The organism is Halomonas sp. XH26 (assembly GCF_024138895.1).
Taxonomy (GTDB): Bacteria; Pseudomonadota; Gammaproteobacteria; order Pseudomonadales; family Halomonadaceae; genus Vreelandella; species Vreelandella alkaliphila.
Genome location: NZ_CP071889.1, coordinates 1,440,329 through 1,497,999 on the forward strand (window position 1 = coordinate 1,440,329; position 57,671 = coordinate 1,497,999).

General features: G+C 54.1%; 43 protein-coding genes and 1 pseudogene (1 of these 44 cut by a window edge). 23 read left to right on the forward strand and 21 right to left on the reverse strand.

Annotated elements, in window-relative coordinates; genetic code table 11:
• The 3 genes from aceF to uraD form a co-directional block, all read right to left on the reverse strand.
• Window positions 1-1,476 carry the 5' portion of a dihydrolipoyllysine-residue acetyltransferase gene (gene aceF, locus J4377_RS06635; protein WP_253487497.1) on the reverse strand. Its footprint begins 252 nt before the window's first position, so only the first 1,476 of its 1,728 coding nucleotides appear in the window; its start codon is at window positions 1,474-1,476; its stop codon lies beyond the left edge, outside the window.
• Between the two features lie 58 nt (window positions 1,477-1,534).
• A complete protein-coding gene (aceE, locus tag J4377_RS06640; protein WP_125751270.1) occupies window positions 1,535-4,207 on the reverse strand; it encodes a pyruvate dehydrogenase (acetyl-transferring), homodimeric type in 2,673 nt (890 codons plus the stop codon).
• A gap of 103 nt (window positions 4,208-4,310) precedes the next feature.
• Window positions 4,311-4,844: a 2-oxo-4-hydroxy-4-carboxy-5-ureidoimidazoline decarboxylase gene (gene uraD / locus J4377_RS06645; protein ID WP_095604307.1), complete on the reverse strand. Its 534-nt coding sequence runs from the start codon at window positions 4,842-4,844 to the stop codon at window positions 4,311-4,313.
• A gap of 231 nt (window positions 4,845-5,075) precedes the next feature.
• Here uraD and J4377_RS06650 point away from each other — a divergent pair, with 231 nt between their 5' ends.
• Window positions 5,076-5,942 carry a hypothetical protein gene (locus J4377_RS06650; protein WP_095604306.1) on the forward strand — a complete coding sequence of 289 codons (867 nt, stop codon included), beginning with the start codon at window positions 5,076-5,078 and terminating at the stop codon, window positions 5,940-5,942.
• 157 nt (window positions 5,943-6,099) lie between these two features.
• Here J4377_RS06650 and J4377_RS06655 read toward each other — a convergent pair whose 3' ends face one another.
• A complete protein-coding gene (locus J4377_RS06655) occupies window positions 6,100-6,582 on the reverse strand; it encodes an HPP family protein (RefSeq protein ID WP_038483211.1) in 483 nt (160 codons plus the stop codon).
• Between the two features lie 122 nt (window positions 6,583-6,704).
• Between J4377_RS06655 and J4377_RS06660 the strand changes: the two genes are divergently transcribed.
• The 3 genes from J4377_RS06660 to J4377_RS06670 all read left to right on the forward strand — a co-directional run bounded on the left by J4377_RS06660 (window position 6,705) and on the right by J4377_RS06670 (window position 8,340).
• A complete protein-coding gene (locus tag J4377_RS06660) occupies window positions 6,705-7,283 on the forward strand; it encodes a TetR/AcrR family transcriptional regulator (RefSeq protein ID WP_253487499.1) in 579 nt (192 codons plus the stop codon).
• An 88-nt stretch (window positions 7,284-7,371) separates the two neighbouring features.
• Window positions 7,372-7,815, forward strand: a complete 444-nt coding sequence (locus tag J4377_RS06665; RefSeq protein ID WP_301271695.1) for an HAD family phosphatase — start codon at window positions 7,372-7,374, stop codon at window positions 7,813-7,815.
• 129 nt (window positions 7,816-7,944) lie between these two features.
• A complete protein-coding gene (locus J4377_RS06670) occupies window positions 7,945-8,340 on the forward strand; it encodes a GFA family protein (RefSeq protein ID WP_198349898.1) in 396 nt (131 codons plus the stop codon).
• 126 nt (window positions 8,341-8,466) lie between these two features.
• On the opposite strand, the gene pgi is transcribed toward J4377_RS06670, so the two are convergent.
• The 4 genes from pgi to ptsP form a co-directional block, all read right to left on the reverse strand.
• Window positions 8,467-10,131: a glucose-6-phosphate isomerase gene (gene pgi, locus J4377_RS06675; RefSeq protein ID WP_038483223.1), complete on the reverse strand. Its 1,665-nt coding sequence runs from the start codon at window positions 10,129-10,131 to the stop codon at window positions 8,467-8,469.
• A gap of 249 nt (window positions 10,132-10,380) precedes the next feature.
• The gene (locus J4377_RS06680; protein WP_253487503.1) at window positions 10,381-12,117 is read right to left on the reverse strand and encodes a PTS fructose-like transporter subunit IIB; all 1,737 of its coding nucleotides are present in this window, start codon (window positions 12,115-12,117) and stop codon (window positions 10,381-10,383) included.
• Complete coding sequence (gene pfkB, locus J4377_RS06685) at window positions 12,114-13,085, reverse strand: 1-phosphofructokinase (RefSeq protein WP_253487505.1); 972 nt, start codon at window positions 13,083-13,085, stop codon at window positions 12,114-12,116. The genes J4377_RS06680 and pfkB overlap by 4 nt, the downstream gene beginning before the upstream one ends.
• Complete coding sequence (ptsP, locus tag J4377_RS06690; RefSeq protein ID WP_253487507.1) at window positions 13,085-15,952, reverse strand: phosphoenolpyruvate--protein phosphotransferase; 2,868 nt, start codon at window positions 15,950-15,952, stop codon at window positions 13,085-13,087. Before ptsP ends, pfkB begins: the two co-directional genes overlap by 1 nt.
• A gap of 226 nt (window positions 15,953-16,178) precedes the next feature.
• Between ptsP and cra the strand changes: the two genes are divergently transcribed.
• On the forward strand, window positions 16,179-17,156 hold the full coding sequence (cra, locus tag J4377_RS06695) for a catabolite repressor/activator (RefSeq protein WP_253487509.1): 978 nt from the start codon (window positions 16,179-16,181) through the stop codon (window positions 17,154-17,156).
• Between the two features lie 85 nt (window positions 17,157-17,241).
• Here the strand turns inward: cra and J4377_RS06700 are convergent, their stop codons facing one another.
• Together J4377_RS06700 and pyk are read right to left on the reverse strand one after the other, a co-directional pair.
• On the reverse strand, window positions 17,242-17,718 hold the full coding sequence (locus J4377_RS06700; protein ID WP_038483239.1) for a methylglyoxal synthase: 477 nt from the start codon (window positions 17,716-17,718) through the stop codon (window positions 17,242-17,244).
• 49 nt (window positions 17,719-17,767) lie between these two features.
• Window positions 17,768-19,234 carry a pyruvate kinase gene (gene pyk / locus J4377_RS06705; RefSeq protein ID WP_038483243.1) on the reverse strand — a complete coding sequence of 489 codons (1,467 nt, stop codon included), beginning with the start codon at window positions 19,232-19,234 and terminating at the stop codon, window positions 17,768-17,770.
• Window positions 19,235-19,445: 211 nt separating this feature from the next.
• On the opposite strand from pyk, the gene gap reads away from it, so the two are divergent.
• On the forward strand, window positions 19,446-20,450 hold the full coding sequence (gene gap / locus J4377_RS06710; RefSeq protein ID WP_095604295.1) for a type I glyceraldehyde-3-phosphate dehydrogenase: 1,005 nt from the start codon (window positions 19,446-19,448) through the stop codon (window positions 20,448-20,450).
• 14 nt (window positions 20,451-20,464) lie between these two features.
• Here the strand turns inward: gap and J4377_RS06715 are convergent, their stop codons facing one another.
• From J4377_RS06715 to J4377_RS06740, 6 genes are all read right to left on the reverse strand, one after another.
• A complete protein-coding gene (locus J4377_RS06715) occupies window positions 20,465-21,496 on the reverse strand; it encodes a LacI family DNA-binding transcriptional regulator (protein ID WP_095604294.1) in 1,032 nt (343 codons plus the stop codon).
• A 188-nt stretch (window positions 21,497-21,684) separates the two neighbouring features.
• Window positions 21,685-22,791 (reverse strand): ABC transporter ATP-binding protein, encoded by a 1,107-nt coding sequence (locus J4377_RS06720; RefSeq protein WP_038483253.1) that lies wholly within the window; start codon window positions 22,789-22,791, stop codon window positions 21,685-21,687.
• Window positions 22,792-22,883: 92 nt separating this feature from the next.
• Window positions 22,884-24,500 carry an alpha-glucosidase gene (locus tag J4377_RS06725; protein WP_253487510.1) on the reverse strand — a complete coding sequence of 539 codons (1,617 nt, stop codon included), beginning with the start codon at window positions 24,498-24,500 and terminating at the stop codon, window positions 22,884-22,886.
• A 37-nt stretch (window positions 24,501-24,537) separates the two neighbouring features.
• Window positions 24,538-25,380 carry a carbohydrate ABC transporter permease gene (locus tag J4377_RS06730; protein WP_009723678.1) on the reverse strand — a complete coding sequence of 281 codons (843 nt, stop codon included), beginning with the start codon at window positions 25,378-25,380 and terminating at the stop codon, window positions 24,538-24,540.
• On the reverse strand, window positions 25,380-26,366 hold the full coding sequence (locus J4377_RS06735) for a carbohydrate ABC transporter permease (protein WP_038483262.1): 987 nt from the start codon (window positions 26,364-26,366) through the stop codon (window positions 25,380-25,382). The genes J4377_RS06730 and J4377_RS06735 overlap by 1 nt, the downstream gene beginning before the upstream one ends.
• A gap of 14 nt (window positions 26,367-26,380) precedes the next feature.
• Window positions 26,381-27,652 (reverse strand): ABC transporter substrate-binding protein, encoded by a 1,272-nt coding sequence (locus J4377_RS06740; RefSeq protein WP_120387152.1) that lies wholly within the window; start codon window positions 27,650-27,652, stop codon window positions 26,381-26,383.
• 616 nt (window positions 27,653-28,268) lie between these two features.
• Here J4377_RS06740 and J4377_RS06745 point away from each other — a divergent pair.
• The 7 genes from J4377_RS06745 to J4377_RS06775 all read left to right on the forward strand — a co-directional run bounded on the left by J4377_RS06745 (window position 28,269) and on the right by J4377_RS06775 (window position 37,724).
• Window positions 28,269-29,792 carry a carbohydrate porin gene (locus J4377_RS06745; protein ID WP_253487512.1) on the forward strand — a complete coding sequence of 508 codons (1,524 nt, stop codon included), beginning with the start codon at window positions 28,269-28,271 and terminating at the stop codon, window positions 29,790-29,792.
• Between the two features lie 131 nt (window positions 29,793-29,923).
• Entirely contained in the window at window positions 29,924-32,629 is a 2,706-nt protein-coding gene (gene malT / locus J4377_RS06750; protein ID WP_253487514.1) for an HTH-type transcriptional regulator MalT, read from the forward strand.
• A 139-nt stretch (window positions 32,630-32,768) separates the two neighbouring features.
• On the forward strand, window positions 32,769-34,463 hold the full coding sequence (locus J4377_RS06755) for an alpha-amylase family glycosyl hydrolase (protein ID WP_253487546.1): 1,695 nt from the start codon (window positions 32,769-32,771) through the stop codon (window positions 34,461-34,463).
• Window positions 34,451-35,566 carry a sn-glycerol-3-phosphate ABC transporter ATP-binding protein UgpC gene (ugpC, locus tag J4377_RS06760; protein WP_038483276.1) on the forward strand — a complete coding sequence of 372 codons (1,116 nt, stop codon included), beginning with the start codon at window positions 34,451-34,453 and terminating at the stop codon, window positions 35,564-35,566. Before J4377_RS06755 ends, ugpC begins: the two co-directional genes overlap by 13 nt.
• Window positions 35,567-35,725: 159 nt before the next feature.
• Window positions 35,726-36,250, forward strand: coding sequence for a DUF3455 domain-containing protein (locus J4377_RS06765; protein WP_038483279.1), 525 nt, complete (start codon window positions 35,726-35,728; stop codon window positions 36,248-36,250).
• Window positions 36,251-36,423: 173 nt separating this feature from the next.
• The gene (locus J4377_RS06770; protein WP_253487548.1) at window positions 36,424-37,005 is read left to right on the forward strand and encodes a sigma-70 family RNA polymerase sigma factor; all 582 of its coding nucleotides are present in this window, start codon (window positions 36,424-36,426) and stop codon (window positions 37,003-37,005) included.
• Window positions 37,002-37,724, forward strand: coding sequence for an anti-sigma factor domain-containing protein (locus tag J4377_RS06775; protein ID WP_038483282.1), 723 nt, complete (start codon window positions 37,002-37,004; stop codon window positions 37,722-37,724). Before J4377_RS06770 ends, J4377_RS06775 begins: the two co-directional genes overlap by 4 nt.
• A gap of 62 nt (window positions 37,725-37,786) precedes the next feature.
• Here J4377_RS06775 and trkA read toward each other — a convergent pair whose 3' ends face one another.
• Window positions 37,787-39,160, reverse strand: coding sequence for a Trk system potassium transporter TrkA (trkA, locus tag J4377_RS06780; RefSeq protein ID WP_030069038.1), 1,374 nt, complete (start codon window positions 39,158-39,160; stop codon window positions 37,787-37,789).
• 207 nt (window positions 39,161-39,367) lie between these two features.
• Between trkA and kdpF the strand changes: the two genes are divergently transcribed.
• The 6 genes from kdpF to J4377_RS06805 are packed head-to-tail and all read left to right on the forward strand — an operon-like array spanning window position 39,368 to window position 47,291.
• On the forward strand, window positions 39,368-39,448 hold the full coding sequence (kdpF, locus tag J4377_RS18890) for a K(+)-transporting ATPase subunit F (protein ID WP_083003017.1): 81 nt from the start codon (window positions 39,368-39,370) through the stop codon (window positions 39,446-39,448).
• Window positions 39,449-39,457: 9 nt separating this feature from the next.
• Window positions 39,458-41,149 (forward strand): potassium-transporting ATPase subunit KdpA, encoded by a 1,692-nt coding sequence (gene kdpA / locus J4377_RS06785; protein ID WP_253487550.1) that lies wholly within the window; start codon window positions 39,458-39,460, stop codon window positions 41,147-41,149.
• A gap of 10 nt (window positions 41,150-41,159) precedes the next feature.
• Window positions 41,160-43,196: a potassium-transporting ATPase subunit KdpB gene (kdpB, locus tag J4377_RS06790; RefSeq protein WP_253487553.1), complete on the forward strand. Its 2,037-nt coding sequence runs from the start codon at window positions 41,160-41,162 to the stop codon at window positions 43,194-43,196.
• A 10-nt stretch (window positions 43,197-43,206) separates the two neighbouring features.
• The gene (kdpC, locus tag J4377_RS06795; RefSeq protein ID WP_253487555.1) at window positions 43,207-43,890 is read left to right on the forward strand and encodes a potassium-transporting ATPase subunit KdpC; all 684 of its coding nucleotides are present in this window, start codon (window positions 43,207-43,209) and stop codon (window positions 43,888-43,890) included.
• Window positions 43,891-43,894: 4 nt separating this feature from the next.
• Window positions 43,895-46,579, forward strand: a complete 2,685-nt coding sequence (locus J4377_RS06800; protein ID WP_253487556.1) for a sensor histidine kinase KdpD — start codon at window positions 43,895-43,897, stop codon at window positions 46,577-46,579.
• Window positions 46,569-47,291: a response regulator gene (locus tag J4377_RS06805; protein WP_253487558.1), complete on the forward strand. Its 723-nt coding sequence runs from the start codon at window positions 46,569-46,571 to the stop codon at window positions 47,289-47,291. The genes J4377_RS06800 and J4377_RS06805 overlap by 11 nt, the downstream gene beginning before the upstream one ends.
• A gap of 16 nt (window positions 47,292-47,307) precedes the next feature.
• On the opposite strand, the gene J4377_RS06810 is transcribed toward J4377_RS06805, so the two are convergent.
• The 4 genes and pseudogenes from J4377_RS06810 to malE all read right to left on the reverse strand — a co-directional run bounded on the left by J4377_RS06810 (window position 47,308) and on the right by malE (window position 52,713).
• Window positions 47,308-48,795 carry a TrkH family potassium uptake protein gene (locus tag J4377_RS06810; RefSeq protein ID WP_253487560.1) on the reverse strand — a complete coding sequence of 496 codons (1,488 nt, stop codon included), beginning with the start codon at window positions 48,793-48,795 and terminating at the stop codon, window positions 47,308-47,310.
• Window positions 48,796-48,996: 201 nt separating this feature from the next.
• Window positions 48,997-49,887, reverse strand: a complete 891-nt coding sequence (gene malG, locus J4377_RS06815) for a maltose ABC transporter permease MalG (RefSeq protein WP_030069051.1) — start codon at window positions 49,885-49,887, stop codon at window positions 48,997-48,999.
• Between the two features lie 10 nt (window positions 49,888-49,897).
• Window positions 49,898-51,466, reverse strand: a pseudogene (gene malF, locus J4377_RS06825) (maltose ABC transporter permease MalF).
• A gap of 59 nt (window positions 51,467-51,525) precedes the next feature.
• Window positions 51,526-52,713 (reverse strand): maltose/maltodextrin ABC transporter substrate-binding protein MalE, encoded by a 1,188-nt coding sequence (malE, locus tag J4377_RS06830; RefSeq protein WP_253487572.1) that lies wholly within the window; start codon window positions 52,711-52,713, stop codon window positions 51,526-51,528.
• Between the two features lie 376 nt (window positions 52,714-53,089).
• Here malE and zwf point away from each other — a divergent pair, with 376 nt between their 5' ends.
• The 4 genes from zwf to J4377_RS06850 all read left to right on the forward strand — a co-directional run bounded on the left by zwf (window position 53,090) and on the right by J4377_RS06850 (window position 57,656).
• Window positions 53,090-54,583 carry a glucose-6-phosphate dehydrogenase gene (gene zwf / locus J4377_RS06835; RefSeq protein WP_089037965.1) on the forward strand — a complete coding sequence of 498 codons (1,494 nt, stop codon included), beginning with the start codon at window positions 53,090-53,092 and terminating at the stop codon, window positions 54,581-54,583.
• A 1-nt stretch (window position 54,584) separates the two neighbouring features.
• Window positions 54,585-55,250, forward strand: coding sequence for a 6-phosphogluconolactonase (gene pgl / locus J4377_RS06840; protein ID WP_253487574.1), 666 nt, complete (start codon window positions 54,585-54,587; stop codon window positions 55,248-55,250).
• A gap of 56 nt (window positions 55,251-55,306) precedes the next feature.
• Window positions 55,307-55,969 carry a bifunctional 4-hydroxy-2-oxoglutarate aldolase/2-dehydro-3-deoxy-phosphogluconate aldolase gene (locus J4377_RS06845; RefSeq protein ID WP_038483316.1) on the forward strand — a complete coding sequence of 221 codons (663 nt, stop codon included), beginning with the start codon at window positions 55,307-55,309 and terminating at the stop codon, window positions 55,967-55,969.
• A 190-nt stretch (window positions 55,970-56,159) separates the two neighbouring features.
• A complete protein-coding gene (locus tag J4377_RS06850; RefSeq protein ID WP_253487576.1) occupies window positions 56,160-57,656 on the forward strand; it encodes a glycoside hydrolase family 32 protein in 1,497 nt (498 codons plus the stop codon).
• Window positions 57,657-57,671: the final 15 nt, after the last annotated feature.

Below are 57,671 nucleotides of genomic sequence, written 5' to 3' on the forward strand. Positions count from 1 at the left end.
GCAGCCACCGGTCATCTCATCACGCTTAAGCTTCTTGGTTTGCGCTTTCTTGCCTAGCTCCGCCATCTCCTTCGCTATCTCGATCAAGGATTTCTTATCGGCGTTGCGCACTACCGGCACCATCAGACCGTCCGGCGTATCCACGGCAATCCCAATATGCACGTAGTTTTTCCATACCAGCGTTTCGCCATCGCCTTTCAGGCTAACGTTGAACTGGGGGAATTTACGCAGGGCAAAGGCACAGGCTTTGACCATAAACGGCAACGGTGTCAGCTTAGCGCCCTGGGCTTCAGCCTCGGCTTTCATGGCTTTACGGAAGCTTTCAAGCTCGGTAATGTCGGCTTCGTCGAACTGCGTCACGTGAGGCACATTGAGCCAGCTGCGGTGCAGATTGGTCGCGCCCATTTTCAGCAGGCGGCCCATCGGCTTCTCTTCTACGTCACCAAACTGACTGAAGTCGACTTCAGGTATCGCGGGAATGCCAGCACCACCACTCGCCGCAGGGGCAGCCGCTGTTTGTGCTTCACCTTGGTTGGCAATGGCCTGTTTCACGTAGGCCTGCACATCCTCTTTCAGCACCCGGTCTTTCGGGCCACTAGGCTTAACAAGACCGAGGTCTACGCCAAGTTCACGTGCCATCATGCGTGCTGCTGGACCTGCGTGCACCAGCTTACTATCCCTCGGTTGGTAAGCAGCGATTTGTGCTTCCGGACTCGGGGTGCCTTCAAGAGAAGGCGCTTGTTTTACTGGTGCTTCAGCGACAGGTTTTTCAACGGCAGACTCTTCAACAGCCGCTGCTTCCGGCGCGCTGCTGGTTTGGCTAGCGGCTTGCGCTTGCGGCGCGTCTTCGCTGTCGTCACTACCCTCGCCAGCGATTTCCATCTGGCCGATCACGTCGCCTTCCGAGACGGTGTCGCCTTCCTTAACCGTTAGCGCAACGATCTTGCCGCCGTGCGGGCTGGGCACGTCCATGGAGGCTTTATCCGACTCCAGGGTGATCAGGGTATCTTCGGCGTTGACCTCATCACCGGCGCTAACCGCGACTTCGATGATTTCAACGCTGTCTGAACCGCCCAGGTCAGGCACCTTGATGTCAACGGTCTGCTTGCCGCCACCGGCTTTCTTCGCTGCCGGTGCGGGGGCTGCTTCCTGCGTCGGTTTGTCTTGTTTCGCTGGCGCGTCTTTGGGCTGGCTGTCAGACGCGGGGGCTGACGTCTCTTCGCCACCGTCTGTGCCGCCTTCAACCTCCAGCTCAACGATGTCGTCGCCTTCGGAGACAGTATCGCCTTCTTTGACCAGCACTTTGAGCACCTTGCCGCCTTTCGGGGCCGGGACGTCCATGCTGGCTTTGTCAGATTCCAGGGTGATTAGGGTGTCTTCCGCTTCAATGACGTCGCCTTCTGACACCGCAATCTCGATGATTTCGACATCGGTATCGCCACCGATATCGGGAACTTTGATGATTTCGCTACTCAAGGTCGCGCTCCTTCCAAATCGGATCGAGCCGGCGGGCATCTGCCCGCCGGGCAGCGGTTTAGCTGGTCAGCGGGTTCGGCTTGTTGGCGTCAATGCCATACTTCTTCAGCGCCTCGCCGACGTGCTTACGATCAAGCTCACCGCGGTCTGCCAGCGCACGTAGCGCCGCCACGGTGACGAAGTAGCGGTCTACTTCAAAGAAGTAGCGCAGCTTCTCGCGGGTGTCGGAACGGCCAAAGCCGTCCGTGCCCAGCACGGTGTACTCGCTGGGTACCCAGGCACGCACCTGGTCGGCGTAGAGCTTCATGTAGTCGGTGGAGGCAATCACCGGGCCGTCACGGCCTTCCAGGCACTTCGTCACGTGGGGCTTGTTGGCCTCAGCGTCCGGGTTCAGGAAGCCTTCACGCTCCAGCAGCAGCGCTTCGCGGCGCAGCTCGTTAAAGCTGGTCACACTCCAGATATCCGCACCAATGCCCCAGTCGTTGGCCAACAGCTCGGCAGCCGCTTCGACTTCGCGCAGGATGGTGCCGGAGCCCAGCAGTTGCACGCGGCCTTTATCGCCCTGGGTTTCGTTGAGCAGGTACATGCCTTTGACGATATCGTCGGTAGGCACGTTCTCAAGCGCGGGGTGCTCGTAGTTTTCGTTCATCACCGTCAGGTAGTAGAAGCAGTTCTCTTTGTCGGAGAACATGCGCTTCAGACCATCCTGGAGGATGACCGCCACTTCGTGGGCGTAGGTCGGGTCGTAGCTGCGGCAGTTGGGGATGGTGGAGGCTTGAATCAAGCTGTGGCCATCCTGGTGCTGCAGACCTTCACCATTGAGCGTGGTACGCCCGGCGGTGCCGCCGACCATAAAGCCGCGGGCTTGCAGGTCACCCGCGGCCCAGGCCAAGTCACCAATGCGCTGGAAGCCGAACATCGAGTAGTAGACGTAGAACGGCAGCAGGGTAACGTTGTTGTTGCTGTAGGACGTCGCGGCGGCAATCCACGCAGACATCGCGCCAGCCTCACTAATCCCTTCTTCGAGAATCTGGCCTTTCTGATCCTCGCGGTAGAACATGATCTGGCCTTTATCGACCGGCTCATACTTCTGACCTTCCGAGGTGTAGATGCCGAGCTGACGGAACATGCCTTCCATGCCGAAGGTACGCGCTTCGTCAGGAATAATCGGGACAACATGTTTGCCGAGCTTCTTATCCTTCACCAGACCGTTCAGCACGCGCACGAAGGCCATGGTGGTGGAGACTTCGCGCCCTTTGGAACCGACCATTTGCGAGGCAAAGGTTTTGTCTTCCAGGCTGGGGATCTCCAGCGCCTCAAAATCACTGCGACGGCTCGGCAGGTAGCCGTTTAAGCGTTCCCGCTGCAGGTGCATGTATTTCAGCTCGGGAGAGTCTTCTTCCGGCTTGTAATAGGGCACATCTTTAAGCTGCTCGTCGGTGAGCGGAATACCGAAGCGGTCGCGGAATTTACGCAACGCTTCGTACTCCATGCTCTTGACCTGGTGGGACTCGTTGGCGGCTTCGCCATCGCCGCTGCCCATGCCGTAGCCTTTGACGGTGTGCGCCAGAATGACCGTGGGCTTACCGTTGGTCTGGTTGACCGCTTCGTGGTAGGCCGCGTAGACCTTGAACGGATCGTGACCACCGCGGTTGAGCTTCCAGATGTCTTCATCAGACAAGTCGTTGACCATCGCTTCGGTTTCGGGGTACTTACCGAAGAAGTGCTCTCGGGTGTACGAACCGCCGTTGGCCTTGTAGTTCTGGTACTCACCGTCGACCGCTTCATCCATGCGTTTTTGCAGGATGCCTTTCTTGTCCTTCTCGAACAGCGGATCCCAGTGACGCCCCCAGACCACCTTGATGACGTTCCAGCCGGCACCACGGAACACGCCTTCGAACTCATCCATGACGCGGGAGTTGCCGCGCACCGGACCATCCAAGCGCTGCAGGTTGCAGTTGATAACGAAGATCAGGTTATCGAGGTTTTCACGCCCCGCCAGAGAGATCGCGCCCAGTGACTCCGGCTCATCACACTCGCCGTCGCCCATAAAGCACCAGATCTTACGGTCGTACATGTCTTTCAGCTCACGGTGATGCAGGTACTTCATCACGTGGGCTTGATAGATGGCCTGAATCGGGCCAAGGCCCATGGACACCGTGGGGAACTGCCAGTAGTCCGGCATCAGCCACGGGTGCGGGTAGGAAGAGAGGCCATCGCCGTCGACTTCGCGACGGAATTTGTCCATCTGCTCTTCTGATAAACGGCCTTCCAAGTAGGAACGCGCGTAAATACCCGGGGCAACGTGGCCCTGGATGTAAATCAGGTCGCCTTCAAAATCGCCTTTGGGGGCGCGGAAGAAGTGGTTAAAGCCGACATCGTACAGCGTGGCCGACGACATAAAGCTGGCAATGTGGCCGCCCAGCCCGGGGTTGGCGCGGTTATTACGGATGACCTGGGCAATGGCGTTGTAACGAATCAACGACCGAATGCGGCGCTCCATAAACAGATCGCCGGGCATCGGTGCTTCGCGATGCACAGGGATCGTATTCCGGTGCGGGGTTGTCACCGAGAAGGGTACCTTCATCCCGTCCCGGCGCAGGCGATCCGCCAAGCGGGTCATCAGGTAGCGGGCACGATCTTCGCCCTCACGATCCAGTACTGATTCCAGGGATTCCAGCCACTCCGTGGTTTCGAGCGGATCGAGATCTTCTCTTGTCTCCAGACTCATAGAGGTCTCTCCGAATGACGATAAAAGGTAAGCCTCACAGCCTGAAGGGCCGAGCACCACAGGTCAGGCTGAAAGGAAAATACAAGCGCTAAGCGCGTGAGAATTACGCTGACTCGGCCGCACGCATGTGAAGGCGGAAGCGCGCTATCTGGATGATTTGCTCAATAGCGGTTTGACGCTCGGTAGCGGCGTCGTTTTCAAGACGCTTTTCGAACGCATAAAGGATGGCGTGTCGATCAAGCCCTTTAACAGCAATCACAAAGGGGAAGCCGAACGTATCTTGATAGGCCTGATTCAGGCGTTGAAAGCGCTCAAACTCTTCGGTTGAACACTGATCTAGCCCCGCACCTGCCTGCTCACGAGTGGAATCCTGGGTTAGCTCACCCGCCAGCGCTGCTTTCCCGGCAAGGTCTGGGTGGGCGCGAATGACAGCAATTTGCTGATCAATATCAGCACGCTTAAGCACATTGCCCATGCAGTCAGCTAGCACATCCGGGTCATCGTGTTGGTCGGTAAATCCCTGTTTCCAGGCGCTTTCGGCTACCCAGGGTGAATGTTCAAAAACGTCCCCGTAATGCTCAAGAAAGGCGTCTAAGCCAAGGCGGCTGGGGCGAGCTGCTTCTAAAATACGCGACATTGTATTCTCCATTTGTATTTGTTTATCTGTTTTATTGTATACAATAAATATTGCTAAATGTACTCTAAGAAGTGCCGTTTCCGCAAAAAAATCGCTATCGCATCCGCGAAAAGCGGACATGACGGCGTTAGGAAGGTCCTTATAGAAAGGTCTTTATAGGATAGGAGGGCCTTTACAGAGGGGCTCTTAGAAAGATGTCTAAAAACAAAATCAAACAACAAAGGGTTTTGCATGTTGAAGAGCAAACGAGCAGTGGCAACGTATCTGGCGATAGGCGCTTCTCTTGGCGCTATCTCGGTAAGTGCCCAGGCAGCGACATGGAGCGATACGTTCGTGGGTTATCGCTATGGAACGCAGTTTACCGAGCCGAATAACCCAGAGAACATAGAGAAGCATATTCTCCAGTTCACCCATGTTAGTGGTTACTCACTGGGCCAAAACTTTTTAAATCTGGACGTGCTTCAGTCCAGCAGCCAAGACCCCGCCAATAACAGTGATTCAGGGGCGACTGAAGCCTATTTAGCATATCGGCATCAACTCCATGGGGGCGGAGTGTTCAATGAGCCCATCGCTTTCGGGCCCGTCAAAGACATGGCGCTGACATTTGGGTTTGACCTAAACACCAAAAATACTGGCTTTGCACCACGTAAACGTCAGCTAGTAGTGGGGCCAACGTTTAAATTTGATGTGCCGAGAGGCTTTGTGGATCTAAGTCTCTTCTATAGCCGTGAATGGAACCACTGCGGCTTGCCACCTTGTGGGCTGCCAGAAAATCAGAACAGCATTTCGTTTGATCCCTATTACCAAATTAACTTGGCCTGGGGGCTGCCGTTTGAAGCGGCGGCGTTACCGCTAAAATTCCAAGGGTTCTATAACTACAACAGCGAAAAAGGAGATGATTACTTTGGGGAAGCGACCGAGCCTGAGCAGTTAATGCGCACCTCGCTGATGCTAGACGTCGGGCAAGTTGCATGGGGGGCGGAAAACTCCTTATGGATGGGCGTCGGTTATGAGTATTGGCGCAACAAATTCGGAAACCACAGCCAACCGGGTGTCGATACCGATGCCATGACCTTTAATCTGGAGTGGCACTTCTAAAGCCTGCCATCGCTGCTGACATAACCGATCCCCCTTGGCTCGCAAGTGCCAAGGGGGATTTTTTATGTCTAGGTGCTTTTATGTCTCAGATGCTGTTATGTCGAATCCGAGCTTGCATGGCCTGGACATTGGTTTTGTGCTGTTAACATCTGCTCAACTAAAACCATTGCTTGGGGTACGGTTGCCCTGAAACAAACCGGTGATACACGTATCCGAATCCCACAATTAAAAGGGCTCCAGACGCTACGGGAGTGATCAAAAAATGCCAGTGTTCTCCCGCTAGCATAATCAGTAGGGGGTTAGCACCTGCAGGCGGGTGGATGGTGTGGGTAAGCATCATAGCGACTATCGATAAACCGACTGCCAAGCCCAGCGTCCATTCATGCACGCCAAAGAAATGAGCCACCATCAGTCCTAACGCCGCCGTTATTAAGTGACCCGCAATCACGTTGCGTGGTTGGGCTAATGGGCTGGCGGGTAATCCAAACAGTATCACCATGGTGGCGCCAAAGGGGGCCATTAGCCATAACGCGTCACTGTGTGAACTTAGAAAGCTGAGTGCTGTGATGCATCCAGTCGCTCCAATGCCAGCGAGCAGGGCTGCTTTCTGTTGAGCAGGTAAATACAGGGAAATTCTCATGGATGCATCCTTGGGCGAAAGAGTTGAGACAAGGGAGACCGATCTGTCTCCTCTGGCTATGGTAGACAGATCGGTCTCTGCGGGTCAATATGTTATTCGTAAAGTGAAAGTGAGGTTGTGCTGTGGAAAGAAGAGAGCAGTTAGTTTCGGTCGCCTTTGGGCTGTTTTACCGCTACGGGGTGCATGCCATTGGTATCAACCGGATCATCGCTGAATCAGGCGTGGCAAAAAAAACGCTATACCATCATTTTGCCAGCAAAGAAGCTCTGGTCGCTGCAACGGTTGACTATCGTGACCGGCAATTCTCTTCCTGGATCGAAGGGCGCACCCAGGGCGCACCTGATGGGCAAAGCGCAATTTTTGCTTTGTTCGATGCGTTAGATGATTGGTTTAATGAGAGAGAAACGCTAATTTATCCTTTCCATGGGTGTTATTTCATCAATGTCAGTGCTGAATTCAGTGACTCAAATCATCCCGTGCATCAACAGTGCGCTAGCCATAAAAGAGCCATGCTTGGCTTAATAAATCGGTATATGTCACAAATATTCGTTGATGAAAAAACGGTGAATACGTTGTCGGAAGCGGTAGCTACTTTAAAAGAAGGGGCGACTGTTCAGGCCCACGTGATGGGGGATTTAGCAGCTGCCGTAAAAGCCAAAGCAATCGCTGAGGAGTTGCTGAGGACAAGATTGGAGTCTTAGTGTTTTCGTTTTTTTCAGGGCAGTGAGTGAATAGCTTACTCGTAAGCACCCTTGTGGTTTCCGACTAACGCGTGCCAATGCCGTGGATATGGTGCAGAGGTTTGGGATTGATGTGTCCCTTGATCAACTTATAGAAGCAAAGAACGCCGCGACGCAGGACTACCTTGCTAGCCAGGCATTCCCGCTAATGCCTGGCGTACGAGAGGCTATTGCTTACTTCCACAGTAAAGGTTTGAAGCTGGCAGTGGTGACAGGCGCTAGTGCAAATGGTGTTCAAAAAACGCTGCAGGCCAATGGGTTTGAAGAGAAGTTCTCTACGATTGTTTCTAACGATGATGTCCGAAACAGCAAGCCCGTACCTGAATGCTATCTTCTGGCTCTTCAACGGCTTGGCGTTGCTGCGGATGAATGTCTCGCCATTGAAGATACACAACATGGTCTTGAAGCCGCCTTTCGAGCTGGCATAAGCTGCTTGGCACTACCCACAGAAATGTCTAAACAGCAAAACTTTCATTCAGCGACAGCGGCTTAATGGCATGGCTGAAGCCGTTGAGTATATTCGCCATGTCTATGGCCTAGGGAGCAGCTCTGCTCCTCTCTATTGCCGATAATGGTTGAGGGTGCTAATTGTTATTGGTATCCGTTGTTAAAGGAGTTTGCGATGAAAGGCACATGTCTTTGCGGTTCCATCGAAGTGACTGCGCCTAACCACGAGCAGGTCAGTGTTTGTCATTGCTCACTATGTCGGCGTTGGTCGGGTGGGCCTATGTTCGCCGTGCATTGCGGTGGCCCGGTAGAGTTCTCTGGTGCTGAGCCTGCCGCTTACCGCTCATCTGATTGGGCAGAGCGGGGCTTCTGTGCAACCTGCGGGACGCATCTGTTCTATCACCTGCTACCCAGCAATGAGTATATTCTCCCAGCAGGCCTGTTCCAGGATCAGTCATTCCAACTCACCAGCGAGATATTTATTGATGAGAAGCCCGATTATTACGAGTTTAACAACCAAACAGAGAAAATGACTGGACAGCAGGTCTTCGAGCAATTTGCGCCGGATTAATTTAGGCGGCTTGGGATTTGTGATTGCCTTCAACCAGTGTCGATACTGGCATCAAAGATCAAACCAAAAACGCCTTGGCTGAAAAGCCAAGGCGTTTCTTTATCTAACGTTTATCCAACTCTCCGCTTAACGCTTCTTCCTTGCCTGTTTCTTATCAGCGCTGGCTGGCGCGCTTTGCTTTGCGCTGCTGTCGCCGGGAAAGTGGGCGCGTACCAGCTCCAACAAGCCTTGTGTTGAGGTGTCGAAGTCGGCGGCGTTAGTGTCGATGCGCTCACTGATTTCACCGGCAATGCGTTTGCCAAGCTGCACGCCCCACTGATCAAACGAGTTGATATTCCAGATAACGCCTTGCACAAACACTTTGTGCTCGTAGAGGGCAATCAGCGCGCCTAGGTTTTTTGGCGTTAGCTCGTCCAACAAAAGGGTGCTGGAAGGCCGGTTGCCGGGGCAACTGTAGGGGTCATGCTGGCTAAGCTCTTTGCTGTCCCCTTGGCTGCCTTCCATAAAGGCGTTGGCCTGGGCGAGCATATTGGTCAGCAAGGCGAAGTGGTGGTCTTCCACGCCGGGCTCGGGTTTCAGCGAGGCAATAAAATCAATCGGCACGTAGCGGGTGCCCTGGTGTAGTAGCTGGAAGAAAGCGTGCTGACCGTTAGAGCCTGTTTGCCCCCAGACAATTGGGCCGGTTTTGTAGTTAACCGGGTGGCCAAAAATATCGACTGATTTGCCATTAGACTCCATATCCAGCTGTTGCAGAAACGAAGGTAGTTGGTTCAGGGCTTGATCGTAGGGCACGATGGCCTGGGTTTCGGCGCCAATAAAGTTGATGTACCAGATACCAATCAGCGCCATCAGTACTGGCATATTCTGCGCGAAGGGCGCTTCGATAAAGTGGCGGTCCATCTCATGAGCGCCTTCCAGCAGCTCGATAAAGCCTTCAAAACCAACCGAAAGCGCAATCGGCAGCCCGATAGATGACCACATGGAGTAGCGACCGCCCACCCAGGCCCAAAACTCGAACACGTTCTCTTCACGAATACCAAACTCCATCGCCGCTTTGCGGTTAGTGGAAGCGGCAATAAAGTGGGCGCCTACGTCGGCATCTTCACCGGCATTTTCCACGAACCAGCGCCGTGCGGTTTTGGCGTTAAGCAGGGTTTCCTGGGTAGAGAAGGTTTTGGTGGAAACGATAAACAGCGTGGTCGCCGGGTCTAGTCGTGAAAGCACCTTCTGAATGTGGGTGCCATCGACGTTGGAGACGAAGTGGAAGTGCAGTTCCGGGTGGCGGTATTTGAGTAGCGCGCGTACGGCCATGTTGGGGCCAAGGTCTGAGCCACCAATGCCAATATTGACCACGTCTTTGATGCGTTGACCGTTATAGCCTTTCCACTCACCGCTTCTAACCGCTTCTGAGAACTGCTTGATTTGTTCCCGGGTGCGATTGATTTCCGGCATCACGTCGTTGCCGTCTACATGCACCGGTTCATCGCTTAAATTGCGCAGTGCGGTGTGGAGTACCGGGCGATTTTCGGTGACATTGATAATATCGCCAGAGAACATCTGCGCTCGGCGTTGAACCAGGGCAGAGTGGTCGGCCAATTCAAGCAGCTTGGCGAGTACCTCATCAGAGACGTGATGCTTGGAGTAATCCAGGAACAGGCCGCCCACCCGTAGGCTCATTTTTTCAAAGCGCTGCGGGTCATTGGTGAAGTAATCACGAATGCGGTCGTTGGCGGTTTTGTCGCGCAGGCGTTCAAGTGCCTGCCAAGTAACGCTGCGGGTGAGTTGAAACATAGAAGGCGGTCCTGTTGTTTTAGATCATTATTAAGTGACGAGCGCTATGTTGCTGGCTCGTGCCTTGTACTATTTATGGGTCTATTTAGGTAAAAATACTACATAAAACCCCAGTTTAAGCAACTATTAAGCGATTGGAGGTTAAAAAATTAGTAATAAACCGTTGTTGGGGTGGAGTTGAGAAGGGATATGCGTAGCAAAAAAGGCGCTGAGCAGGTAGCCGCCTGCCCAGCACTGAAGTTAAAGCGTTTAGCTGGTAACGGCGACGTGAGCGGCGCCGCGTTTGATAAAGGCATAGCCTAAACCGGTTACCAGCGAGCCGATGATAATCGCGCCAAGGTAGAGTAGTGCAGGAGTGATGGCGTTGGGAATGAGCAGGACAAAGATACCACCGTGAGGTGCCATTAGTTTCGCGCCTACCAGCATGGAAAGCGCACCGGTGATCGCACCGCCCACCATGCACGCGGGGATAACCCGCAACGGGTCTTTCGCCGCAAAGGGAATGGCCCCTTCACTGATAAAGCACATGCCCAGTACAAATGATGCCTTGCCTGCTTCGCGCTCTGGTGCAGAGAACTTACTGCGTGCAACGAAACTGGCAATGCCCATACCAATTGCTGGCACCATGCCTGCCGCCATAATGGCTGCCATTGGGCCGTAGGTTTCCGAAGCTAACAGGCCCACGCCAAAGGTATAAGCTGCTTTATTGACGGGGCCGCCCAAATCGAAGCACATCATTGCGCCCAATAGAATGCCCAGCAGCACCGCGTTAGTAGAGCCCATAGAGGCCAGGAAGCTGGTCAGCGCATTCAGCAATGCAGCGACAGGTTCGCCAATCACATAGATCATCGTCAGGCCGGTGACTAGGCTGGCCACCAGCGGGATAATCAGAATAGGCTTGAGCGATTCAACGCTGGAGGGCAGCTTAACGTAGCGGGTAACCGCTAGGGCCACGTAGCCTGCCAGGAAGCCTGCCAAAATGCCGCCGATAAACCCGGAGCCAATGTCAGCCGCCAACATCCCGCCAATCATACCTGGAGCAATACCGGGGCGGTCGGCGATGGAGTAGGCAATGTAACCCGCCAGTACTGGAATCATTAGCGCGAAGGCGGTGCCGCCGCCAATTTGCATAAGCGCAGCGGCCAGCGTGCCTTCCTGTTCAAAGGCTTCAATGCCGAAGACAAACGAGAGCGCAATCAGCAAACCGCCTGCTACTACCATAGGCAGCATGAACGACACGCCAGTGAGTAGGTGCTTGTAAACGCCTTTCTCTTTAACGCTCTTATTGGCGTTGCCCGAACCGCTGTTGGCGTTTTCTACGCTAGCATCAACAAGGGCGGCTTCCAGCGTGGGACGTGGCTTTTTTAGTGCATTGCCGGTTGAGGTGCGGTAGATACGCTTGCCTGCAAACCGCGCTGGGTCAACGTCGATATCGCAGGCCAGTACGACCACGTCGGCGTCGGCGATCTCTTGTTCGGTTAAATGATCCTGAGCACCCACTGAGCCTTGGGTTTCCACGCGAATGGCATGTCCCATGGCTTTGCCTGCTTCGGCTAGCGCTTCAGCGGCCATAAAGGTATGGGCAACACCAGTGGGGCAAGCAGTCACTGCCACAATCTTCTTGCCTCCCGTGTTGCTCACCGGAGTCGCGGCGGCTGTAGGGGTTGCAGGAGCAGTGTAAATCGGTGCTTCACGCTTGGCTTGAGTTAAAAAGGCGCTGGGGTCGGGCAGGGCACTGGCAATCGGCGCCTGGAAAAGCCGCTTGCCTTCAAAACGTTCTGGGGCAGGAACGTGATCGGCGGCCACCACAATTAAATCGGCATTAGCAATTTGCTCGGCGGTGGCAGCCTGCAGCGGCGCAATCTCGCCGTGCATTTCCACATGGGCGCTCCAGCCCATCCGTGTGGCCGCTTGTTCAAGGCGCTTGGCGGCCAGAAAGGTGGTCGCCATGCCGCTGGGGCAGGCGGTAATTAGAATCAGGTTCATCGCGTGGCTCCCTCGGTGATGGTGTCGTCAAGACGCCGTACCAAAGTCTGTTGTTGGAGTAAGTCAAAGTCGTCGGCGTGGGGGGTGCCCACGCCGACGTGGCGAACCGCTTCGGCAGAGAGTGCCGTTGCGAAGCGAAGGGTGTCTTGTGGGGCGAAGTCGCTGAGCAGCCCATGGAGCATGCCAGCCACAAAGGTATCGCCCGCACAAACGGTATTGGTGGCGTTTACGCTAGGTGGGGTAGATTGCCAAGTGCCCTGTGAGCTAACCCATAAAACGCCCTCTGAGCCTGCGGAAATCAGCGCGTGCTCGATTCCGCTGGCGTGCAGTCGCTCGGCGGCGAGCTGGCGCTGTTGATTTGAATTTAGCGCGCTGCCAGCCCAGTCAGCGAGTTCCGTTTCGTTAGGTTTTACAGCCGCAGGCTGAGCAGCAATGGCGGTTAGCAGTGCCGGGCCACTGGTGTCTATCCAAAGTGGTACGCCATAGCTTTTTAGGATGGTTATTAGTTCAGCAAACAGCGGCTGATCAATACCCGGTGGAAGGCTACCGGCAACGACGACCGCTTGGGGCGGAGCGAGGCGCTGAAACAAATCGTCTAGGGTAGTTCGTAAGGCATCTAGATGGGCGGCCTCAATCGGCATGCCGGGGCCGTTAATATCAGTGACGCGGCCACTCTGTTCCGCCAGCTTGGCGTTAATGCGCGTGCTTCCGGGTACTCGTACAAAGGCATCTTCCACGCCGTAGTGGGGGAATGCCAAGCTGAACGGGGCGTCGTTATCCTGGCCGAGAAAGCCGCTAACAATCACTTGATGGCCTAAGCTGGCCAGCACGCGTGCTACGTTAACGCCTTTGCCCGCGGCTTCTAACTGGGCGCTGTGGGGGCGGTTCACATGGCCAAGTGTCAGCGTTTCAAGGTTGAATGCTAAATCCAGCGCGGGGTTGAGTGTAATGCACACTACCTGGGCCATTAGCGGGCCTCCAGGGCGTCACGCACCTCATCGCTGGTGGCTTTGCTTAGCGCTAGCTGGGCAGTGGCTTTTGCATCGGCAAGATCAAATTCACGCAGGCGAGCTTTGACTAGCGGAATTTGTCGCGCACTGACGGAAAGCTCATCAACGCCTAACCCTACCAGTACTGGTACGGCCATGGCGTCCGAGGCAAGCTCGCCGCATACGCCGACCCATTTACCGTGGGCATGGGCGGCATCGACGGTCATTTGAATCAAACGCAGCACGGCTGGGTGTAAGCCATCGGCCTGGGCAGAAAGCTCTGGGTGGCCGCGGTCGATGGCCAGGGTGTACTGAGTTAAATCGTTAGTACCAACGGAGAAGAAGTCCACCTCGGCCGCCAGCGTAGGTGCTAGCAGTGCGCTGGAGGGCACTTCGATCATCACGCCCAGTTGCACATCAGTGGCGCGCTGCTGTGGTGGGATTTCGCTAAGCAGGCGGTCATAGATGACTTTGGCGGCGCGGAATTCAGCGACATCCTTAACCATCGGCAGCATGATGCGTAGCGGACGGCCGACAGCTGCCATCAGCAGCGCGCGGATTTGTGTTTCCAGCACTTCCGGCTCGGTCAGCGCTAAGCGAATGCCGCGTAGGCCAAGGAAAGGATTGTCTTCCTGGGGAACCGGCCAGTAGGGCAGCGGCTTGTCGCCACCCACATCCAAAGTACGCGCGACCAGCGGACGGCCATCCAAGGCATCGGTGGCTTCGCGGTACTCGGCAATCTGGGTGGCTAGGTCCGGTGCGCTTGAGTAGGCCATAAACAGGAACTCGGTGCGCAGCAGGCCAACGCCTTCAGCACCGCGTTCAACCGCATCGGCGGCGTGGGCGGTGTTACCAAGGTTAGCTGCCACTTCTACCCGATGCCCATCACGGGTTTGGGCTTGCTCAAAACGCAGCTCCCAGGCATCGGCTTCGCGCTGTTGCTGGTCGAGAAGCTGTTGTTCCGCGCGCTGCAGGCGCTCTTCGGAAGGCTGGGAGGTAACCCGCCCACGTTCACCGTCCAGAATCATCATGCTGCCGTTATGCAACGCCATGACGGCTTCACCAGCACCCACGACAGCTGGAATACCCAGCGCACGAGCCAGAATAGCACTGTGCGCGGTGGCGCCGCCGCGCACGGTCAGCAGGCCGCGTACCCGTGAGGTATCCAGGCGGGCAACGTCGGAAGGGCCGATGTCATCCATCACCAGAATATACGGGTGGTCAGGTGGCTCGGGCAGTTGGACATCGCACAATACCCCCAGTACGCGGCGGCCTACGTCGCGCAGGTCAGCGGCGCGCTCGGCCAATAGGCGGTCGGCGAGCATTTCCTGGGCGTGGGCGGCGGTTTCAATAGCATTCCACCAACCGGCTTCTGCTGAACGACCTTCACGAATCGCATCAATCGCAGCGTGATGCAGCTCGGGGTCGTCGAGCATCTCTTCGTGCATTGAGAGAATATCGGCCACTTCGCCGCCAGGGGCGTTGTGCACCAGTGCCTGTAGTTGAGCGGCGCCTTCTTTGAGTGCCACTTTCAGGCGACTAATTTCATGTTCGGGATCGCTGGCGTGTTCAGCATAGTCGAACTGCATCGGGCGAATCACAAACACCGGCGCAATGGCTAAGCCCGGCGAGGCGGCAACGCCGGTGTGGGGCGCATCAGCGGCTAACGGCTCAACGGGCTTGCTTGTGTTAGTAACCGACTTGGTATCAAAACCGCCGTCGAACGGCGTTACTTTCTCACCTAAACCGGCTTCAACGGCGGCGGCTACTGTGCCTAGCGCAGCACTTGCCTGGTCACCTTCGGCAGAAAGGATAAGCCACTGACCACGCCGTGCTCCCAAGCCAATCACTTTGGTCAGGCTGGCGGCAGAAACCGTGGAGGCACTGCCTTCTTCAAGGCGTACGTTAATCGGCATTGATTGCGCGCGGGCGACCTGTACCAGCTGTTTTGCTGGGCGGGCGTGCAGGCCATGGGGGTTCAAGACGCGCACGCGACGAGTCTGAGTGCTGGCGGTTTCGCCCGCCAGCGTGGCCAGCAGCTGTGCGCTGCTTTTGCCCACCAAGCTGTCACTTTCGCCGTTCTCCAACATGGCTAATAGCTGTTCCAGCAGTGGGCGGTGGGCATCGCCACTGGCCGCTAAACAGAACAGCGCGTGGACAGGATGGCCGCTATGCTCAAGTTTAGGATCAGCTGGCGTGGCAACGCCTAGTGCGGGTTGTGTCACCCCTTGCGCTTGGCTTGCCAACCAAAATCCTTTGCCCAGCCATTGAGGGGAAGCACTGGCGATGGCGCTAATAAAAGCGTTATCAACACAGCCACTTTGGCGCAGCCGTGCGGCAGCGGCCAAGGCGAGTTCTTGAGGGTCGCGAGCAGGGAAATTAACGCACAGCGTATCGGCATCCAGGCGTGGCTCAAGCGCTGGTTTGGAAAGTAAACGCGCTACCTCGACAGCCGAGCTAGCGCTGGCGAGCTGGTTGGCGACGCCTTCGCGGTCTAAGACGTGGGTTAATTGACGCAGGATGTCTAAATGTTCGTCATTTTGCGCGGCTATCGTCACCAGTACATAGACCGTCTGGCCGTCATGCCACTGAACGCCTTTGGGGAACTGCAGCACCCTCACGCCGGTATGTTTTACGTGCTGACGGCTTTCCGGCGTGCCGTGTGGAATGGCAATCGCGTTACCAAGATAGGTTGACGACTGCGCTTCACGGGCATGGAGGCCATCACGGTACTCGGCCTCAACTAAGCCCGCATCCGTTAGCGCCTTGGCGGCGATGTCGAGTGCAGCTTGCCAGTCGTCCGCATGGCGGTCGAGCAAGATGTCATCTGGGCCGAGAGTTAACATAGGGTTCTCCTGTAAACGCTGTCAGCCAAGGGTAATGTCTGCAGCGTGATCATGCTTAAACGTTGGTCGTAGAGCGTTGAGCTTCGCTGGATGAATCGTGTCATCTGTGGTTAGTTGGCTATGCTGAATCGATTCACTTAAAGACACAAGGGTTGTCTTTCTAGACTTTAGTCTGGGTGGCGAGAAACGGCTGATAAACTACACCGGCAACCAGAGGGAGAATTGCATGACACTTGCCGACATTGCCCGGCTTGCGGGCGTATCGCGCACCACGGCGAGCTATGTAATTAATGGCCAGGCCGAGCAACGGCGTATTAGTAATGCCACCATTGAGAAAGTAATGGCGGTCGTGCGGCAGCATCGTTATCACATTGACCCGCAGGCAGCAGCGCTGCGTCGTGGGGCAAGTCGGCTGATTGGATTGATCGTGCCGGACCTTGAAAATATCAGCTATGCGCGGCTCGCGAAACGCTTAGAGCGTGGCGCGAGAGAGAAGGGTTATCAGCTGTTGGTGGCTAGCTCAGATGACTGTGCCGATAGCGAGCGCGCTTTGGCATTGGCGCTTCGCGCGCAGCGTTGTGAGGTGCTTATTACCGCCAGCTGCCTTGCCGAAGAGGACACCTTCTATTCTGAGTTGGTGGATGAAGGTTGGTGCGTTGTGGGAATGGATCGTGGGCTTGCGCCGACGCGTTTTGCCAGTGTCGTCAGCAACGATCAAGACGCAGCATATGCGCTAACCCGCTCGGTCATTACGGGTAGCACGCGGCGGGTCGCGTGGTTAGAAGCGATGCCAAGCTTGTCGATCAGTCGCGAGCGGAGGGTGGGTTTCCAGTCAGCACTACAAGACAGCTCTATCGAGCCGGTTTTGCTTAGCGGTACGCACTACGAGCGTAGTGAAGGTGCCCGCCTTGCCGCTCAACTGCTGGATGAGAAGGGGGGCGCTGATGCGTTGATCACCGCGTCTTATGTGCTGATGGAAGGGGTGTTTGACGTGTTTCTGGAGCGCGGTGGGCTGCCAGAGAATATGCGGTTGGCCACCTTTGGCGACCACCGCTTATTGGACTTTCTGCCGCAACCGGTGAATTCAGCCTTGCAAGATTATGATCGCATTGCTGAACTCACCCTGCGCTGTGCCCTGAATGCCATGAACGGTGACTATCAGTGTGGGCAGCAGGTTGTGGCGCGCCACCTGCGTACCCGATAAGCCCCATTGATTCGTTCAAAGCTTGAGTTGTTCAGACCTTGAGTTGTTAAGAGCTTGAGTTGTTAAGAGCTTGAGTTGTTAAGAGCTATACCGTGCGGGCTTGAGCCCAGGCCTGCGCATCCGGAATAGACATATCGTAGCGTTCACTGAGATAGGGCGACGACAGTAAAAAGTCGGCGCTCGCCGCATTGCATGCCACCGGCACGTTCCATAGCGCGGCTAAACGCAGCAGCGCTTTGACATCAGGATCGTGGGGCTGAGGGGCAAACGGATCCCAGAAGAAAATCAGCACGTCTAGCTGTTGTTCGGCAATCCGCGCACCAATTTGCTGATCACCGCCCAGCGGCCCGCTCATCAATCCCTCGACCTCTAGGCCAAGCGCATTTTTGAGCCGCCCAGCGGTAGTCCCCGTACCAATGAGAGTGTGCTGGCTGAGCGTTTCCTGCCAGCGTGTTGCCCACTCCAGCATTTCGGTTTTTTTGCCGTCGTGGGCAATTAGCGCAATGCGTTTACGCGGTTGCAGCGTACGAACGGCTTGGCGGGGTGGACGTGCATCGCTCATGGCATGGCTCTCCAGTTAACATTCCGGCTATTTCAGGTCGCTGTTAGGTTTACGCTTCTTCGACGGCCAGCACTTTCATGGTGTTAGTGCCGCCGTGGGCATTCATGTGGTCGCCGCGGGTAAGAATGACATGATCGCCAGGGTGTGCCAAACCATGAGCTTGGAGTAGTTTGACGGCTTCTTGGTTGAGCTCTTTAGGGTCCATATGGGTTGTGTCGAAGGGGATCGACACGACGCCGCGATAAAGCGCCATGCGCCGTTGGGCAATCGGGCTGTGTGCAAGGCCAACAATCGGCAGGCCAGAGCGAATGCGTGAGGCAATCAGTGGCGTATAACCTGTCGAGGTCATACAGGCTATGGCGCGTACCCCGGTGAGGTGGTTAGCGGCATACATGGCAGAGAGGGCAATGGTTTCATCAATGCGCTCGAAGCCTTCATGAATACGGTGGCCTGATGACTGAGCAATACGTTCGCGCTCAGCGCCGAGGCATACTCGATCCATCGCTTGAATGGTTTCTACCGGATAGTCACCCGCGGCGGTTTCCGCGGAAAGCATGACGGCGTCGGTGGCATCAAGCACTGCGTTAGCCACGTCGAATACTTCCGCGCGGGTGGGCAGTGGCGACTCAATCATCGACTCCATCATTTGTGTGGCGGTAATTACCGCGCGGTTAAGCGTGCGAGCATGCTTGATGATGCGTTTTTGAGTGCCGATCAGTGCGGCATCGCCAATTTCTACGCCTAAGTCGCCTCGGGCGACCATCACGGCTTCAGAGGCTTCGATAATGCCATCCAGCGTTTCATCATCGGCAACCGCTTCGGCGCGCTCAAGCTTGGCAACCAGGCCTATTTCCTTGCCTGCTTCGCCGAGCAGGTCACGCGCTTCTTGCATATCAGCAGCGCTGCGTGGGAACGATACCGCCAAGTAATCCACCCCGATATCGATCGCGGTTTTTAGGTCTTCTTTATCTTTTTCGGTAAGCGCCGGGGCGGATAATCCACCGCCTTGCTTGTTGATGCCTTTGTTATTGGAAAGCTTGCCACCTACGTGAACACGTGTATGGACTTCTTGACCAATAATCGAGGTGACGTCCAGCACGACACGGCCATCATCCAGCAGTAGCCGGTCACCAGGGGCGACATCGTCAATCAGCGACTTGTAATCACAGCCGACGCGCTCGGCCGTGCCGCTGTTGGCATCCAACGCCATGTCGAGCACAAAGGCCTGGCCAATGTCCAAGTGAACGGCACCTTCGGCAAAGCGGGATATACGAATTTTTGGCCCTTGCAGGTCACCCAGGGCGGCAACGCTACGATTTAGTCGCTGGGCAATCTCGCGTACCTCTTTCAAGCGGCGGCGGTGGTCGTCTGCGGCGCCATGGGAGAAATTTAGCCGCACGACATCGACGCCCGCTTTTAGCATGGCTTCCAGCACGCCAGGGCGATCGCTTGCTGGACCAAGCGTCGCGACAATCTTGGTGCGGCGAAGGGGAGTGGGAGATGTTGAGCGAGTCATAAAAGTTACTCCTATTGACCATCTTGGCGGTGATTAATTATTGGACTACGATAGCCTTTATATAGTAATTTTACTACATATTGGGATGTTATTAGCCTTTAAGGGCAGTTTGGATAGGTAAAAATTGACCTAAAGGCGAATAAATACGTATTTTTAGTAATTTTTTTACTGGATACGCCATCGACTACCACTGCTTGACTGAGGTGCCATCATGACAATAAGAGTTGCTATTAACGGATTTGGACGGATTGGTCGTAACGTACTGCGTGCGCTGTACGAAAATAGCTACCGGGATCGTGTCCAAGTGGTTGCGATTAATGATTTAGGTGATCCTTCCCTAAACTCGCACCTGCTGCGTCACGATACGGTTCACGGCCACTTTCCTTTTGCCGTTGAGCATGATGCCGAAAGTATTCGTGTGGATGGCGATCGCATCGCGATCTCTTCTGAGCGTGACCCTAGCCAGCTTCCTTGGGCATCCATGAACATTGATCTTGTCATGGAGTGCACAGGCTTGTTCACTAAGCGAGAAGCCGCTGCCAAGCATATAGAAGCGGGTGCTAAGCGTGTGTTGATCTCTGCACCCAGCCCCGATGCTGACGCTACTATCGTATATGGCGTTAATGACGACATTCTGACAGCCGAGCACACGGTGGTTTCCAATGCGTCGTGCACGACTAACTGCCTGGCGCCGGTCGCCAAAGCGTTAAACGATGCCGTAGGCATTGAAAATGGCTTGATGACCACGGTCCATGCCTACACCAACGACCAGAACCTATCGGATGTTTATCACTCCGACCCTTACCGCGCGCGTAGTGCGACGCATTCGATGATTCCGACCAAAACAGGCGCAGCAGCGGCCGTTGGTTTGGTCTTGCCGGAGCTGGCAGGTAAGTTTGATGGGTTAGCCGTACGCGTACCGGTGATCAACGTTTCCCTGGTAGATTTAACATTTACGGCAAGCCGCGATACCAGCAAAGAAGAGATCAACGCAATTGTTGAAAAAGCAGCGGCGAATTCGTCTGTGCTAGCGGTTAACGCACAGCCGCTGGTGTCTATTGATTTCAATCATGATGCACACTCGTCTACTTTTGATGCTAATCACACCCGTGTGAATGGCCGCCTGGTGAAAATTATGGCGTGGTACGACAACGAGTGGGGCTTCTCCAACCGTATGTTAGATACCGCCCTTGCCATGCAGAAAACGGCCAAATAACACCTGACTGACCCTTATGGGCAAGTGTCGCCCAGCAGCAACTCTGTTTTGAGTAGCTGCTGGGTTTTTGGTATCCGACCTAGAATCATTTTTGCTGCCACGCGGCCTTTGCCCGCACTGTCCTGGCGCACGGTCGTTAAACGCGGTGCTCTATATTGCCCTTCAGCAATGCCATCAAAGCCGGTAATTCTTAGCTCCCCCGGTACGTGAATGCCACGCTGTTCGGCCAGCGTCAGCGCGGTAAGCGCAATGCGGTCTGACATGCATAGCAGCAGATCCGGGCGCTGATTGGCAGGCAGGTCGAGGATTTCTTTGATCACTGGTGAACACACATCAAACACGTTCTCTTCGATATTCCATAGTGGGATCTGTTCAGCATCAAAGCCATGTTCGGTGAGTGCTGCATGAAATCCGGCCAGGCGTGCACGACTGATGGTGCTGCTGCCCGGCAGTAGGGTGTGCGCTTTGGTGATTCGGCCGTTGCAATGCTCTTTTGTCAGACGAAGGTTAATCACCGCAGGCCGCTGTGGCCGCGTTTTTAATGCGTGCAGGGCAAGGTGGTAGCTCGCGTCTTGGTCATCGATATGCACAGTCGGACTGCCATCAATGTCGAAATCCACGGACACCAGTGGGCGCTGCGCAGGCAGCTCGCTTAGCAGCTTGTTATTAGGCATCAGGCCGTAAACGATAAAGCCATCGGCAATGTTTGCAGACCCTGGCGGCTGGGAGGCATGACCCCGGCCAGGCAGTAGCAGCATGGTATGCCCATGTGCATCGAGTACTTCAGCGACACCGGATAAAAATTCACTGGCGACAGCATCATTGAGGCTGTAGGTCAGGCTTTCGGCAAGAATAACCGCAACAATGCTGGAGCGCCCAGTACGCAGACTGCGGGCCTTGGCATCTGGGCCGTTATACCCAAGGCGTTTTGCCTCACTTAAAATACGATCGCGCAGAAGTGGCGAAAGCTGGTCAGGGCGGTTGAAGGCGTTTGATATTGTCGCAGTGGAAACGCCGAGTTCTGTGGCAAGATCCTTGAGAGTCATTCGACGATGGGCAGTCACGGGTTTCCTATCCTGTTTAATTATTTGGGCGTTATTTTACATCGCAGGCTAATGAATTGAATCTGGCGCACAAAAATACGGCCTTGACGTTGTTTCCACTACCGTTGCTATAGAGGTAGTAGCATCAAAGGCCGTTGTTCGCTCAGCAACAGCGTAGTTGATAGCGTTCGTTAAGCCGCAGAGCGTGTCTCAGAAAGCATCAACGCCGCACCACTTTCATCAAATAGATGCACATGCTCAATGTCAGGCACCAGGGATACTTTTTGGCCTTCTTCCCACTTGCTTGGGGCTTCGCTGCGGTGGATAAGCAGTGTATCGCCCTCTTTGGGTTCTAGGTAGACATAGACCTCATTACCTAGATACTCGACATTGAAAATTTCAAAGCAGTTATCGCCCTTGGGTGCCTCTAAGCGTAGGTGCTCGGGGCGTATGCCTAAGGTAAGTGAGCTGCCCGTGCGATAGCTATCAGCGGCTTGGGGAAGTGCGACCTCTCCCAAGCCTTTTGCCGTCACCCGGCAACCATCTTTTGAACCGCTGGCAAGCTCCGCAGGCATAAAATTCATCGTCGGTGAACCGATAAAACCGGCGACAAACTTGGTGGCTGGGCGTTGATAAAGTTCATGTGGGCTGCCAACTTGCTCGATATGGCCGCCTTTTAGCACCACGATTTTATCTGCCAGGGTCATGGCTTCGACTTGGTCGTGGGTCACATAAATCATCGTAGAGCCCAGGCGATTGTGCAGCCTGGCGATCTCGTTGCGCATTTGTACTCGCAGCGACGCATCCAGGTTAGAAAGTGGCTCATCAAAAAGCAGAATGCGAGGTTCCCGAGCCATCGCACGGCCCATTGCAACACGCTGGCGCTGACCGCCCGACAGTGCTTTCGGCTTGCGGTGTAACAGGTCTTCAAGCTGCAAAATTTTAGCGGTACTCATTACCCGTTCATGGACCGTCTCTTTGTCTGTTTTGGCAAGCTTCAAACCAAAAGCCATGTTGTCATAAACGGTCATATGCGGGTAAAGAGCATACGACTGAAACACCATGCCCACACCACGTTCTCGTGGGGGAAGGTCATTGACCAGCGTGTCACCAATGTTTAAGTCACCGTCGGTGATTGACTCAAGACCCGCGATAAGGCGCAGCAGCGTAGATTTGCCACAGCCGGATGGGCCAACAAAGACGACAAATTCACCATCGCCAATGGTCAGGTCAACGTCTTTAATAATGTGATCGCGACCAAATACTTTGTTGATCTTTTCAAGCGTAACACTTGCCATGGTTAGCTCCTTGTCGGCCTCAATGCTGCATTCCTCGTATCGGGCCGACTATCGTTATTGAATGTTGTTATTGATTATTGCCATTGATTTGACTAAGCAACGTGCATGAAGGCGGCTTGATAGGCGGGCAGCGTCAGCACATTATCTTGACGTGCCGTAGTGAAGCCGTGTCCTTCCAGGTCACCAATAATGTCTAAGGGGAGTGCTGTTTGCAGCTCATTCCCCGTCAGGTTAAAGACACACAGCACTTTGTCTTGGCCATTTTGACGAATAAAGCCCAGTAACTCCTCGCCAACCTCAATCAGCTGTAAATCACCGTCAAACAGCGCGGAGTGCGCTTGGCGGAAAGCCAGCATCCGGCGCACACCGTTAAGCGTTGAGTCTGGGTTCGTTTGCTGTTGGCTAACCGCCAATGGCAGGTGGCGTTTTTCTACGGGGAGCCATGGCTCAATGGCCGAGAAACCTGCCTGGGTGCCATCGGTCCAGGGCATCGGCGTGCGGCACCCGTCTCGGCCTTTAAACTCTGGCCAGAGCACTTTGCCGTAAGGGTCTTGAATGCGCTCGAAGGGCACGTCAGCTTCCGGAAGCCCTAACTCTTCCCCTTGATAAAGGCAGACGCTGCCGCGTAGGGAAAACAGCATGGCGAGCATCACTTTAGGATAAGCAATGGGATCTTCTTCAGCGCCCCAGCGTGATGCGCTGCGTTCAACATCATGGTTGGATGTTGCCCAGCAGGGCCAAGCGTCGCCCGCTAAGCGCTGAAAGCGCTCAATAACATGACGAATATAGCTAGCGGAGCGTGGCTTATTGAGCAAGTCAAAGGTGTAAGCCATATGCAGTTTGTCACCGCCTGCGGTGTACTCAGCCATGCGCTCAAGTGGGTTGTCATCGCCGATTTCGCCCACGGTCGTAGTGCCGGGATACTCGTCCATCAAGGCGCGTAAGTCTTTTAAGAAATCTACGTTTTCAGGGCGGCTAATATCGTAGACATGACGTTGCCACGTGTAGGGGTTAGCCTCTGGAGCGCCCAGGGTCTTGGATTCGCCTTTGGGCACCGGTGGGTTGTCACGCAGCTCAGCGTCGTGAAAGTAGAAGTTGACGGTATCAAGGCGGAAACCATCAACGCCAAGATCCAGCCAAAAGCGCATGTTATCCAGCTGCGCCTGACGGGCTTCCGGATTGTGGAAGTTGACATCCGGCTGGCTGGTCAAAAAGTTGTGTAGATAATACTGCTGGCGGCGTGAATCAAAGGTCCAGGCAGGGCCGCCAAAAATAGATAGCCAGTTATTAGGGGGTGTGCCATCGGGCTTAGGGTCTGCCCACACAAACCAATCGGCTTTGGGGTTTGTACGATTCTGGCGGCTCTCTTTAAACCAAGCGTGCTGTTCAGAGGTATGGCTGATGACTTGGTCAATCATTACTTTCAGGCCTAGCGAATGGGCCTTGTCGAGCAGCGCCTTGAAATCATCCAGGGTGCCGAACATCGGATCAACGTCGCGGTAATCGCTGACGTCATAACCGAAATCGAGCATGGGGGAGGTGAAAAAGGGCGAAAGCCAGACACCATCAACGTTCAAAGAAGCGACGTAATCGAGCTTTTCGGTAATGCCTTTCAAGTCACCAATGCCGTCGCCACGGCTGTCTAGGAAGCTGCGCGGGTAAATTTGATAGATAACGCCGCCGCGCCACCAGGTCAGATTGTCTTGCATGAATAAATCCTTAATAAAACGTAAATAACACCCACGCTTAGCCTTTAACTGCACCTGCAGTTAAGCCTGAAACAATGCGACGTTGGAAAATGATGACTAGGATAACCAGTGGCACGGTGACGACGACCGACGCGGCCATAATTGGCCCCCAGGGAAGCTCGTAGGCGCTACCACCTGACAACAGTGCAATGGCAACAGGCACGGTGCGCTGGGCATCAGTGAGTGTGAAGGTTAAGGCGAACAGGAACTCATTCCACGCAGCAATAAAGGCAAGCAGGCCAGTGGTGGCCATGGCGGGCCACATTAGCGGTAGGAAAACTTTAGTAATCGTAATCCAGGGCGTAGCGCCATCCATGATGGCGGCTTCTTCCAACTCCATGGGCAGTTCTTTCATGAAGGTGGTAAGTACCCAGACGGTGAAGGGCAGCGTGAAAATGGTGTAGCTCAGAATGAGACCAGCGGGATTGTTGTAGAGATTTAGTGCGCGAATCACCTCAAACAAGCCTGAGAGCACCGCGACCTGAGGAAACATGGAAACCCCAAGAATGACCAGCATGACGGTCGAGCGACCACGGAAGCGAACTCGGCCCAGCGCGTAGGAGGCGGTAATACCCAGTAGCAGCGCGATGAAAACAACGCTAAATGCTACGACTACCGAGTTAAAAATCGCGCGGATAAAGCTCGACTGGCTAAAAATCTGCGCATAATTGTCCAGGTTCCAATTTGAGGGCCAAAGTTCAACCTGGAATAAGTCACTAGAAGGTTTAAGTGAGGTAATGACCGCGTAATAAAATGGGAAAACGGCGTATACCATAATCAGCGCAATTAAGGCCCAAAAGCCGACGCGCTTGGCAATTTTGGCTAACTGACGTTGGTTCATCAGTCACCTCCTAGTTGTATTTTGTTACGGCCTAAATAGAGGTAAGCAACGGTGGCCAGGGCAATAATCAAGAACAACAGGGTAGAGGCAGCACTGCCGTAACCAACATCCTGGAACTCAACCAACTGCTGACGCGCATAGACTGACATCGACATCGTGCTGGTCGAGTTAGAAGTCAGTACGTAGATCACGTCGAACACCCGCAGGGCATCTAGAAGGCGGAAAATCACCGCCACCATCAAGGCAGGCGTAATTAGCGGTAGGGTCACTTTGAAGAACACACGCACGGGATGAATGCCATCTACTTCTGCTGCTTCGTAGCAATCTTTTGGCAACATCTGTAGGGCGGCTAACACCAACAGGGCGACAAACGGAATTGTTTTCCAGACATCGACCATGATGACTGCCCACATTGAGTAAGTAGCGCTAGCCGTCCAGGCGATAGGATTGTCGATAATCCCAACCGTCATCAGCAGGTGGTTGATGATGCCGAACTGATCGTTGAGCATCCATGCCCACATTTGCGCGGAAACGATGGTGGGGATTGCCCACGGAATCAGCACCGCTGCGCGAACAATCGTCCGACCTTTAAACTCCGCATTTAGAATCAGCGCCACAATGACACCGAAAATGACTTCTAAAGAGACAGATACCACCGAAAAGTAAACGGTGTTCCAAACAGATTGCCACCAGACTGGGTCAGCAAGCACCCCGAACCAGCGACCATTGTCGTAAACCAGATAGTTTTCAAACCCGATTAGATTAGCCGCACCCAGGTCCGACAGTGAGGCATCGGTAAAGCTTAGAAAAAATGTTCGCATTAACGGCCAGCCGGCCACCAACGTTAATGCGATCAGCATGGGAGCCAAGAACAGCCAAGCCGCTTTGACCCGCTGACGGCGTACTTTAGTGCCGCGATGCCGACGCGCTGGCGCTGCGGCTGAGCGCGCCTCCAGGGGCGCGCTGTTGTTAGAAGAGGTCGACATAGGTATCTCCGCGGTTACCAGTTGCGACGCTTCAGGCGGAGTAGATCGCCTTCGAGGTCAGCGACGGCGTCAGCGCCAGTTTTAGTACCCGAAAGCACATCATGTGAGGTGCTGAAAAAGGCATTGCTAACACGGCCATAGGCATCCCCGGTAGGTGCTGACGGACGGGCAACAGCGTTGGTGAAGGTGTCGTAAAGAGTGCCAAAGAAAGGCACGGCTTCCAGTACCTCTTCATCTTGGTAAAGCGCATCGATGGTGGGGTTGTAGGACGCTTGGATGGCACGACGCTTTTGCTCTTCTTCACCGGCTAAGAAAGCGACCAGATCAGCGGCGAGTTCGGGATGTTCGCTATAGCGGGATACTGCTAAGTTCCAACCGCCTAAGCCAGCTGCACTTCGACCGTCTTCTCCACCTGCGGGCAATTGGGTGACGCCGACACTGCCACGTACATCGCTATCTTCGCTTTGAGCCAGTGACCAGGCGTATGGCCAGTTGCGCATAAATACGGCATTGCCGCCCTGGAAAACACCACGGGCTTCTTCTTCGGTATAATTCAGCACGCCTTCCGGAGAGATATCGCCAATCCATGAGGCTGCTAAATCCAGTGCTTCAGCAGCTTTTTCGTTATTGATGGTAACTTCGCCATTCTGATCTACCACGGTACCGCCACCGAAGCTTGATACCCACTCCAGTGCATTGACGGTAAGTCCTTCATAGGCACGCCCCTGGAAGACAAAACCCTGCATACGATCATTGCCTTCTGCGCGCTCGGCATCTTTGATATCACGCGCGATGTCGGTCAGTTCTTGCCACGTAGTAGGTACGTCATGGCCATGTTTCTCCAGCAAGTCCTCGCGGTAATACAGAACACCTGCGTCGGTAAACCAGGGCATCGCAACTAGGCGGCCATCGATAGTGTTGTTCGTGACAATGGTGTCGAAGTGGCCTGCCGCGGCGTCTTCACCAAGCACTTCGCTTAAATCAAGCAGGTGATTAGCGAGTAGGCCGGGCCAGACAACATCGATCTGCATGACATCGATGTCGCTAGAGTTGGCGGATAAAATTTGTTGGTAAAGTGACAAACGTTCAGTAGATGAGTTTGGCGTTGAAACCACATCGACACTGTGGCCGGTCTTCTCTTCCCAGGCGCTCACACCTTCTTGGCAAAGGGTAAGCTCCGCACCAACAGCTCCACAAGAAATGGTTAACTCAGCCGCCTGGGCAGAACCTGTGGCGCTAGCGAGACTAGCCAAAGCAATGGCAGAAGTGAGTAGTGTCTTTTTCATAGGGCGTTCCTCGGCATTTGTTGTTATGGGTAATGAGTGTTAAAAGCGCTTTTAGCGCCTACTTAAACGATTAAGTAAGGTGCCAGTTAGCCGTCTCCTCGTGACAAGTTCAATAGCGACTTTTGTCTAATGCCGTTGCATTACTTTTTTCTAACCTAATGAACGGTTTAGACATTGGTCGATAATTAGTGATTTCTTGTTGGTTTACTACCTCTTAATCGATTAAGTTCTTTCTACCGTTATCTAGCGGGATAAAACGTAGTTGCTTTGCAACATAATCTGCTGAATTCGGTTCGCAGAACAGCGTTTAGCGCCACTCAGTGGGAGAGTCGTTGGGCGTGTTGATAAGCGGGGCTATCCGTGCGGTAAAACGACAGACTGATGGCTTTGGATCGAAGGCAAGGAAGGCTTAAAGCAAAAGCATCAGAAACTTACGTTTTCAACAAAATCTCAAAAATAAAAGATTTAAAGCCAAGTTTTTAAAGCGATTTTTAAAACGCTTTTTTTAAAGCATAGCTCTTAGGAATGCAGCTCTTAGGAATACCGCTTTTAAGAGTATGAGTTTTAAGGATATGGATTTTAAAAACAAGGGCTTAATAAATTAGGGTTTAAAACAATGCACAAAATGACATTCAAAACACCTCTCGCCATTGCCATCGCCGCTGCCAGTTTTGGGCTGTGTGGCACTGCTAGCGCCGACACAACATTGGAAGAGCGATTTGCTCAGTTAGAAGCAAGAATTGCGGCTGCCGAACAGCGGGCGGAGGCTGCAGAACGTCGCGCTGAGTTAGCTGAGCAGGGACATGCTGCACCATCGTCAAGTGCGCCCGCTACCAATGCTGATATTGAAGAACGCCTTGCCCGTGTAGAGCGCCAATCCAGCGGTGAAGAGGGATTCTCCTTTAATGTCTATGCGCGTTCTGGCCTGCTAATTGGTGAAGATGGTAAAAGCGCACCAGCTGGTCCTTATCTGACACCCGCGGGTGGCAATGGCGGTGCCGTTGGTCGTTTGGGCAACGAGCCGGATACATACTCTGAAGCCATTCTGAACTACCGCATGCAGTTTGATAACGGTGCAAAAGCCCGTTACACCACGATGTTGGCTGCTGGTACTAATTCCAGCAACGATTGGGTAGGTGACGATACCAACCTAAACGTGCGCCAGGTGTATGCCGAATTTAGTGACTTACCAAGCTTTACCGGCGCGTTTGAAAACGCTTCCATTTGGGCCGGTAAGCGTTTTGACCGTGATAACTTTGATATCCATTGGCTAGATAGCGATGTTGTCTTCCTCGCCGGTACCGGTGGTGGTATATACGACATGCAGCTAGCCGATAACTGGAAGAGTAACCTTTCAGTTTATGGCCGCAGCTTCAGCGACTATCCGGTCGTCAACCGTGAAAACCCCGGCTTAGATGGGGAAGATAGCGATACGGATAACCTCGTGCTGACCTCTAATAATTACTTCGGTAACTGGCAGGTCATGGTCAACGGCATGTCTGCTGCTGATAACGATGAGCGTGATATTGGCGTGGGCCAAACCGCGGCTGATACCGGCTGGCATACCATGGTGGCTTACCACGGCGATAGCTTCTTCGGCATGGGCGAGGGTAACTTTAAGGCCGCTGTACTGCACGGCCAAGGCTTAGGGGCTGAAGTTAAAGGGTTGGGTAGTAACGGCGACCTGACGGATGATGCTACCGCAACGCGGCTGGCGTTATACGGAACGACCTATATTGCACCGAAGTGGCGTATTGCACCGTCGATACTGGCTGAAACCAGTGAAGATCGCTTCGCTAACGGTGACAGCTATGATTGGGCTACGCTAAACGTGCGCTTGGCGAATGAAATCAATCCGAATTTCGAAATGCAGTACGAAGCTAGCTATCAGTGGATGGATTTAGATCCACAGGGTTACAGTGACCGTAGCGCGGTTGATGGTGACTATATGAAGTTCACTATCGCACCGACTTTCAAGCCGGAAGTAGGTGGTTTCTGGAAGCGTCCTGAGATCCGACTATTCACGACTTACAGCGACTGGGACGATAGCCTTAATAGCTACGGCGCAAGTTCTCTAGGTAGCGATGGATTTACTGGCGGTGAATTTACCTTTGGCGTACAAAGCGAGGTATGGTTCTAAACAGAGGTTCTAAGCAGAGGTTCTAAGCGTAAGCCGCTGCTCGCTAGTGAAAACTGTTTCTCCAATGCTGATTGCCCGCGACGTGTCGCGGGCTTTTTGTTATGTAAAAGCACTGATATCGGGAGGCGCTGATGTCGTTACTCCAAGAAAAGCTAAAGGCTCCGCCGCTGCCGCTTAGTGTGGTGGCCCGGCCACGTCTAAATGATCATTTCGCCTTAAACGAGCGCACCCGCCTGCTGGTGCTGGCAGCGCCCTCGGGTTATGGCAAAACGACACTGCTGGCCGAACGGTTACCCGCGCTGGAGCAGGAGTCCGCTTGGCTTCGGTTGGATCAGCGTGATAACCAGCCAGCACGCTTTCTAACCTACTGGCGGGCAGCGTTGAATAAACTGCTCAATGGCACCTGTGTGCTTTCATCCATGGCTGACAATGCTGACTGCATCGAGCAGCTAGAGCGCTGGTTGGGAGAGTTACCCGAGCAACGTTCCCCGTGTCGTTTCGTCGTCGATGAATTTGAATACGTGACCCATCCCGATATTTTGGCGGGCGTCGCTCACTGGCTGCGTCATCAGCCGCGTTGGTTGACCTTGACACTGGCGAGCCGCTCGCGACCCGCGCTTGGTTTGGCGAGTTTGCGATTGAGAGGGGAGCTTGAAGAGATCGACCTTCATGGCTTGGCCTTTGACAGCGAAGAAGCACACACCTTGTGTGCCGAACAGCTAAGTTTTCCGCCCACCCGAGTAAGCCTTGAACGTGCCTTGCGTAGAAGCGGTGGCTGGATTGTAGCGCTTAACTGGCTGGTTGAGCGAACCACCACGCGCGCGGGATTTGATGCGCTGGTAGAGCGCTTAAGCGGTGCGCACCCTGATTTTGTCGCTTGGTTTGATGAGCTGCTCGCTGCCGCGCTTCCCTCTGAAGAGCGCGAGTTAATGCTTCAGTTGGGGGTGTTAGAGCGTTTTTCGCCCGAGCTAATGGCGCGCCTTTTGGAAGGAGAGCGGTTAACTCAGCGCTTGGAAGCGTTTGAGCAAGCGGGGCTATTCATTGAACGCCCCGACCCGCATAGCCAGTGGTTCCGCTTTCAGCGACTGTTTGGCGAGTATCTTCGTCACCGCCGACACGAGCTTGATTTAGCCACTCAGCGAAGGTTACACCAGCGTGCAAGCCAGGCGTGGTTAGCGCTAAATGATCCGGTCATGGCGCTACGCCAGGCAATCTTAGCCGAGGAGCCAGAGGATGTTGCCAGCTTGTTGACCGCGCAGGGGCCTGCGCTATTAGCCAGCGGAGCTTATGCGTTATTAGCGCAAGGCTTTGCACTGTTGGGCGAACCGCGACTTTCAAAACGTCCGGAGCATACGCTGCTCTATGGTTGGGTATCTCATGGGCAATTTCAGTTTGATATCACGGCACGAGTGATCGGATGGATAGAGGCTCAGCTGGATGAGCCCGAATGGCAGGCATTGAGTGCTGAATTTGCCACATTGCGTGCCCAATTGGCGATTAACCAGGGTGATGCTGAGCGCGCAGCGCCACTGGCTGAGCAGGCGCTTGCGGCGCCTGCTCGCTATCTGGCGTCAACACCACTGACCGCCACCGCTATTCTTAGTGAAGCACGCTTTGTTCTGGGCTATCTGGAAGAGTCGCTTCAGCGCGTTAGAGAAGTAGAGCGCCAAGCTCGTCAGCGCAACGATCATCAGCTGCTGCTGTGGTCATACTGTCATCAGTCTGAAACCCTGGTGGCTCAGGGACGCTTGCAGGCCGCCTACGATATTCAAGAGCGTGCCTTTGCTCATTTAGAACGCGCCGAACTTGAACATTTGCCGGTCGCGGAGTTTTTGTACCGCATTCGCAGCCAGGTGCTTTGGGAGTGGCATCGGTTAGACGAAGCCGAGCAGGCTGCGTTGAAAGGTATTGCGGTGTTAGATAATCAAGGCGAGCGCTGGACGCTGCAGTGCCATATTCAGCTCGCTAAAGTCGCCCAGAGCCGGGGAGACCAAGCGCAGTGTGCCGACCACATTCGTAGGCTGCGTAAAATTCTCTCAGAAGGGGATTACCACATTGATTGGGTAGCCAATGCCCATGCAACGCTGTTGGCGTGGTGGCAATCGACACACGATATGGATGCGGTCGAGCGTTGGCGCCAAGAAGCGCCAGAACCACTTACCGAGCATGCCACCAATCACTTTTCCCAGTGCAACGTGCGTAACCATGCCCGTGCATTAACACTATTGGGGCGCTACGAAGAGGCCCGCGAACTACTGGATGCCCTTGAAGACCACACCCAGCGGCTAGGATTAGTGACTGATGCGAATCGCAACCAGCTGTGCTTAGCGGCGGTGGCTTGGCATCAGGGGAAAACCACCCAGGCAAGTAACCATATACAGCAGGCACTCAGTTTAGCTTCCCGCACCGCATTGGTAGGCAGCTTTTTACGGATAGGCAAACCACTGGGGGAGCTGCTGTCGACGCTATTAGCAAGTAACAGCTTAGCCCCCCTTGAACAGGCTCGCGCGGAGCGATTGTTGACCTTAGCTGGCCGCCAAAAAGATTTTGGCAGCGCTCGCCGCTTGATGCTGGACGAGACAGTGATTGCCAACATTGTGGCACGGCCCGATGTGCCTGAACTTATCCGCACGTCGCCACTCACTCGCCGAGAGTGGCAAATCTTGGGGCTGATTCATGCTGGGCTCTCTAATGAGCAGATCGCTGAACAGCTATCGGTGGCGCCGACCACCATCAAAACGCATATCCGCAGCCTTTATCAAAAACAGAATATTCGGCGGCGGGATGAAGCTATTGCGCTGGCGGGGCAATTATTGGCGCATATTCAAGGAGAATAAGAGGAGAGTAAACAGTGCTCAAGGGCGGCGGTCGCGGCTACTCCTAATACCTACGCCCACTGCTACCTCTAGGGGAGGATTTTATCTAACGATCAACGCTGCATCATGCCAATCAACAGGTAATGATAAGGACAATATAATGATGCAGGCATCTTCTACTTCCCGCTACATTGGCAGCCAAGGCGCTGACTGGTGGCGCGGCGCAGTGATTTACCAAATTTATCCGCGCAGCTTTATGGATAGCGACGGAAAGGGCGGTCAGAGCGATGGGATTGGTGACTTAAAAGGGCTGATCGATAAGCTTGATTACATTGCCTCGCTAAACGTCGATGCCATCTGGCTGTCGCCGTTTTTCACCTCGCCCATGAAAGACTTCGGCTACGATATTAGCGATTACCGTGGTGTTGACCCGATGTTTGGCACCTTGGAAGATTTTGATCGCCTAGTAGAGGGCGCCCATGCCAGAGGGCTAAAGGTGACGATTGATCAGGTAATGTCGCACACCTCTGACCAACACGCCTGGTTTGAAGAGAGCCGCAAAAGTCGTGATAACCCGAAAGCAGACTGGTATGTCTGGGCCGACCCCAAACCTGATGGTGCGCCACCGACCAACTGGCAGTCGGTGTTTGGTGGTAGCGCCTGGCAGTGGGATACGCGCCGTTGCCAGTACTATCTGCATAACTTCCTGGCCAGCCAGCCGGATCTCAATTTCCGTACTCCCGCCGTGGTGGATGCCATTCTGGAAGAAGCGCGCTTTTGGCTGGAGCGGGGCGTCGACGGATTCCGTCTTGATGCAGTGAACTTCTGCACCCACGGCGAGCTCAAGGATAATCCTCCGCGCGTAGAAGTAACCGAAAGCTTTTTAGGTGTTCGTCCGGACAATCCCTATGGCTACCAGCTGCATCAGCACGATAAAACCCAGCCGGAAAATGTGGTGTTTTTAGAACGCCTGCGCGGCCTGCTCGATGAGTATCCCGGCTCGACGAGCGTAGGAGAAGTTGGTGACGACGACGCCCTGGGCGTGATGGCGGAATACTCCCAAGGCGGCAATCGCCTGCACATGTGCTACTCCTTTAACCTGCTGACTGACAAAGCCGACCCTGGTTATTTGCATAAAACGCTCACCGAAATGGAGGCGCGGATTGGCGACGGCTGGCCCTGTTGGGCACTAGGAAATCACGATGTCACCCGCCTTGCCACCCGCTGGCAGGCTGAAGGACAACTGGATAAGCTACGGCTTTATATGGTGTTTTTGCTTACCCAGCGGGGCAGTGTGTGCCTTTACCAAGGTGAAGAACTTGGCTTGCCAGAAGCCGAACTGACGTTTGAGCAGTTGGTTGACCCGGCGGGCATCACCTTTTGGCCTGCCTATAAAGGTCGCGATGGTTGCCGAACGCCACACCCTTGGCAAGCCGATGCGCGACACGCTGGCTTTAGCGATGTCACGCCCTGGCTGCCAGTGCCCGATTCGCACGCCAGTCTCGCCGTTGATCAACAAGATAACGATGCCGGTTCGTTGCTTAATGCCTACCGTGAGTTTTTAGCGTTTCGCCGCACCTTGCCAGCGTTAGTAAAAGGCCAGGTGCGCTATCACGCCGTGCATGATGAGGTGCTCTGTTTAGAGCGTACCTATCAACACTCACGTCTGCTGATTGCACTGAATTTTAGCGACCAAACCGTCACTCGCGTGGCGCCTAAAAGCGCTGAATCACTGAAGGGTTCGCCTGCTTGGCTAAACGGCGAGTGGCAGGAGGGGCAACTACGGCTACCACCTTACGGCGTGGCGATTGCCTGCTGCCCACAGTCCAAGGAGGATGCACCATGGGACGTTTAACGCTTAGCGGTATTGGTAAATCCTTTGACGGTGTGGAAATCTCCCGGGATATCGATCTTACGATCGAAGATGGCGAGTTTGTGGTCTTCGTTGGACCCTCTGGCTGCGGAAAATCCACCTTGCTGCGTATGATCGCAGGCCTGGAAGATATCACCGAAGGTGATATGCAGCTTGATGGTCAGCGGATCAATGAGATTCCGCCCCAGGAGCGGGATATCGGCATGGTCTTCCAATCCTATGCGCTTTACCCGCACATGAGTGTGGCGGAAAACATGGCCTTTGGCTTAAAGCTGGCGCGCACTGATAAAGCCGAGATTCGCCGTCGCGTTCAGCATGCCGCTGACATGTTGCACTTGACTGAACTGCTGGAACGCAAACCTAAAGATCTTTCAGGTGGCCAGCGTCAGCGGGTAGCGATTGGCCGTACCTTGGTAAAAGAGCCCGCGGTTTTTTTGTTCGATGAGCCGCTTTCTAATCTGGATGCCGCGCTGCGGGTGGATATGCGGGTGCAAATTGCGGCGCTGCATAAGCGCCTGAACGCCACCATGATCTACGTGACCCACGATCAAGTGGAAGCGATGACGCTGGCTGACCGTATTGTGCTGCTTTCCCGTGGCCGTATCGCCCAGGTCGGCGCGCCGCTTTCGCTCTATCACTTCCCTAAAACCCTTGAAGTGGCCGAGTTCATCGGCTCGCCGCGGATTAATACCTTTCCCGTCACGGTGGTAGATCCAGGCGAGCGTCAAACAGTCGTGCGTCTGCATAGCGGTGATACGCTGACAGTGGCGGTCAATGGCAAGCACCTTCAGTCAGGGGATAGCGCAACGCTTGGGCTGCGGGCAGAAGATTTTGTCGCCGCAGAGCAGGCAGAAGCCACGCTGGATGCGACCTTAATGGTGGCGGAAAAGCTGGGTTACGAAACGCTGGCGCACTGGCAGGTAGCAGGTATTAGCGTTCCGCTTACCCAGCGTTTAGACGGTTTGACCCACTTAGAAGAGGGCCAAACAGTGCGTTTGGGGCTTGCAGGCCAGCATTGCCACCTGTTTGATCACAGTGGCAATGCCTGCCCCCGGCAGGTTGCAGTAGATGGCGTTAGCCAATAATTAATCAGCTGATTTATATACATAAAAAGCGCCTCAAATTTTTTAGGCGCTTTTTTATTAATTATTTTCTAAAAAGAGTGCATCCAAAACGTCTTCTCGTGTGTATCCCCTATACAGCCACACTTTGCAGTGGTTGATACAAAACCCAAGGAGACTGAAATGACTATCCAACCTCTTACGCGTGCAGCACTCGCCGCTACCTTGATTGCATCCTTCAGTCACGTTGCGCTGGCCGATATGACGCCTGCCGACGTTCAAGTGCCCGATGGCAATACCATCGCTCTAGAAACAGTGGGTGTGGGTGCGATTACCTACATGTGCGAAGCTAAAGGTGACGGTACTATGGGCTGGGTATTCAAAGGTCCCCACGCGGCGCTGAACGACAGTGATGGTGCTCAAGTTGGCAGCTACTACGGCCCGCCTGCTACTTGGGAAGCGTTGGATGGCTCCAAAGTTACCGGCACTCAGCTGGCAACTGCCGCGAATGGTGATGGCAATATCCCGTTGCAGCTCGTTGAAGCGAATCCTGCGGAAGGTGAGGGCGCAATGACTGGCGTTAGCTATATTCAACGCCTGAATACTCAAGGTGGTGTCGCACCCGATGTGGCTTGCGATGATGGCCATGACGGTGCCACCGCAGTCGTCACCTACCAGGCAGATTATATTTTCTGGACAGCTAACTAAGTCCCTTTATTGCTTAGTGGTAAGTAACACTTTTGCTAAGCAATGTTTTCTCAAGAAACACTTCTAAGTAATGCTAGAGGCTCGTCTCGCGAGTCTCTAGCCGCTATGCTAGCCAAAAGAGCGGCGATAACGGTAGTGGCGACTGTATCGGCGCGTCACCAGGGAGCTAGCAAGTGTCTGATATAGGCGTGTCTACGATAGCTAACGACTTTGATTATGCTGATGCGCTTGCCCGCTGCGCGCGTGGTGAGCAAGCGGCGCTACAGCAGCTTTATCGTCAAGAGGGTGCCAGACTGCTTGGCGTTGTCATGCGCATTGTGAAAGACCGCGGCATGGCTGAGGACATTGTCCACGATGCTTGCCTGAATATCTGGCAACGTGCCGATAGTTTCGACCCCGAACGGGGCTCTGCCCGCACCTGGATATTCAGTATTGCCCGCCACTTAGCCTTAAACGCAATTCGCCAGCGCGACCGAGAAATCAGGGTGGATATCAACGACCCAGGCGAGCTAGCCGATGATGACACCTACCAACAGTCATTATCGACAACAGCGGAGGCCTTTGACTGGCAAACGGGCCAACAGATGGATGAGTGCTTGCAGCAATTGGAAACCGAGCGCCGAAACTGTGTGCTACATGCCTACGTGGATGGGTTAAGTCATGCTGAAATTTCTGCACACACCGGCGCGCCGCTAGGCACTGTTAAAGCCTGGATTAAGCGAAGTTTGCTTCGCCTGCGGGAGTGTATGTCATGACACGTTCAAACGAAAACGATGACCTTTATGCGCTTGCAGGGGAGTACGTGCTAGGTTCGTTACCCATTGCTGAGCGAGAAGCCTTTGAGGCACGCTTAGCCAATGATCCAGAATTACAGACCATCGTGGCTGACTGGGAAGAGCAGTTTTTCCCCTACACCGCGATCGTTGATCCTGTTACCCCATCAGATTATTTATGGCCGCGTATAGAGCGCAGCATGCACGCCGCATCGAAAAGATCAGCACGTGTTCCTAGGGCGGCACCAACGCCACGCCGCTTGGTGCACAGCCTACCATTTTGGCGCGCCGCTACCGGCCTTGGTTTGGCTGCCGCGGTGACCATGGGCGTGATATTGACCAATGTCTCTACTGCACCAACAACGCCGGAATATATGGTGGTGCTGTTAGCGCCGCAAACTCAATCAGCCGGGTGGGTCGTACAGGCCGCCAACCGCCAGGAAATTCAACTGATCCCGTTGGGCACTTTTGAAGTGCCCGAAGGAAAAGCACTGGAGTTCTGGACCAAAGCAGATGATTGGCAAGCGCCGGTTTCACTTGGCCTAGTAGAACCAGGGCAACCGTTGCGCCTGCGTTTAGACCAGTTACCGCCGCTTGAGGATAATCAGCTCTTTGAGCTCACTCTAGAAGATGACACCGGTTCGCCCACCGGTTTACCAACTGGCCCGATAGAGTTTATTGGCCGCGCGGTGGAGATTTAACGCATAGTGTTGTTAACGATGCTAAGGAGCCTCTGATTAACGTGAGGCGAGTTCCGGGTGGCTTAAAAGAACGTTAATCCCACTTGGAATAGCCGCTCCACGTCACGAATGCGTCGCTTATCAATCACGAATAGAATGACGTGGTCGCCGCTCTCTACCATCACATCCCCATGGCCAATGATGACCTCTTTGCCTCGCACAATTGCACCAATGGTGGTGCCTTCAGGCAGATTGATCTCAGCAATGGTCCGGCCCACCACTTTGGACGACTGCTTGTCACCGTGGGCGATCGCCTCGATGGCTTCCGCAGCGCCACGGCGCAGTGAGTGCACGTTGACAATATCGCCGCGGCGGACGTGGGTAAGCAGGCTGCCGATGGTCGCTTGCTGGGGAGAAATGGCGATATCGATTTCGCCCCCCTGAACCAAGTCCACGTAGGCAGCGTTGTTAATCAGCGTCAGTACTTTCTTGGCGCCCAAGCGTTTGGCCAGCAGCGACGACATAATATTGACCTCGTCGTCGTTGGTCAGGGCACAAAAGATATCGCACTCTTCAATGTTCTCTTCTTCCAGCAGCCGCTTGCTGGTGGCGCTGCCGTGGAGCACCACCGTTCGGTCAAGCCGCTCGGAAAGCGCAGTACAGCGCTCTAAACTGTGCTCGATAATCTTAACTTGGTGGCTGTGCTCCAGGTGTTCGGCTAAGCGTTCACCGATATTGCCTCCACCGGCAATCACCACCCGTCGGAAATCCCGCTCAACGCGGCGTAGTTCGCTCATTACCGCGCGAATATCACGCCGTGCAGCCAGGAAAAACACCTCGTCGTCGGCTTCAATCACCGTATCACCACGGGGAATAATCGGCCGATTGCGGCGGTAAATGGCCGCCACGCGTGTTTCCACATTGGGCATGTGCTTGGCTAAAAAGGCTAAATCCTGTCCCACCAACGGGCCACCGTAGAACGCCTTGACCGCCACCAGCTGCACTAAACCACCGGCAAACTCCAACACCTGCAACGCACCGGGGTGCTCAATCAGGCGGCGAACATGATCCGTGACTACTTGTTCAGGGCTGATCAGTACATCAATAGGAATCGCTTCGTGGGCAAACAATCCCTTACGGGTGAGGTAGGCGGTTGAGCGTACGCGGGCAATTTTGGTAGGCGTGCGAAACAGCGTATGGGCAACTTGGCAGGCGATCATATTGACTTCATCGGTGTTGGTTACCGCAATCAACATATCGGCGTCTTCGCAGCCCGCCTGACGCAGCACAATGGGATACGAAGCTGCACCCGTCACGGTGCGAATATCCAGTTTGGTGTGCAGTTCGCGCAGTTTCGCACCGTCGGTATCGACAACGGTGATGTCATTTTCTTCGCGGGCAAGGTGCTCTGCCAGGGTGGCACCGACTTGGCCGGCACCCAAAATAATAATCTTCATCGGTGGTTAGATCACTCTGACGACATGTCACTGAAGATAGTCACCTATCTATAGGGAAGCTGTCGAGTGCAGCAGTGGCAGGAAACGCTATTAATGAGCCAAAAGCTCATTTTTTTACACCTTTTTGACGGTTAACGCCTTAAACGCCATCGATTTTTTACGCAGGCAATCTCTAAGCTCAAGGTGCCAATCAAAGGAGGCACATCGATGAATATTGCACTGTTGATAATCGCGACCGGCACTGCGGCGTACTTGTTTTACGCGCTAGTTTGCCCCGAGCGTTTTTAGGAGATTGCTATGAACGACATGATCGCCATTTATGCCATCGTGGCATTACTTGGTGTGCCATTGGGGATCTATATCGCCCGCGCGCTAAGTACTCAGCCTAGCCGAATCGACACGCTATTCAGAGTGATAGAGACGCCTATCTACCGATTAGCAGGCGTTAATAGTCAAAGCGTAATGACGTGGCAAGTCTATGCGTTAGCCATTCTGAAGCTGCATGTAGGCTTGATACTACTGGCATGGTTGGTGTTTATGTGTCAGGGCTTACTGCCCCTGAATCCTGACGGCATACCCGGCATGAAGTGGGATACAGCGCTGCATACGGCGGTGTCGTTTGCCACCAATACTAACCAGCAGCACTACTCAGGCCAAGCACAGCTTTCCCACCTCAGCCAAACCTTTGCCATTGTAACGCTGCAGTTTTTAACCCCCGCTACGGGGCTTGCCGTACTGGTCGCCATAGCACGTACCTTACTAGTGGCTCGGCCAGCTGGAACGTTAAAAGGAGTTGGCAATTACTATCATGACCTGACTCGCACGGTAGTACGCGTTATGTTGCCGCTGGCAGCAGTGGTGGCGTTGCTGCTGACGTCCCAGGGAGTGCCTTCTAGCTACCAAGCGGCGCATCAGGTGGAAATGCTGGATTCGCAAGTGGAAGAGGTGCAGTCGATACCCTTAGGGCCGGTTGCGTCCATGGTCGCGATCAAGCAACTGGGAACCAATGGTGGTGGCTGGTATGGGCCAAATTCTAGCGTTCCGCTTGAAAACCCAACGCCGTTGGCCAATGTGATTGAAACTGCTTCCCTGACGATCATTCCCTTCGCATTACTGATTGCCATTGCACTTATTAGTGGCCGACGCCGATTAATGATGGGTATTGGTGCTGTGATGCTGACGTTTTCGCTGATTTCCACCTCTGTTGTGGTTTCTTCGGAACGTATGCCGAATGCTGCGCTTGTCGAGCTTTCTCAGCCCGGCGCTAATTTGGAAGGCAAAGAACTGCGTTTTGGTACCGATCTTTCCGCTTTGTGGGGCAGTTGGACGACACAAACATCGAACGGCTCCGTTAACGCCATGCACGACAGCTTTAACCCCATGGGCGGCATGATGGTGTTAATGGATATGTTTGTGAACGTCACCTTTGGCGGCGTGGGTGTTGGGCTTATCGGTTTCTTTCTCTATCTGATGTTGGCGGCTTTTGTTGGTTCATTGATGGTCGGTCGAGCGCCTGAGCTGTTTGGCAAACCGCTAGAAACCCGTGAAATGCGCTGGATCTCTCTAGCGATCCTGGTACAGCCGTTAGTCATTCTTGGCCTCTCCGCGCTTACCGTAGCGATGCCGAACGCTGCTGGAACCTCAAATCCTGGTTTCCACGGCCTAACCCAAGTGCTTTACGAATTTGCCTCTGCATTTGCCAATAACGGCTCTGGTTTTGAAGGGCTTGGCGATGATACGCCGTGGTGGAACCTTGCCTGTGTTATCACCCTGATGGTCGGTCGATTCCTTCCCATGCTGGTGCCATTAGCGGTGGCCGGATGGCTGGCAGCGAAGCGCACTGCACCCGCGGGACGCGGCACCTTGCCGATGGATAGCCCGGCATTTATGGGATTGACCGCCGGTGTCATTGTGATTGTTAACCTGCTGGGCTTCTTACCGGCGTTAGTGCTTGGCCCGATTGCTGAAGCCGTGACGCAAGGCTTCTAGGAGAAACGAGATGTCACATACTGAGCTTGCTAAACAGCCGCGTCGTCCGCTACCCATTGGCCAGGTCGTCGCTGGGGCTGTGAAAGGACTTGCGCCTCAACAACTTGCGCGAAACCCCGTGATGGCCGTGGTCGCCATTGGTACCGTAGTGTGCTTTGGGCTGACGCCCATTGCTTTCGCCCAGGGAGAAAATGGCGGTTTTGCGTTGGCTATAGCGTTGTTGTTGCTGGCCACCGTTCTGTTCGCCACGGGTGCCGAGTCGCTGGCAGAGTCACGTGGTAAAGCCCATGCTGGGGCGCTGCGTAAAACCAAGGGAGAGCTGAAGGCAGTTAAGCTGAACGCTGATGGTACGACGAGTAATGTAACGGCCGACTCTCTCCGCAAAGGCGATCGTGTGAAGGTTGTCGCGGGGGAGCTGATTCCCGCCGATGGCGATATCGTTGAAGGGGCTGCCTCGATCAATGAGTCGGCTGTCACCGGTGAATCTGCGCCCGTACTGCGTGAAGCGGGCACTGATAACAGCGGTGTCAGTGCCGGGACCAAAGTGCTGTCGGATCATCTGATTATTGAAGTCAGCGCTAACCCTGGCGAATCGCTGTTAGATCGCATGATTGCCTTGGTTGAAGGCGCCAACCGTCAGAAGACACCTTCCGAGCTGGCGCTATCGGTACTCTTGGCCATGCTAACGCTGGTGTTTTTGATCGTGGTCGTCACCTTGGTACCCATGGCGGCTTTCGTGGGCGTTGAAACCTCCACGGTAATGCTCGTGGCATTGCTGGTCTGTTTAATTCCAACCACTATTGGTGGCCTCTTGCCTGCTATCGGTATTGCGGGTATGGAGCGCGCTATGCGGGCTAACCTGGTGGCTAAATCAGGTAAAGCCGTCGAGATTGCTGGCAGCATCGACACCTTGCTGCTGGATAAAACCGGCACGATAACGCTTGGCGACCGCCGTGCGACGGAGTTTGCTGCTTGCCAACAAATTCCGCGTCAGCGAGTCCGTGACGTGGCGTTTTTAACGTCCCTGGAAGACCCTACGCCAGAAGGGCGTTCAATTGTGGAGCTAGCCACTGAGCAGGGCGTCGATGTCCAGCTTAGACAAGCAGCCGATGGTGCAACCTTTGAAGCGTTCAGTGCTGAAACACGCCTGTCAGGCGTTGATCTGACCAGCGGTAAAAAGCTGCGTAAGGGAGCACCGAATGCGATTGCGGAATGGGTAAAAGCCCAGGGCGGTGACATACCCAGCGATTACGAGCAGGTCATTGCGCGTATTTCACGGGATGGCGCAACCCCCATTGCGGTGGCAGAAGGCAGTCAGATTTTGGGCGTGGTGGCGCTGTCTGATGTAATTAAAAGCGGTATCGCGGAGAAGTTTGCTGAACTGCGTGCCATGGGTATCAAAACCGTAATGATTACGGGCGACAACCCGATTACGGCGTCGGCTATTGCCGCGACGGCAGGCGTGGATGACTACATTGCCGAAGCCACGCCAGAGCGCAAGCTAGCGTTGATTCGCGAAGAGCAGGCCAGTGGTCGCTTGGTTGCCATGGTGGGTGACGGTACTAACGATGCTCCCGCTCTTGCTCAAGCTGATCTAGGGTTGGCAATGAACTCAGGCACCCAGGCAGCCCGTGAAGCGGCCAATATGGTGGATCTGGACTCTGACCCCGGTAAGCTGATTAGTGCGGTGGAAATTGGCAAGCAGTTGCTGGTTACCCGTGGCGCGCTGACGACGTTCTCGCTGGCTAATGATGTGGCTAAATACTTTGTTATTTTGCCAGCGCTGTTTGCCGCCAGCTTCCCTGCGCTTGGCGTACTCGACGTTATGAATTTGCACTCGCCGACCACGGCGGTGCTAGCAGCGGTGCTATTCAACGCGTTAATCATTCCGGCATTGATTCCCTTTGCCTTGCGCGGTGTGTCTGTGAAGGCGGCATCGGCGACGGAGTTGTTGCGTCGAAATCTGCTGATTTATGGCCTGGGTGGGCTGCTACTGCCATTCCCCGCCATCAAGCTTCTCGACATGCTGATTGCGTTATTTATCTAGGAGAAACGTGATGAATGTAGATATGAAACGCCAGATCGCTGCGAATGACGATGTGCTGCAGGCAAAGGCTTCCTGGGGCAATGCACTTCGCTTTATGGTGGTAATGGCAGTTCTTCTGGGGCTGATTTATCCGTTGGTTACCACAACACTGGGCGGCTGGTTATTCCCCGAGCAGGCGCAAGGTAGTTTAGTTCGAGACGTCTCAGGTCGGGTGGTCGGGTCAAGCCTGGTGTCCCAAACGTTTGTCAGCGATGAGTATTTTATTGGCCGCCCATCAGCGGCGGGCAATGACGCAGGTGGCGTCTCAGGTTCTAATCTGGCGTCGAGTAACGTATCGCTGCGCGAGCGTGCCCAGGCAGATGCAAATGCCATTGCTCAACGTGAAAACGTAAGTGTCGATCAAATCCCTGTTGATCTGATTACCGCGTCCGGCTCCGGTATCGACCCGCATATCTCCCCCGAGGCGGCTGAGCTACAGGTTGCCAGAGTAGCGCAAGCACGCGGCATCGATGAAGCTACTGTGACGGCGCTAATTGATCAAGCACTTGAAAATACAGGCTGGCTGGGCTCGCCGGTGGTGAATGTGTTGCGGCTGAATGTCAGTTTGGATGATCGTTTTCCGGTATCATCAACCACCGCCGCGCCATTAACCTCAGCACCCGTCACCCCGACGGCTTCAGACACCATGGAGTAAACCAATGTATTCAGCGGATCAGCGACCCGATCCCAATACATTGCTAAAAGCCGCGCGCCGAGAGGCGCGCGGCTGTTTGCGTGTATTTCTGGGAGCCGCACCCGGTGTCGGTAAAACATACACCATGCTTCGCACCGCCCGTGAACGGGCAGAGGAAGGTGAAGATATTGTAATTGGCGTGGTGGAGTCACACGGACGCGCTGATACCGAAGCCTTGTGTGATGGGGTGGCACGGCTTCCGTTAGCGCCTTTAAAGCACCATGGCCGAACCTTCTATGAATTTGATATTGATGCCGCCCTAGCGCGGCGTCCCACTATTTTGCTGGTGGACGAACTTGCTCACCGTAATATCCCCGGCAGTCGGCACCCGCGTCGTTACCAGGATATTGAAGAGCTGCTGGATGCAGGTATTGACGTGTGGACAACCGTTAACGTCCAGCATCTCGAAAGTTTGAATGATGATGTCGCGCGGATTACTGGGATTCGCATGCGCGAAACGGTGCCTGATGCGCTGTTAGAGCGCGCCCGAGACGTATCGCTTGTTGACTTAACGCCTGACGAGCTCCTTGAGCGCTTAAGGCGTGGCAAAGTCTATATACCCGAACAAGCCCGTGCTGCCATGGAAGGTTACTTTAATGAATCCAATCTCAACGCGCTGCGTGAGCTGGCAATTCAAACCATGGCCGAGCGAGTGGATGCTGATGTTAAAGTGGCAATGGATGCTGGTGGTAGGGCAGGCCCCTGGCCGGTAAGGCCACACCTGCTGGTGGTGATTAATGGAAGTGAAGACGACGTATCGCTGGTTCGCGCGGCTCATCGGATGGCAGAGCGGCGTTTGGCGGTATGGCGAGCGGTCTATGTTGATAAAGGAATTGCCTCCCCAGAGCAGCAACTAGCCATTGAACAAGTTTTCAGCCTGGTTACTCGGCTGGGTGGCGATTCAATACGTTTACAAGGGCATAGTCAGCTAAGCGAAGTTCTCAACTATGCACGTTCAATTAACGCGACCACCATTGTGGTCGGCCGCGAAGCGAAGCGTCGCTGGTGGAAATGGTCACGGCCACTGGCCCAACGCTTGATGGCGCATGCCGAAGCGTTCGATATTGTTGTAGTGGCTAAAGGGGCTGTGAAACAACACGCCAATAGATGGCGGCATGGCTGGAAACTGCGTCCTCCCCAATTACTGGCCACTAGCTTGGCGGTGACGGCATCCCTAGGGGTGGCTGTCATGCTAGAGCCCTGGCTTGAGCTGGCCAACTTATCATTAGTGTTTTTAGTGGCCGTACTGTTTAGTGCCGTATGGGCGGGTACCGCCATGGCGATGTTTAGTGCCATCGCGAGCTTTTTAGTATTTAACTTTTTCTTTACCGAGCCACGTCTAACCTTTGCCATGGTGGAGCGTGGGCAACTGCTGACTGCAGTGTTCTTCTTGCTCGTAGCCGTGGTGGTGGGGCAGCTTGCGGGTAGGGGGCGGCGGCGTTTAATTGCACTGCGTGCTAGCCGCGATCAGACCCAGCTTTTGTTGCGTTATGCCGAACAGCTATCAACCGCGACAGACAGCGCCAGTGCAGCAAAAATTGGCGTTGATACATTGGTGCAGTGCTTTGCGGTGCCCACGGTATTTATTGAAAGCGCCGAAAGCGCGAATGAAGTTCGAGTTGTGCATGCGCTGCCGGATTCGGTGCGCTTAGACATGGCCGCTAAGCAAGCGGCGGTGTGGAGTTGGCAGCATCAAAAGCCCAGTGGTCAAGGCACAGACACCCTGAGTCAACAGGCTTGGCGCTTGATACCCCTGACAGTGCAGGGAGAAAAAGTAGGCATGTTGGCGCTTAAACTGTCGGAAAGCCTAAAAGCGCTCACCTGCGAGCGCGAGTCGTTAATGGATACGCTGGTGCGTCAGCTTAGTATGGCGCTAGAGCGCACCCGACTAGTGGCAGAGCTGAATACAACCCGTGTCTCCGAAGAGAACGAACGTCTGCGCTCTGCGTTACTCTCATCGGTGTCTCATGACCTACGTACACCACTCTCTTCTATTATTGGCTCAGCCAGTTCGTTGATTGAGCTCAAACCGCAGCTAAGCGATAGCGACCAGCGTGAGCTGCTTGATGGTATTTTGTCCGAAAGTGAGCGCCTCAATCGATACATACAAAACTTGTTGGATATGACCCGACTAGGCCACGGCACGTTAAAAATTGAGCGAGACTGGGTAGCGTTTGACGACGTTATTAACTCAGCGCTCAAGCGCTTGGGCCAGTCACTTAAACATGTCGTTGTGCGCAAGTCTTGGCCTCCTTCGTTACCGCTACTTTATGTCCACCCTGCGCTGGTAGAACAAGCGTTGGTCAATGTCTTGGATAACGCTCAACGTTTTTCACCACCAGGGGGGGAATTGAGCATAAAGGCGCACTTCACTGAAGGTGACCCCGCAACGTTGGTGATTACTGTTGAAGATCAAGGCCCTGGTATTTCCCCCGAGCTGCGCGAGCAGGTATTCGATATGTTTTACAGCGGTGGCGACGGCGATAGAAGTGCCCACGGCAGCGGCCTTGGTTTGGCCATATGTCGTGGCATGATTGGTGCCCATGGCGGCACTATTATGGCCGGTACGGGCGAAAGTGGGCGAGGTACCGCGATTATTATAACGCTGCCACTGTTAGGTGCAGATATTAGGAGGGGTGATGAAGAGTGAAGGCAGCGGTCGCATTCTAATTGTTGATGATGAGCAGCAGATTCGGCGATTTCTGCGTATCAGTTTAGCCTCTCAGGGCTACGCAGTATTGGAAGCAGAGAATGGCGAGCAAGCGTTAGCCATGGTGTATACCCAAGCCCCTGACGTCGTGCTGCTCGATTTAGGCTTGCCTGATATGGACGGCCACGAAGTACTGCAGGGTATACGTGAGCACAGTAGCGTGCCGGTCATTGTGGTATCTGTTCGCGATCGAGAAGAAGAGAAAGTCTTTTCGTTGGATAACGGTGCCAACGATTACGTTACTAAGCCCTTTGGAATTCAAGAGTTACTAGCGCGTATAAGAGCGGTATTGCGCTTGGCCCAGAAAGCTCGGGGAGAGCAAACATCAAGTTACTATGTTAGTCAGGGGTTAGCGATTGATCTGGAGCTAAGGCGGGTCACACTACAGCAAGACGATGTGCACTTAACGCGCAAAGAGTTCGCTGTGTTAGCGCGCCTGTGCCGCTACGCCGGGCGAGTCGTTACCCAGACCCAGTTGTTAAAAGAAATTTGGGGGCCAACGCATGTTGATGATACGCACTATTTGCGCATCGTGATCAGCCGGCTAAGGCAGAAGCTGGGGGATGACCCGCAAACACCCTCCCTGCTTCAAACAGAAGCAGGCGTCGGGTATCGATTATTGGTAGAAGCCGCACTGCGCCCTGGAACGTAGCATCGCTCTAACAAGGTTAGCGTCGCCAGAACATTGGTGTGAGCAGCACCACAACCGTTAAAATCTCCAGGCGCCCCATTAACATGCCGAGGCACAGTAGCCATTTAGCGGCATCGGGTAGTGTTGCAAAGTTACCTGCCGGGCCAATGGTGTCACCGAGACCCGGGCCTACATTCGCCACCGCAGTGGCCGCACCGGAAAGGGCAGTGACTAAGTCCAATCCCAATGCTGAAAGGCTCAAGGCAAGCACTGCAATCGTAATAAAGAAGAAGAAAGAGAAGGCCACTACGCTACGGGAAATATCATTGGTCACCGGCTGCTGATTATAGCGCGTTGTGAAAACACCATTAGCGTGAATCAGGTAGCGCAATTGGTTACGCAACATCAGCATAGCGATTTGGAACCGGAAAATTTTCATACCACCGCTGGTAGAGCCGCTACAACCACCCATAAACGTAAGATAGAAGAACGCCGCGATAGGTAATGAACCCCACAGCGTATAGTCGTCGGATGCATAGCCAGTGGTGGTCACAACTGAAACGACGTTAAACGTGACGTGGGTGAGCGAGACAAACCAATCATCGCCTTGTAAAACGCGCCATGCGCTAAGAATTAAAATCGCCGTTAGCAGGAGTTTTAACAAACCACGCACCTGTTGGTCTTTCCACAGTGCGCTGCGGGAGGTACGAATAAAGCGAATATATAAGACAAAGGGTAGCGCACCACTCAGCATAAAAAAGCTACCCATCCATACCAACCACGGCTGCTCAGAGTAGGCACCAAACGAGGCGTCAGAGTTCGCAAAGCCACCGGTCGCCAGTGATGTCATTCCGTGAACCACGGCATCTAGTGGCAGCATTCCACCGACCCAATAACTCAGCATGGCCAGTAGTGTCAGCCCCACATAGATAGTTAGCGTCGCTTTTGCAATACCTCCCGTACGGGGCATTACTTTATCGGACCAATCCGAAGATTCAGTGTGGAATAGCCGCATGCCGCCTACTTTAAGAAACGGCAGAATAGCGATGCCCATGACGATAATGCCGATACCACCCATCCACTGCATTAAGCCCCGCCACAGCTTTAGGCCGTCGGATAAATCTTCGATCCCAGATAATATGGTTGACCCGGTGGTGGTAATCGCGGAGACCGACTCAAAGACTGCATTTGTGACGCTAAGTTGGGGCGCACCTAAAATAAGCGGAAGGCTGGCAAAACAGCTGATACTGGTCCAACTGCCCGCCGTCAATATAAACATTTGCCAGGGCTTCAGCTCCAGCGATACTCGGCGGGTTAGCAACCAAGTGATCAGCGTGGCGCTCAGAATAATGAGAAGCGACATCCCGAACGCGGGAGCGTCAGGATCTTTTTCAATAACCAGAACAATCCAAGGCAGTGTCATAAACATGGCAAGCACTAACCATAACACTGCCATGATTTTAAATATTTGTGCCCAATTGCGGTAAGCGTCTCGATAGTAAATCCCGCTGGGAAAGATGGTCATATATCCGCTCTTAAATTGCCCTAATGTTTATCGCGATATAACACCATGGCAACTACAAAAAGTCCGTAAAAATTCTCTAAAAAAATACTCAAGTGATGAACTCAGTGATGAAAAAACCGGCCCTATCAATAGAGCCGGTGACGAGCAAGGTGCTCAAGCGAGGAAGCGTGAGTGGTGTACTGAGTAGTTAAATCCAGGAATTTAGCCTTTGACGCCCCCAGCGGTTAATCCGCCAATAATCCAGCGCTGACAGATCAAGAACGCGACGGTAATGGGCAGGCCGGAAAGCACTGCAGCGGCGGCAAAGTTACCCCAGCGCTGGTTGTGGTCGGCAAGGTATTGTTGGGCACCTACCGCCAGGGTGAGTTTGTGCTCATCCACCAGCAGTACTGAGGCCATGGGGTATTCCATGATGCTCATCACGAAAGCCAGAATAAAAACCACCATCAGAATGGGAATCGACAGCGGCAGCAGAATGTAGCGGAACGCTTGCCAAGTGCTGGCACCATCGACCATAGCCGCTTCTTCCAGCGAGCCATCAATCGACTCAAAGTAGCCTTTAATGGTCCAGATATGCAGCGCGACTGCGCCCAGTGATGCCACGATCAACGCGCCGTGGGTGTTGATGCCTAACCAGCCAACAAACTGTCCCAGTCGATCAAACAGGGCGTAGAGCGCCACAAGCGACAGTACGGCTGGGAACATCTGGAAAATCAGCATACCTTTCAAAAGCGGTTCTTTGCCTTTAAAGCGCATGCGTGCGAAGGCGTAAGCGCTCGTCGTCGCTAACATTAGAATCAGCACCGAAGAAACTACCGCCACTTTTATTGAGTTCCAAAGCCACAACAGCACAGGGAAGGGTGGCTGTACAATACTGCCATCTGGGCGTTCCCAGGGAATTCCCAGTGCTAGTGACCAGTGTTCCAACGAGAAATTATTGGGAATTAAGCTGCCAGAGGCAAAGTTACCCTCGCGAAATGAGATTGAAATCACCAACAGTAGCGGGAAGACAATCAGCGAAACAAAGCAGATCAGTGCAAGGTGAGCGCCCAAGCGGCGCGCGCCCACAGAACGCGGTTGAACCATGGCCATGAGTAACCTCCTAAACCTTAACCTTGGAAAGGCGCAAATTAAGCAACGACATACCCGCGACCAAGAGGAAAATGAGCGTTGCGATGGCGGCTGCCAGCCCAAAGTTCTGTCCAGCATCCTGGAAGGCAATGCGGTAGGTGTAGCTGACCAATAGATCGGTGGTGCCTGCAGGGGTGCTGGCGCCCAAAATGTCAGGGTTGCCGCCGGTTAATAGCGCAATTAGCACAAAGTTATTGAAGTTAAATGCAAAGGCGGCAATTAACAGTGGTGTTAGCGGTTTAATAATCAGTGGCAGAGTAATCTTGAACAGATTGGTAATAGGGCCGCCGCCATCTACCGCCGAGGCTTCGTAGAGATCTTGGGGGATAGCCTGGATTAGCCCCATGCACAGCAGCAACATATAGGGGTAGCCCAACTAGGTATTAACAATCAGCAGCATGGAGCGCGCTAGCCACGGGTCGGTAAACCACTCTGGCCGAACACCAAACAGCGTGTCCAGAATCATGTTCACTTCACCGAAGTGCTGATTAAACATGCCTTTAAAAATCAGAATGGAGATAAAGGCGGGCACGGCGTAAGGCAGAATTAACAGGGTGCGATAAACGGCTTTGCCCTTGAGTTGGTCCCACTGCAACAGTGACGCCAACACAAAGCCAACGGCCAGGGTGAAGACCACCGTCAGTGCGGCAAACACAAAGGTCCACACAAAGATCTGCATGAAGGGACCGCGAATGTCGGGATCGGTGAATATCTTCGTATAGTTGGTAAATCCTACATTGACTGGCCATCCCGGCGTGATGCTTTCGCCGTTATCAGCGACAAAAAATCCGCTAGCGGGGTCGGGGGTAAGAACGCGGTCATCGCGGCGATCATAAAGCGAGCCGTCTTCACGAGCTTCATAGCGATCTACCATAGGGGCAAACTGGCGTAACCCTGCCATACGCAGCTCTGCGCCATCCGGTGTCAGCAGCCTAAGCCCCTGCAGAGAATCACGTGCCTGAATAATAGCGCGCATCCCCAGTGGCTGCTGGCTCGGCGAAGCGTCTACTGCCTGAATACCTATTTGACGGGTCTCTTGATTGGCTAGGTTGAGCGGTGAAGAAACGAAACGCTGGGGCGTGTCGGCCTCACTGCTTTCCAGGTACAAGCGGACAAGCTCACCTGCTTGGTAAAGCGTTAGCTCAAACGCGTTGCCTTCCTGTTGATAGGTTTGGCTCATCAACTGGCCGCGTACGCGCTCTTCCGACAACAAGTTGCTTGAGCTGTAATTACTAAAGCTAATGCCGATGGTGTAAAGCAGCGGGAAAATAACAAATACGCCCAGCCCCGCCACGGCAGGAAAAATATACCGGTGGCTCATTAACGTGCGTTTGGTAAACACCACGCCCAGCGAGGCGCCCAGCACTAGAAAGAGCAGCGCGAACATCCACTGGCCGTTAAGGTGAAAGGCGACTACCAGCCATAACAGCGCGATTACCAAGGTGGCAATGATGCAGCGAAGTGCCCAGCGGGTGTAACGTTCGGTGAGATGGCGAGAGCGGTGGCGGGGAAGGCCACGAGAGGCGTTAGTGGTATACATAGTGACATCCTGAAAGCTGCCCGGTGGCATAGGCTACCGGGCAGAAGGGCAGAAAAAGCTTACTGGCGCATACGCCGCGCAGCGGCATCCAGCGCTTCTTGGGGCGATTGGCGTCCACTGCCGATGTTTTGCAGGGCGGGCTCCATGGCTGCCCAGAAAGCACCCATTTCAGGAATATTTGGCATGGGCATACCGACTTCGGCATTTTCAAGCGTCGCGGCAATGTTAGGGTTATCAGCAAGCTCAGCCTGATAATCGATATGAGCAACCGCTCCCAGTGAGCCGTCGCTGTTGAATGTGTGCATGCCCTCTTCGCTAAGCAGGTAGTTTTCTAAAAACTCCACGGCGAGAAAATCATTGGGTGTGGCGGAGTTAATCATTGCCGTCATCACGCCAAACATGGGTTTAGCTCGTTCATCGCCCACTTTCGGCAGTAACGCGACGCCGTAATCAATTCCGCTACGCTCCAGGTTCGGCCAGGCCCATGGGCCGCTAATCATGGTAGCCACTTCGCCCTGGTTAAAGCGGGTGTCCATCAAGTTGTAATCAGTGCCGCGGGGTAGTACACCGCTTTCGATCAACTCAACCAGCAGTTCTGCCCCTTGTAAGGCACCTTCGTTGTTAACGCCTATATCGCTGACGTCATAGCCGCTGTCAGTCTGCTTGAAAGGGTAGCCGCCGTTGGCCGCTAGCAAGGTCCAGCCGTAATACGGCTCACTGTAATCAAATAAGATGGCCTTTTTTCCGTCTTGAGAGAGCGTTTCGTCAAGCTCCATCAGCTCGGCAAAACTTTCTGGCGGTGTTTCTACCAGGGCTTTGTTGTAAATGAGGCCCAGTGACTCTACCGATATCGGGTAGCCGTAGGTTTCACCATTCCACAGCGCAGCTTCCCAGGTGAAGTCGTAAAACGCCTCGCGGAAGCTGTCACTTGGGGCGACTTGTTTCAATAAGCCGCTTTGTGCCCACTCGCCCATGCGGTCGTGAGCCCAGATGACGATGTCCGGCCCCTGGCCACTTCCTGCCGCCTGCTGAAAGCGGTCGGTAAGGTTATCGGGAAATACCACCTCAACTTCGATGCCTGTTTCTTCACGAAACTGCTCGGCAACCTCACGAATGCCTTCTTGACCTTTATTATCACCCATCCAGATAGTCAGGCGATCGTCCTCAAACGCAACGGCGGGAAGAGCGGCACTGGCAGCCAGCGTGGCGGCTAACAGTGGCATCATAATGGGGCGAGACGTTGCCATAATGTAAATACCTCATTGTTGTTGTCGTAGAGTGCTGCGAATATTTTGATGAGCAGCGCTTTAGTCAGTGCCAGCGTCGCCAATTACGCGCAACGTCACCTCATCCTCAAGGGGCGTAGCGATGGCGTATCCAAGGGGCGTAGAGTGGAATGAAAGGTAACAATAAAGCGGTATAACGTTAGGTGTCGGCATCGGTACTGCTCAGAGACGGCACTACTTAAAGAGAGACGTAAATAACGTTAAAAGACGTAATTGGGGAGGCAACGCTATTTTTTTGTAGTAAAATTACATGTAATGTTGCGTATAATGCCCGATATCAGATAGATTTTAGGTAATCTAACTACATTAGATCATCTAATTATAAATAGGAGCTGAGATGAGCCAGTCACATTCCCCGCTGGGCGATCAGAAACACGCTATCGATTTAGCGCTGTTTGGGGCGCTGGGCGATCTTGCGATGCGCAAGCTGTTTCCTGCGCTTTATCACCTTGACCGTGAGGGCTTAATGCCCGCAAGCACGCGGATTATGGGGCTGGCACGTCAAGCGCATGACACCGCTGCATTCCGCCAATTGGTCAGCGGCGCGCTGCAAAAGCGGCTAAAAAAAGATGAGCAGGATAAAGAGAGTCTCGAGCGTTTTCTAAATCGGCTTGACTATTGCCAGCTGGATTTCAAAAAAGCTGAGGGTTTTGAGCAAATACGTGAATGGCGCGAAGGCTCTGATCGCCCCATGGTGGTTTATTTATCCGTTGGCGCAATGATCTACGGCGATATTTGCCGCAACCTTGAGGCGAGTGGCAGCCTGGATGAGCAAACGCGGGTTATCGTTGAGAAGCCCATCGGCTACGATCTAGTGTCATCAGAAGAAGTTAACGACGCTATTGGAGCCGTTTTTCCTGAGTCGCGTATTTACCGTATTGACCACTATTTAGGTAAAGAAACGGTACAGAACCTGATTGCGCTGCGCTTTGCTAACCCGTTGTTCGGGACGCAATGGAATCAGAACCATATTTCCCATGTAGAAATTACCGTTGCAGAAAAGGTCGGCATTGAAGGGCGCTGGGGCTACTTCGATGATGCCGGGCAGCTTCGCGATATGGTGCAAAACCACTTGCTCCAATTGCTATGTTTGATTGCCATGGACCCGCCTTCCAACCTGGATGCCGACGCGATTCGTGATGAGAAAGTAAAAGTGCTGAAAGCCCTAAAGCCGTTTACCGGTGAAGCGCTGGGACGTGATGTAGTACGTGGGCAATATACCGCGGGCACCAACGATGGTCAGCCAGTACCAGGCTACCTGGAAGAAGAAGGGGCGAATACCCAGAGCCAGACCGAAACCTTTGTGGCAATGAAAACCGAGGTTTCAAATTGGCGCTGGGCGGGTGTGCCGTTCTACCTGCGTACCGGTAAGCGCATGCCTGAAAAACTGTCCCAAATCGTGATCCACTTCCGCCAGCAGCCGCACTATATTTTTGATCCTGATCAGCGGGGGATTGCGTCTAACAAGCTGATCATTCGCTTGCAGCCGGATGAAGGGATCGCGCTTCAAGTGCTCACCAAAGACAGCGGTTTGCATAAAGGCATGCGCCTGCGCCCTGGCCCGTTGCACCTGGACTTTAACAGCGCGTTCCCCAAATCACGTATCCCAGATGCCTATGAGCGCTTGCTACTGGAAGTCATGAAAGGCCAGCAGTATCTGTTCGTGCGCCGCGACGAAGTTGAGCACGCTTGGCGTTGGTGCGACCAGCTCATCGACGGTTGGAAAGCCCGCGAAACCCCGCCGCGCCGTTACCCGGCAGGCTCTTGGGGGCCGGTCGCCTCCATTGCCATGATTACCCAAGATGGCCGCAGTTGGTACGAGGATTATTAATATGAGCGAAGCACGTCAAGCGATAGCACAACAGCTGGCAGAAGCGGTCTTTCAGGCATTGGCTGAAGACTTGAATCGCCAAGAGCGCGCGCTACTAGTCGTCTCGGGTGGCTCTACGCCGGTGCCATTTTTTAAAGCGCTGGCAGCCAAACCGCTGCCTTGGGAGCGCATTGATATCACGTTGGCCGACGAACGCTGGGTGGGTGAGGAAAGTAGCGATAGCAATGCCAAGCTGGTGCGCGAAAACCTGCTTCAAGGAGCGGCTGCGAACGCCAACTTCGTACCGCTAACCTCAGATGCCTCGACGCCGGAAGAGGGGGTTGATGAGGTTGCCAAACGCACGGCATCGCTGCCTTGGCCCGCCAGCGTTGTGATCTTGGGAATGGGCGGCGATGGCCATACGGCGTCGCTGTTCCCCGACAGTCTAGAACTAGGTTTAGCGCTCTCTACCGATGAGCCGCTTGTCGCGGTACGCACGCCTAGTCAGCCGCAGCCGCGTATTACTTTCTCAGCAGATCGCCTGCATCAGGCGCATCGACATATTTTACATATTACTGGCGATGATAAGCGCAGCGTATTGGCAAACGCCATGAATGGTGATGATGTCCGTAAGCTACCGATTCGCGCGTTTTTATCTTGCCCGTTAGCGATCTACTGGGCGCCGTAACGCCTGGGCTTTCGCCAATAAACGTTTGCCAGTAACACCTGCTTGGAGACTCACTGATGACAATCGATAAACAGCTACCCTCAACGCGCACTGCCGAGCTTGACAGCATTTGCTTAAAGGCTGAGGTCATTCCGGTGATTACCGTTGAGCGTCTTGAAGATGCGGTACCGCTAGGTCGCGCCTTGGTTGAAGGTGGCTTAAGCGTGTTGGAAATTACCTTGCGTACCGACTGCGCGCTGGAAGCAATTAAACGCATGAAAGAAGCGCTGCCGGGAGCCAGCATCGGTGTAGGTACCGTGTTAACGCCCGCGCAATACCGCCAAGCTGAACAGGTAGGTGCGGATTTTGTAGTGACACCCGGCGCGACAGAAGCGCTTTATCGCTATGGCGTAGAGAGCCCGGTGCCGATGTTGCCCGGCGTATCAACGATCTCTGAGCTGATGACAGGCTGGCAGTACGGCTATCGCCGCTTCAAGTTTTTCCCAGCTGAGTCCAGTGGTGGTGCCAAAGCCATTAAAGCCTTTGGCGCGCCGATTCCCGAAGCACGTTTTTGCCCAACCGGCGGTATCACGGTTGATAACGCTGAAACCTACCTGTCACTACCCAATGTTATGTGTGTAGGCGGTTCTTGGCTAACGCCGAAAGCCATGGTTGAAGCAGAGGATTGGGACGGTATTCGCGAGCTGGCCCGTCAGGCCGCTGAGCGTTTTCACCACTAACGAATACGATGTAAATCGACACGAGCACTCTCGTTACTTGCCTCACTGATATCGGGTCGTGTGGGTAAGTCATTTGCCCGAGCATATTGCCATGCTCGGGCTTTTTTATGCGCTCCACCTAACGGCGTAGGGCAGAGAGGGAAAAAGCGTGATAGCCTCAACTTAATCGATTAAGTTAGGGTTTTTTACATTGAATCTCGTCAAATTTACTCCTCTTAGGCCAACGCTGCATTTTACGCCGCCTACTGGCTGGATGAATGACCCCAACGGGCTTGTATATTTCGAAGGGGAGTATCATCTCTTTTATCAATACCATCCCCACGACACGGTATGGGGGCCCATGCACTGGGGGCATGCGGTAAGCACCGATCTTTGCCGTTGGGAGCACTTGCCTATTGCGCTGGCGCCAGACGCCCAAGGGGCGTGTTTTTCAGGTAGTGCCATCGTGGATGAGCATGATGTGACGGGGCTGTTTGACGGCCAGCCGGGGCTGCTGGCGTTTTATACCTGCCACCGAGTGCTTTCCGATGACTCTGAAGATTATGAGCAGTCACAGTGTTTGGCTTATAGCCGCGACAAGGGGCGTACTTGGCATCAGTACGCCAATAACCCCGTGCTACCCGCGCCAGGGTTTAAAGATTTTCGTGACCCAAAAGTGTTGCGGCATGCCGCTACCCAGCGTTGGGTAATGGCGCTGACTTGTGGTCAGGAAATTCATTTTTATACCTCGGAAAACCTATTGGACTGGCAGTTTGCCAGTGCGTTTGGCGAGGGCCACGGCGCGCATACTCAGCATCCCTGGGAGTGCCCCGATTTGTTCGAGCTGCCAGTGAAAGGCGCTAGCAATGGGCAGCTATCTAGCCGCTGGGTATTAATCGTTGGCATTGGGGCTACGCCAGATAATGCCTTTGGCTCGTTCACGCAATATTTTGTGGGCGAGTTCGACGGCCAGCGTTTTACTAACGACCACTCGCCTGATGACGTCATGATGATGGACGAAGGGCGTGACTTTTACGCCGTGCAGAGCTGGTCGAATACTTCGGGGCGCCGTTTAGCCGTGGCTTGGCTGAATAATTGGCAGTATGCCAATCATGCGCCTGAATCTGGCTGGCGGGGAATGATGAGTCTGCCCAGAGAGCTAACCCTGCGTGCGACATCGAGCGGCATTCAGCTTTGCCAACGTATCGCCAGCGAGTGCCATGAGGCGCTGACAGCCGTACCGCATACTATCCCGCCACAGGCGATGCTGGGTGTTGGGCAATATAGCGTCTTAACCTCGTTGCCACCGGTAAGTCGTGGTGTGCTTGAACTGACCTTAACGGTTGGCAGCCGAGTGGCATTATCGCTTCAGCAGAGAGATCATCAACAGCTTACGCTTGAAGCGGGAGAAGAGGGCGTTGCACTTCGCTACACGCGTAACGGCGTGAACGGACAAGCAGCTTTCGATGACCATTTCGCCTGTGACCATGCAGCGGGCAGCGTTGATGGTTTAACGATCACGCTAGAGTGGTGGTGTGATCATGGCTCGCTGGAGATCCTGGTGAACGGTGATACGCAACAACGAGCGATTACTCAGGTGAGCTATACACGTCAAACAACAGGCTCGATTGAGGTCAACGTCTTGGAAGGCAGCGCAGGGTTGCTCGGTGGCAGTGTGGTATCGAGTAAAGGTGCGGTAGCGCGTTAGTAGGATTTAGCGTGT

Bases quoted from the DNA above. Each gene is read 5' to 3' on its own strand.
- J4377_RS06650 (WP_095604306.1), top strand. From the start codon at position 5,076: ATGTTGAAGAGCAAACGAGCAGTGGCAACGTATCTGGCGATAGGCGCT.
- kdpA (WP_253487550.1), top strand. From the start codon at position 39,458: ATGAACGACATGATCGCCATTTATGCCATCGTGGCATTACTTGGTGTG.
- pyk (WP_038483243.1), bottom strand. From the start codon at position 19,234: ATGACTCGCTCAACATCTCCCACTCCCCTTCGCCGCACCAAGATTGTC.
- pgl (WP_253487574.1), top strand. From the start codon at position 54,585: ATGAGCGAAGCACGTCAAGCGATAGCACAACAGCTGGCAGAAGCGGTC.
- kdpB (WP_253487553.1), top strand. From the start codon at position 41,160: ATGTCACATACTGAGCTTGCTAAACAGCCGCGTCGTCCGCTACCCATT.
- J4377_RS06670 (WP_198349898.1), top strand. From the start codon at position 7,945: ATGAAAGGCACATGTCTTTGCGGTTCCATCGAAGTGACTGCGCCTAAC.
- J4377_RS06805 (WP_253487558.1), top strand. From the start codon at position 46,569: ATGAAGAGTGAAGGCAGCGGTCGCATTCTAATTGTTGATGATGAGCAG.
- ugpC (WP_038483276.1), top strand. From the start codon at position 34,451: ATGGGACGTTTAACGCTTAGCGGTATTGGTAAATCCTTTGACGGTGTG.
- pfkB (WP_253487505.1), bottom strand. From the start codon at position 13,085: ATGGCCCAGGTAGTGTGCATTACACTCAACCCCGCGCTGGATTTAGCA.
- kdpC (WP_253487555.1), top strand. From the start codon at position 43,207: ATGAATGTAGATATGAAACGCCAGATCGCTGCGAATGACGATGTGCTG.
- zwf (WP_089037965.1), top strand. From the start codon at position 53,090: ATGAGCCAGTCACATTCCCCGCTGGGCGATCAGAAACACGCTATCGAT.
- malE (WP_253487572.1), bottom strand. From the start codon at position 52,713: ATGGCAACGTCTCGCCCCATTATGATGCCACTGTTAGCCGCCACGCTG.
- J4377_RS06725 (WP_253487510.1), bottom strand. From the start codon at position 24,500: ATGCAAGACAATCTGACCTGGTGGCGCGGCGGCGTTATCTATCAAATT.
- J4377_RS06845 (WP_038483316.1), top strand. From the start codon at position 55,307: ATGACAATCGATAAACAGCTACCCTCAACGCGCACTGCCGAGCTTGAC.
- J4377_RS06655 (WP_038483211.1), bottom strand. From the start codon at position 6,582: ATGAGAATTTCCCTGTATTTACCTGCTCAACAGAAAGCAGCCCTGCTC.
- J4377_RS06755 (WP_253487546.1), top strand. From the start codon at position 32,769: ATGATGCAGGCATCTTCTACTTCCCGCTACATTGGCAGCCAAGGCGCT.
- J4377_RS06810 (WP_253487560.1), bottom strand. From the start codon at position 48,795: ATGACCATCTTTCCCAGCGGGATTTACTATCGAGACGCTTACCGCAAT.
- J4377_RS06680 (WP_253487503.1), bottom strand. From the start codon at position 12,117: ATGAACCTGATTCTAATTACCGCCTGCCCCAGCGGCATGGCGACCACC.
- J4377_RS06745 (WP_253487512.1), top strand. From the start codon at position 28,269: ATGCACAAAATGACATTCAAAACACCTCTCGCCATTGCCATCGCCGCT.
- J4377_RS06720 (WP_038483253.1), bottom strand. From the start codon at position 22,791: ATGGCAAGTGTTACGCTTGAAAAGATCAACAAAGTATTTGGTCGCGAT.
- aceE (WP_125751270.1), bottom strand. From the start codon at position 4,207: ATGAGTCTGGAGACAAGAGAAGATCTCGATCCGCTCGAAACCACGGAG.
- pgi (WP_038483223.1), bottom strand. From the start codon at position 10,131: ATGTTTCAACTCACCCGCAGCGTTACTTGGCAGGCACTTGAACGCCTG.
- malG (WP_030069051.1), bottom strand. From the start codon at position 49,887: ATGGCCATGGTTCAACCGCGTTCTGTGGGCGCGCGCCGCTTGGGCGCT.
- cra (WP_253487509.1), top strand. From the start codon at position 16,179: ATGACACTTGCCGACATTGCCCGGCTTGCGGGCGTATCGCGCACCACG.
- J4377_RS06740 (WP_120387152.1), bottom strand. From the start codon at position 27,652: ATGAAAAAGACACTACTCACTTCTGCCATTGCTTTGGCTAGTCTCGCT.
- J4377_RS06730 (WP_009723678.1), bottom strand. From the start codon at position 25,380: ATGAACCAACGTCAGTTAGCCAAAATTGCCAAGCGCGTCGGCTTTTGG.
- J4377_RS06665 (WP_301271695.1), top strand. From the start codon at position 7,372: ATGGTGCAGAGGTTTGGGATTGATGTGTCCCTTGATCAACTTATAGAA.
- malT (WP_253487514.1), top strand. From the start codon at position 29,924: ATGTCGTTACTCCAAGAAAAGCTAAAGGCTCCGCCGCTGCCGCTTAGT.
- ptsP (WP_253487507.1), bottom strand. From the start codon at position 15,952: ATGTTAACTCTCGGCCCAGATGACATCTTGCTCGACCGCCATGCGGAC.
- J4377_RS06800 (WP_253487556.1), top strand. From the start codon at position 43,895: ATGTATTCAGCGGATCAGCGACCCGATCCCAATACATTGCTAAAAGCC.
- J4377_RS06735 (WP_038483262.1), bottom strand. From the start codon at position 26,366: ATGTCGACCTCTTCTAACAACAGCGCGCCCCTGGAGGCGCGCTCAGCC.
- kdpF (WP_083003017.1), top strand. From the start codon at position 39,368: ATGAATATTGCACTGTTGATAATCGCGACCGGCACTGCGGCGTACTTG.
- uraD (WP_095604307.1), bottom strand. From the start codon at position 4,844: ATGTCGCGTATTTTAGAAGCAGCTCGCCCCAGCCGCCTTGGCTTAGAC.
- trkA (WP_030069038.1), bottom strand. From the start codon at position 39,160: ATGAAGATTATTATTTTGGGTGCCGGCCAAGTCGGTGCCACCCTGGCA.
- J4377_RS06775 (WP_038483282.1), top strand. From the start codon at position 37,002: ATGACACGTTCAAACGAAAACGATGACCTTTATGCGCTTGCAGGGGAG.
- J4377_RS06765 (WP_038483279.1), top strand. From the start codon at position 35,726: ATGACTATCCAACCTCTTACGCGTGCAGCACTCGCCGCTACCTTGATT.
- gap (WP_095604295.1), top strand. From the start codon at position 19,446: ATGACAATAAGAGTTGCTATTAACGGATTTGGACGGATTGGTCGTAAC.
- J4377_RS06715 (WP_095604294.1), bottom strand. From the start codon at position 21,496: ATGACTCTCAAGGATCTTGCCACAGAACTCGGCGTTTCCACTGCGACA.
- J4377_RS06700 (WP_038483239.1), bottom strand. From the start codon at position 17,718: ATGAGCGATGCACGTCCACCCCGCCAAGCCGTTCGTACGCTGCAACCG.